This window comes from Limnohabitans sp. TS-CS-82 (assembly GCF_002943475.1).
The window spans coordinates 171,018-215,447 of record NZ_PTQX01000011.1; the positions used below are offsets into that span (position 1 = coordinate 171,018).

Consider the following 44,430-nt stretch of genomic DNA (forward strand, 5'->3'; position numbering starts at 1 on the left):
AAGCCGCCAAAGACGGCAAGATTGACCCGCTGATTGGCCGCGAGTACGAGGTCGAGCGCACGATTCAAATCTTGTGCCGCCGCCGCAAGAACAACCCGCTCTTGGTGGGCGAGGCTGGCGTGGGTAAAACCGCGATTGCCGAAGGTTTGGCATGGCGCATCACCCAAGGTGATGTGCCTGAAATCTTGTCCGAGGCCATCGTGTACTCGCTGGACATGGGCGCTTTGCTGGCCGGCACCAAATACCGCGGCGACTTTGAGCAACGCTTGAAAGGCGTGATCAAGAACTTGCAGGCCAAGCCCAACGCGATTTTGTTCATCGACGAAATCCACACGCTCATTGGTGCGGGTGCGGCTTCAGGCGGCACCTTGGATGCGTCTAACTTGCTCAAGCCTGCGTTGTCGAGCGGCCAGCTCAAGTGCATTGGCGCAACGACCTTCACCGAATACCGTGGCATCTTTGAAAAAGACGCCGCCTTGAGCCGTCGTTTCCAAAAGGTCGACGTGGTCGAGCCGACGGTTCAAGAGACCGTGGACATCCTCAAGGGCCTCAAGTCGCGTTTTGAAGAGCACCACAACGTCAAGTACGCCGTGGCTGCGTTGCAAGCCGCTGCCGAGTTGAGCGCCAAGTACATCAACGACCGCCACTTGCCCGACAAGGCGATTGACGTGATCGACGAAGCCGGCGCGGCACAACGCATCTTGGTGGCGTCTAAGCGCAAGAAGACCATTGGCAAGGCCGAGATTGAAGACATCGTGGCCAAGATCGCGCGCATCCCGCCCGCCAACGTGTCGAACGACGACCGCGGCAAACTGCAAACCATCGAGCGCGATTTGAAGAGCGTGGTGTTCGGCCAAGACAAAGCCCTTGAGGTGCTGGCGTCTGCCGTGAAGATGGCGCGTTCAGGCCTCGGTAAATCCGACAAGCCGATTGGCGCCTTCTTGTTCAGCGGCCCCACCGGCGTGGGCAAGACCGAAGCGGCCAAGCAGTTGGCCTACATCATGGGCATTGACCTGATTCGCTTTGACATGTCTGAGTACATGGAGCGCCACGCCGTGAGCCGCCTGATTGGCGCGCCCCCCGGCTATGTGGGCTTTGACCAAGGTGGTTTGCTGACCGAGGCCGTGACCAAGAAGCCGCATTGCGTGCTGTTGCTGGATGAGATTGAAAAAGCCCATCCCGACATCTTCAACGTGCTGTTGCAGGTGATGGACCACGGCACCTTGACCGACAACAACGGCCGCAAAGCAGACTTCCGCAACGTCATCTTGATCATGACGACCAACGCGGGCGCTGAGACCATGAACAAAGCCACCATTGGCTTTACCAACCCACGCGCGGCTGGCGACGAAATGGGCGACATCAAGCGCTTGTTCACGCCCGAGTTCCGCAACCGCTTGGACGCCATCGTGGGCTTCAAGGCTTTGGACGAAAACGTCATCATGCGCGTGGTCGACAAGTTCTTGCTGCAACTCGAAGGTCAGTTGGCCGAGAAGAAAGTCGACGTCACCTTCAGCGACGCGCTGCGCAAGCACTTGGCCAAGAAGGGCTTCGATCCGCTCATGGGCGCACGCCCGATGCAGCGCCTCATCCAAGACACGATTCGCAAGGCCTTGGCCGACGAGTTGCTGTTTGGTCGCCTCATTGACGGTGGTCGCTTGAGCGTGGACATCGACGACAAAGAAGAAGTGCTGCTCGACATCACGCCTTTGCCTAAGAAGGAAAAGGCAGCAAAGGGTGAGCCAGCCGCTTCTGAGGAGTCAGCGGCGAGCTAAAGCTGCGGCGAGGTCTTTTCGCAGACCTCCTTCATGAAGTTGCTACCAATAAAAACGCCGCCTGTGGTAACACAGGCGGCGTTTTTTTATGGGCGCTTATTGGCGAAATGTATGCGGTTGGTTGCGACGCTTCAGCGCTTGCGCCCACCCAAAATGCTGCCCATCACGCCACGCACAATCTCGCGGCCCACAGCAGAGCCGATGTTGCGCACAGCCGACTTAACCATCACTTGCGCCAAGCCTTGGTGCTTGCCACCGCGTGGGCCGGTGGAGCCAAACAAGGCTTCGCCAAGGCCAGACAGCACTTGCTCGGTCATCGAGGGCGCGGCGGCTTGGCCAGCAGGTGGGTTCGCACCAGAAGCACCTTGACCGAATGCCTCTGCACTTGCCACATGGCCCGTCGCGCTGTTGGCCGTGTTGGCTGGCGCCCCACCTTTGAGTCGTTCATAGGCAGATTCACGGTCGATCACTTGCTCATACACCCCAGCTACCAGCGAGTTAGCCAGCAGGGCTTGGCGTTGCTCTGGTGTGATGGGCCCCAGTTGGCTACCGGGCAGCAGCACGTAGACCTGTTCCGTCTCCGATGGACGACCTTTGGCGTCCAGCAGGCTGACCAAGGCTTCGCCCACGCCCAGCTCGGTGATGGCTTTTTCGATGTCGAGGCCCGCTTTGCCGCGCATGGTCTGCGCGGTGGCTTTGACGGCTTTTTGGTCGCGTGGGGTGAAGGAGCGCAAAGCGTGTTGCACGCGGTTGCCTAACTGGCCCAGCACGGTGTCGGGCACGTCCAATGGGTTTTGGGTGACAAAGTACACGCCCACGCCTTTGGAGCGAATCAGACGCACCAGCAACTCAATGCGCTCGATCAGCACCTTCGGTGCTTCGTTGAACAGCAGATGGGCTTCGTCAAAGAAGAACACCATCTTGGGTTTTTCAGGGTCGCCGATCTCAGGCAGTTGCTCGAACAACTCTGACAGCATCCACAGCAAGAAGGTGCCATACAGACGCGGCGCGTTCATCAGCTTGTCGGCGGCCAAGAGGTTGATCACGCCCATGCCTTTGGCATCGGTTTGCATGAAGTCTTGGATGTTGAGCATAGGCTCGCCAAAGAAGGCATCGCCGCCTTGGGCTTCAATCTCCAAGAGGGCGCGTTGAATGGCGCCAATGCTGGCGGCGCTGACGTTGCCGTATTGGGTGGTGAAGTCGCGGGCGTGCTCGCCCACGTACTGCAGCATGGCGCGCAGGTCTTTGAGGTCGATCAGCAGCAAACCTTGGTCATCGGCGATTTTGAAAACCATGTTGAGCACGCCCGATTGCGTGTCGTTCAGGTTAAGCATGCGGCCCAAGAGCAGCGGCCCCATGTCGGTGATGGTGGCACGAACGGGGTGGCCCGATTTGCCAAACACATCCCACAGCGTGGTGGGGCAGGCGAGTGGGGTGGGCATGGGGACGCCGCGCTCTTGCAGCGAGGCCGCCAACTTGGGCGGGATGGTGCCGGGCTGGCTGATGCCGCCCAAGTCGCCTTTGACGTCGGCCATGAAGACGGGCACGCCCATTTTGGAGAACCCTTCAGCCAGCGTTTGCAGGGTGACTGTTTTGCCGGTTCCAGTGGCCCCAGTGATCAGTCCGTGGCGGTTGGCGAGGGCCGGAAGCATGTGGCATTCGGTAGTCTTATGCAGCGCAATCAGCATTGGTTCGGCCATCGAAAGTTCTCCATCACTTGAAAAGTAAAATAACCAGATAAGGTTAATTCAATTCAAGAGGATTTCTGATGGCTGGCCACAGTAAATGGGCAAATATTCAACACCGCAAGGGTCGGCAAGACGACAAACGCGGGCGTATCTGGACGCGTTTGATCCGCGAAATCATGGTGGCCGCCCGTCTAGGCGGGGCTGAGTTGGACATCAACCCGCGTCTGCGTTTGGCGGTTGAAAAGGCCAAAGCGGCCAACATGCCCGCCGACAACATCAAACGCAACATCGACAAAGCCACTGGCAACCTCGAAGGTGTGAGTTACGAAGAAATTCGTTACGAAGGCTACGGCATTGGTGGCGCGGCCATCATCGTGGACACCATGACCGACAACCGCGTGCGTACCGTGGCCGATGTGCGTTTTGCGTTCAGCAAGCACGGCGGCAACATGGGCACTGAAGGCTCGGTGGCGTTTCAGTTCAAGCATTGCGGCCAGTTGATTTTTGCGCCCGGCAGCAATGAAGACCAGATCATGGAAATCGCGCTCGAAGCGGGTGCCGATGACGTGATCACCGATGACGACGGCGCGATTGAGGTGCTGACGCCTCCCACCAGCTTTGAAGCTGTGAAAAACGCCTTGGAAGCAGCGGGCCTCAAGCCCGAAGTGGCCGAGGTGACTTACCGTGCAGACAACACCATCGAGATCGAGGGTGATGACGCTGTGAAGATGCAAAAACTTTTGGACGCGCTAGAAGACCTTGACGATGTGCAAGAGGTCTATCACAACGCTGCACTATGAACGTATTAGTTATTGGCGGCGGTGGCCGCGAGCACGCGTTGGCGTGGAAGATTGCCCAATCCAACAAGGTGCAAAAAGTGTTTGTGGCCCCCGGCAACGGCGGCACGGCACGCGATAAGCGTTTGCAAAATGTGCCCATCACCGATGTCCGAGCTTTGCGCGAGTTTGCGCAAGCCGAGGGCGTTGAGTTGACGGTGGTCGGGCCTGAGACGCCATTGGCAGCGGGTGTGGTGGACGAGTTTCGCGCGCACGGCATGCGCATTTTTGGACCTACTAAGGCCGCGGCGCAGCTGGAAAGCTCGAAGGCGTTCAGCAAAGCGTTCATGAAGCGCCACAACATTCCCACCGCTGAATACGACACCTTCACCGACGCACAGGCCGCGCACGATTACGTGAATGCCAAAGGCGCACCGATTGTGGTGAAGGCCGATGGTTTGGCGGCAGGCAAGGGCGTGGTGGTGGCGATGACCGCCGCCGAGGCCCACGAAGCGATTGACTTCATGTTGCTCGACAACAAGCTTGGTGTGAGCCACAACGAAGGTGGCGCGCGCGTGGTGATTGAAGAGTTTTTGCAAGGCGAAGAGGCCAGCTTCATCGTCATGTGCGATGGCAAAACCGTGTTGCCTTTGGCCACCAGCCAAGACCACAAACGCTTGCTCGATGCCGACGAAGGCCCCAACACAGGCGGCATGGGTGCGTACTCGCCAGCCCCTGTGGTGACGCCTGAGGTGCATGCCCGCGCCATGCGCGAAATCATTTTGCCCACCATCAAGGGCATGGAAAAAGATGGCATTCCGTTCACGGGCTTTTTGTACGCCGGTTTGATGATCGACCCACAAGGCCAAGTCAAAACGCTGGAGTTCAACTGCCGCATGGGCGACCCCGAAACCCAACCCATCATGATGCGCTTGAAGACCGATTTGGTCGATGTGTTGATGGCCGCCACAGCCAACAACGCCGAAGAGCGCTTTGACGACTTCGCCCTGGAATGGGACCGTCGTACGGCTGTGGGCGTGGTGATGGCGGCCTATGGCTACCCCATGAACCCGCGCAAAGGCGATGTCATCGGTGGTTTGCCGCAAGACACCGACGATGCGGTGGTGTTCCACGCGGGCACCCAGATGGTGGATGGTTTGATCACCACGACCGGTGGGCGCGTGTTGTGCGTGACCGCCTTGGGCGGCACCATCAAACTGGCGCAGCAACTGGCCTATGACGCGGCCAAGGGCATTCACTTTGACGGTGTGCAGTACCGCACCGACATTGGTTACCGCGCCATTGCGCGTTGATATGCCTGTTTACGCGCCTCTTGAGTTCAAAGGCAGCCGCTTGGCGCGGGCCTTTTTGAAGCTGATTGGCTGGCGATATGTGTTCAACGGCTTACCGGCTGCGCAAGGTGTGATCGTGGGCTACCCGCACACCAGCAACTGGGATTTCGTGGTGATGATGCCGGTCAAGTGGGCCATTGGTTTGCAGGTGCAGTTTTTTGCCAAAGACAGTTTGTTTCGCATTCCTGTCTTTGGCCGTTGGCTGCGCTGGATTGGCGGCAGACCCATTGACCGTTCATCGCCCAAAGGGGTGGTGGGCGAGATGGTGAATGTGCTCAAACAACACAAGCAAGACGGCGGCTATCTGTGGCTGGCGCTGTCGCCCGAGGGCACACGCAAGCTCACCCCAGGCTGGCGCAGCGGTTTTTACCAACTGGCTCTAGGGGCCGATGTGCCCTTGTGCCTGCTGCGTATTGATTACGCCAAAAAAGAGGCGCATTTCGACCAGTTCATGCACCTCACGGGGGATGTCGAGGCCGACTACGCGCACTTGGCCAAGGCCTATGCGGGCGTGTGCGGTTTTCATGCCGCACAGGTCGCGCCCATCCGACCCATGCCACCCCGAACCACCTCTGAATAACGCCAACGCATGACCACTTCTGACTCTTCTCACCACGCGCGCGTCGTCACAGCAGCGCGCGATTACCTGATCGGTTTGCAAAGCCGCATCACGTGCGCGATTGCGGCCAAGGACGGCGGTACCTTCTTGGTCGATCCGTGGGAAAAAGGCCCGGGCGAGCAGTTGCAAGGCAATGGCATTACCCAAATCTTGGAAAACGGAGCTGTGTTTGAGCGTGCCGGTTGTGGGTTTTCGCATGTGCGCGGCCCCAAGTTGCCGCCATCGGCCACGCAGCACCGCCCTGAGTTGGCGGGGGCGCCCTTTGAGGCTATGGGCGTGTCGTTGGTGTTTCACCCGCGTAACCCGTATGTGCCCACGGTGCACATGAATGTGCGCATGATTGCCGCCACACCCGCCAACGGCCAAACTGTGGCTTGGTTTGGCGGTGGCATGGACCTGACGCCGTATTACGGCTTTGCCGAAGACGCGGTGCATTTCCACCAAACATGCCATGACGCGCTGGCGCCCTTTGGCGAAGGTCTGTACCCACGCTTTAAAACGTGGTGCGACGACTATTTCTGCAACAAACATCGCAACGAGCAGCGTGGCATTGGTGGCATCTTCTTTGACGACTTTTCCGAACTGGGCTTTGAACGCAGCTTTGACATGTTGCGCAGCGTGGGCGATGCCTTTGTGAACGCCTACATGCCCATCGTGGAACGTCGCGAGCACACGCCGTACGGTGAACGCGAGCGTGAGCATCAGTTGTATCGCCGTGGGCGCTATGTGGAGTTCAACTTGGTGTGGGACCGTGGCACGCACTTTGGCTTGCAGTCGGGCGGTCGCACCGAATCTATTTTGTTGTCCATGCCGCCGTTGGTGAGTTGGTCGTACCAACACCAACCTGAGCTGGGCTCGCCTGAACACGCGTTGCTGCACGAGTTTTTGGTGCCGCGCGACTGGCTGGCAGCGCATGCCTGACACCGAGATTGTTCGGTTAGGGGTGTTTGGCGGCGCGTTTGACCCACCGCATTTGGCGCATTTGGCGTTGGCGCAACGTGCGGTGGCGCAGTTTGGCTTGGATCGTTTGCTGATCATTCCCACCGGCCAAGCGTGGCATAAAACCCGCGCACTCACGGCCGCGCCGCATCGCTTGGCCATGACGCGTTTGGCCTTTGCCGAACTGCCGCAAGCTTGGGTGGATGCCCGTGAAATCGAGCGAGATGGCCCGACCTTTACCGTAGACACACTGAACGAGTTGCGGCTTGAATACCCCAACGCCCAATTGTTTTTATTCATCGGTGCCGACCAAGCGCGGGCCTTTCAGACGTGGCACCGTTGGCCAGAAATTTTGCAACGGGCCACCTTGGTGGTGGCGCAGCGGCCGTTGGACGACGGGGCAGAAAATCACAAGGTCGACGCACAGTGGCACAATGCGGTATCCCCCGACGTACAAATCTTGGACATGCCGAGCTTGCCCATCAGTGCCACCGAGATTCGGTCGCACTTGGCTCATGGCTCGCAGACTCAAGCTGCACCTCTGCATGAGTGGTTGTCTGCCTCTGTGCAGCACTACGTAGATCAACACAGACTTTACCGATTAGACCGATGACCGAAACCGCTGGCAAAAAAGATGTTCAAAAACTGCAACGCATCGTCGTAGATGCTTTGGAGGATGTGAAGGCGCAAGACTTGGCGGTGTTTGACACCGAACAACTGTCTTCGCTGTTTGAACGCGTGATCATCGCGTCGGGTACCTCGAACCGTCAAACCAAAGCCTTGGCCGCCAGCGTGCGCGACAAAGTGCGCGAAGCGGGCTTTTCAAAGCCGCGCATCGAAGGTGAAGACAACGGCGAATGGATCATTGTGGATTGCGGCGCTGTGGTGGTGCATGTCATGCAACCCACCATCCGTGGCTACTACAACCTCGAAGAAATCTGGGGCAGCAAGCCTGTGCGTTTGAAGTTCGGCGCGCCCAAGCCCGCTGCGCCAGAGCCTAAAGAACCCGCGCCCAAGAAGGCGGCTGCTAAAAAAGCAGGCGCTAAATCGACGGGCAAGAGCGCTGACAAAGCGTCTGACAAAGCCTTTGACAAAGCAGCCCCTAAAGCTGCTGGCCGTAGCGCAGCAGCCAAATCTGCACCGGCCAAAACAACGTCAGCCCGATCAGCCACCAAGCCTGCTGCCAAGAGCGCTGCGCCTAAAGCTGCAGCCGCTAAAACAACGGCCGCTCGCAAGCCTGCCGCTAAGACTGCCGACAAACCCGCAGCCAAACTGCCCGTAAAAACAGTGGGCCTGAAGGGCGCTAAATCGGCCTCTAAAGCGGCTGCTCGCACCGCATCGACCTCAGCTGGCAAACCTGCAGGCAAGCCCGCTGGTAACCGTGTGGCTGCCAAGAAGACACCTGCCCGCAAAGCATGAAGCTGTGGGTGGTCGCCGTCGGCCAACGTGTGCCCGACTGGGCGCAAACCGCTTGGGACGATTACGCCAAGCGGTTCCCCTCTGAGCTCAAAGTCGAGCTCAAAGCGGTGAAAACCGAGCCGCGCAGCTCTAAAACCTTAGAAACCATCTATGCCGCAGAGCGCGAGCGCATCGAGGCCGCTATTCCGCGAGGTTGCCGCATCGTGGCATTGGATGAGCGCGGCACCAACCTCACCACCGTCGCCTTGGCGGCCAAGCTCAAACATTGGCAACTCGAAGCCGATGATGTGGCGCTGGTGATCGGCGGCCCCGATGGTTTAGACCCCGCCTTCAAGCAAGCCGCCCACGAGCGCATTCGCATTTCCGATTTGACCTTGCCGCACGCCATGGTGCGCGTGCTGTTGGTGGAGCAGCTCTACCGCGCATGGTCGATCAACGCCAACCACCCGTATCACCGCGAGTGAACGTTGTCATCGAAACAAATCTCACCATGCCTTCATCTCAATTCGTTTATCTGGCTTCACAAAGCCCGCGTCGCCGCCAGTTGCTGGAGCAATTAGGGGTGCGTTATGAATTGCTGTTGGCCGACGACACCGAAGATGCGGAAGCACTTGAGGTGGTGTTGCCCGGCGAAGCCCCGCGTGCCTATGTGCAACGCGTGACCTTGCTCAAACTCGACGCTGCGCTGAGCCGCATGAAACACCGAGGCTTGCCACTGGCGCCCGTGTTGTGCAGCGACACCACGGTGGCCTTGGGCAAAACCATTTTGGGCAAACCGGATGACGCCAAGCATGCCAGTCAAATTTTGAACCAACTGAGTGGCCAGACGCACCGTGTGTTGACGTCTGTGGCGATGGGCGCGCTCACCAAAACAGGCGCTGTACGCAAGCAAGTGCAAGGCTTGAGCGTGTCCCAAGTGCGCTTTGCCCCCTTGACCCGCACCCAAATTCAAAGCTACGTGGCCAGTGGCGAGCCCATGGGCAAAGCGGGCGCCTATGCGGTGCAGGGCAGGGCGGCGGCGTACATCGCGCACATCAGTGGCAGTTACTCTGGCATCATGGGTTTGCCGATGTTCGAGACTGCGCAACTGTTGCGTGAGTTTGGTTTCAAGGTTTAACAGCGGTTCAACGTTTACCCATGTCCATGCAACAAGATATTTTGATCAACTGGTCACCCCAAGAAACGCGTGTGGCGGTGGTCGAAACGGGCGCTGTGCAAGAGTTGCATGTCGAGCGCACCTTAGAGCGCGGCTTGGTGGGCAACGTCTACCTAGGCAAAGTGGCGCGGGTGTTGCCAGGCATGCAATCAGCCTTCATCGACATTGGCCTAGAGCGAGCAGCGTTTTTGCACGTGGCCGATTTGATGAGCAGCGTGTCTGCCCGCCATGCCGACACCGAAAAAGGTGAGCCAGCGCCTGTGGTGCCGATTGAGAAGCAGGTGTTTGAAGGTCAATCGATTTTGGTGCAAGTCATCAAAGACCCGATTGGCACCAAAGGCGCACGCTTGTCGTCACAAATCAGCATTGCGGGACGCTTGCTGGTGTTTTTGCCGCAAGACCAACACATTGGCGTATCCCAAAAAATCCCGCTTGAACAGCGTGAAGCCCTGCGTCGTCGCCTGCAAGCCCTGGCCGATGCGGGCGCTCCCAATGGGCAAACCGGCGGCTTCATTTTGCGCACCAATGGCGAAGAGGCCGATGACGAGGCCTTGGGTGAAGACATCGCTTATCTGCGTAAAACATGGGCGCGCATCAAAGACGCGTCCACCCGCATGCCGCCTAAGTCACTGCTGCACCAAGACCTGAGCTTGCTGCAGCGCGTGCTGCGCGACTTGGTGGGTGAAGCCACACAAACCATTCGCATCGATTCGGCCGAGCAATTTGCCACGCTGCAAGCGTTTGGCGCGGAGTTCACCCCATCTTCGGTGCAAAAGCTGCAACTCTACAAAGGCGAGCGGCCCATTTTTGACCTCTTCAACATCGATGAAGAAGTAGCCAAAGCCCTAGGCCGCCGTGTCGACCTCAAATCGGGCGGCTACCTGATCGTGGACCAGACCGAGGCGCTGACCACAGTAGACGTGAACACGGGTGGTTTTGTGGGCGCGCGCAATTTTGACGAAACCATTTTTAAAACCAACCTTGAAGCCGCGGGCGCGATTGCGCGTCAGCTGCGCTTGCGTAACTTGGGTGGCATCGTCATCGCCGACTTCATCGACATGACCCGCGAAGACCACCGTGAGGCCGTGTTGGCCGAGTTTCGCAAACAGCTGGCGCGTGACCGCGTGAAAACCATGGTCAGCGGATTTTCGGCCTTGGGTTTGGTGGAGATGACGCGCAAGCGCACCCGCGAATCATTGGCCCACATGCTGTGTGAGGCGTGTCCCGTGTGCGAAGGCAAAGGCAGCGTTAAAACCGCCCGCACCGTGACCTACGACATCTTGCGCGAGATCTTGCGCGAAGCCCGCCAGTTCAACCCCCGCGAGTTCCGCGTGATTGCCTCACCGGGCGTGATTGACGTGCTGCTGGATGAAGAAAGCCAGCACTTGGCAGGTTTGAGTGACTTCATTGGCAAGCCCATTTCGCTGCAAGCTGAGTCGGCGATGGCGCAGGAGCAATACGACATTGTGTTGATGTAAACCGCCGTGTCCAGCGTTTGTGTTCAAACGCTGCTTTGTGTCGGGCTGCTTGTTCTTAGGCGACCAGCTTGAAGTGTTTGCGGCTGAAATCAAGTCCAAATGCTTTTTCAAGCTTCATCAACAAGCGGTGACGTTTTTCACGCTTGGTTAACTTGTATGCCGGATCGATGGTGAAGCTCTTTTCGGCAGAGCTTTCTAGCCACGGTTTGACCAACACAGGATGCGTGCCGTTGAAGGGTTGCAACACCTGCGCATCAAACTGGCTGTAACGGACAACAGGGGCCCCGTGTGACCAAAATTTGCTCACTTGGTCGAGCTTCTTTTGCATAGCCTCATTGCTGCGCACCCAGCCGTAGTGGTAGATGTGTGCATTGGCTAAAGCAGCTTGCGGGTTGCGCGGCTTTTTGTGGTCGCTGGTGATGAGCCAATATTGGCCATCGGGTGCATACGAACGAATGGTGTTACGAATCAAGCGGCATTCGCGCCTGTACCAAGCAGGGCTGTTGGCCACAAACTCAGGCGTGCCGTAAAAATGGAAGTAATCAAATACCAAAGCTTCGACCGCAGGGTTTGCGTGATGCTGGTCAACGCTGGCTCGAATGTTGGCTAACTCGGCTTCGTGCACCAATTCGTCGCCTTCTAAATAAAACGCCCAGTCGCCTGTGCAAGCGTATTGGGCGATCATTTTTTGTTGGGCGTAGACAAAGCCACGGTCGGCCATGCGTTCATTCCAGATGGTTTCGATGATGCGAACCTTGGACGAGTCGATGGCTTTCACACGCGCCAAGGTGTCGTCGTTGCTTTGGCCCACGACCACAACAAATTCATCGACCAAGGGCAGCAACGAACGAATAGAGGCCTCGAACGGAAAGCCCAGCTCAACGCCGTTACGAATGAAGGTGAAACCGCTGATGGAGGCTTGGCTCATGCTGACTCGCTGTCTGAAATAAAAGTCGTGGAAGGTCGATGGATTAAATTGGGCGCATCGTCTTGGTGTGTGACGGCCACAGCGTGCAAAGCCGCATAAGCCCCGTGGCGGCTCATCAGCGCCTTATGTGTCCCCGTCTCCACCACTTCCCCCGCTTGCATGACCACGATCACATCGGCGTGCTCAATGGTGGATAAGCGATGCGCAATGACCAGCGATGTGCGGCCTTGCATCAGCGTTTTGAGTGCATTTTTGACGGCTTGCTCGGAGGCTGTGTCGAGCGCGGAGGTGGCTTCGTCCAAGATCAAAATGGGGGCGTCTTTGTACAGCGCTCTGGCAATGGCCAAACGCTGGCGCTGTCCGCCTGAGAGCTGCGTGGCGTTATGGCCGACTTGGGTATGTTCTTGTTCAGGCAGGGCGCGTACGTAGTCGGCCAAGTTGGCGGCTTCTAGCGCGCGCCACAGGCGTGCGTGGTCCAGTTCTTCGCCCAACGCAATGTTGTGCGCGACGGTGTCGTTGAACATCACCACGTCTTGGCTGACATAGGCCACTTGGCTGCGCAAACTGGCCAGTGACCAGTCTTGCAACTTCACGCCGTCTAAGCAGACTTGGCCACGGGTGGGCTCTAAAAAACGAGGCACCAAATTGGCCAAACTGGTTTTTCCTGAGCCCGAAGGGCCGACCAAGGCCACGGTTTGGCCGGGATGAATGGTCAAACTCACGCCGTTCAACGCGGGTTGCGTGGCGCTGGGGTATTGCAAGGTGACGTGCTCAAACGTAATTTCACCGCGCACTTGTGTGCTGGTGTGTGTGCCTTGGGTTTCATCGGCCACTTGCGTCAAGAGGTTGAGTCCGCGTTCTAGCGAGGTGATGCCGCGCGTGAGGCTGGCAACCACTTCGGACAGATGCTTGATGGGCGAAATGAGCATCAGCATGGCGGTGATGAACGCCGCAAAGCTGCCCACGGTCACAGCGGGTTGGTCGGGGTTATGCGTACCTTGCCAAATGGCCGTCGTGATGACCGCAGACAAGGCTAAGGCAGCCAGCATTTGAATCAACGGTGTCATGACCGAGTTGGCGACGACAGACTTGAGCGCCAGTTGGCGCAATTTTTGGTTAACTTCCGCAAACTTGGCTGTTTGACTGCTTTGCGCGTTGTGCAGACGCACCATGCGGTAAGCCAGCACGTTTTCTTCCACCACATAAGCCAGGGCGTCGGTGGCGTCTTGGCCGGCGCGCATGACGCGGTCTAAGCGTCGCGACAGGGTTTTAACCACCCAAGCGATGGGCGGAAAAATGGCAAACACAATCAGCGTCAAGTGCCAGTTGATGTACAGCAGGTAGCCAAGCAGGGCGATCAAGGTGACCGAATCTTTGGCCAACGCCAGAACGGTGGTGACCAGCTGGGATGCACCCGCATTGACTTCGTAAATGATGGAGTTGGTCAGGCCACTGGCATGTTTGTCTTGAAACAACTGGGGGTCGGCGCGCAGCAGCTTTTCAAACAGGCGTTGGCGGATGGTTTCGAGCGAGGCGTTGGTCACACGGGCCAAACAGTAACTGGCCACAAAGCCAGCCAAACCGCGCACCCCAAACAACAGCAACAGCACCACAGGAATCTTCCAAAGCACCAATTCGCCTTGCTGGAAACCTTTGTCTAGCAATGGTTTCATCAAGGCCGGAATAGCGGGTTCGGTGGCTGAACCTATCAAAATACCCACAATCGCCAAAACCAAAGTGCCTGGGTGGCCTGCAAACCAAGGAGCAACACGTCGCAGTCTTTGCCACAAAGAGTCAGATGCAGCGGCGGTTTCGGGGTGGATCATGGATGATTTGTGTTTCAGCGAGAGATTCAGCATTATCGCCACTCGCTCACGCACTAAAATCTTGCGCTAACTTACAGACTGCTGAAAACCACATGACTCTGAATTGCTTGCGAACCGTTCTTAGCTTTTTGACAGCCTGCGTTTTGGCCGTGCCCGCTTGGGCGCAGTTCCGCGTCGAAGTGTCGGGCGTGGGCATGACGCAAGTGCCGATTGCTTTTGCACCGTTGCGGGGCGAAGAGGCTTCGCCGCAAAAGATCGCCGCCATCGTGCAAGCCGATTTGGAACGCAGCGGGCAGTTTCGTGGTTTGAATGCTGACCATACATCGGATGAAACCGAGCGTCCTGACTTGAGCGGCGTGCGTCAAAAGGGCGCCGATGCGTTGCTCACAGGCAGCGTGAGCCGCATGAACGATGGCCGCTTTGATGTGCGCATTCGTTTGTGGGACGCCGTGCGCAACCAAGACTTAGGTGCCATGAGCTATGCCGTGCCGCCTGCCGATTTGCGTTTGGCCGCCCACCGCATTGCAGACTTTGTGTACGAAAAACTCACGGGTGACCGTGGCGTGTTTTCCACCCGCATTGCGTACGTGACCAAAGCCTCGGGGCGCTACAACCTGTGGGTGGCCGATGCCGATGGCGAAAACGCGCAATCGGCCTTGGCCAGTCCTGAACCCATCATTTCGCCCAGCTGGTCCCCACAAGGTGGGCAGTTGGCTTACGTGTCGTTTGAGTCGCGCAAACCTGTGGTGTATGTGCACGATGTATCGAGCGGCAAGCGCCATGTGGTGGCCAATTTCCGCGGTTCCAACAGCGCGCCCACTTGGTCGCCCGATGGCCGCACGATGGCGGTGACGTTGAGCCGTGATGGTGGTTCGCAACTCTTTTTGATCGATGCTAAAGGCGGCGAGCCTCGTCGTTTGACGCAGTCTGCTGGCATTGACACCGAGCCTGTGTTCTCGCCCGATGGCACGGCCATTTACTTTGTGAGTGACCGTGGCGGTGCGCCTCAGATTTACCGCATGCCTGCGCAAGGCGGCCCCGCCAATCGCGTGACGTTCAACGGCACGTACAACATTTCGCCCGCCGTCAGTCCCGATGGGCGTTGGTTAGCTTATGTGTCGCGCATTGGCGGTGCGTTCAAGCTGCATGTGATGGACATAGCCAGCGGCAACGTGAGCGCCATCACCGACACCTCTGCGGACGAGCGCCCCAGCTTTGCCCCCAACAGCCGATTGATCACCTATGCCACACACCAAGATGGCCGTGAAGCTTTGATGACCACCACGCTCGATGGCCGCATCAAAGCGCGTTTGTCGGGCAAAGGTGGCGATTTGCGTGAGCCGCATTGGGGCCCATTCATCAAAGCCCAACCTTAATTGCTTCTTTTTCTTTTTTCCTTTTTGAGTTCATACGTTCATGAAAAAATTTCTGTTGCTTCTTTCTTTTGTTGCCGTCTTGTCGGGCTGTGCATCGGGCGTCAAGCTTGATGAAGTGCCTGTGGACGAGCGCTCAGGCTCTTCCTCCAATTTGCCTGGCTCAGGCGCTGCGGGTTCTAACCTCGATGGCCGCGGCTTGAATGGTTTGAATGGCATGCGCCCCGGCCCTGCGGGCGTGGACAACGTGATCTTGTTTGATTACGACAGCTACACCGTGCGCGCTGAATACCAATCGACATTGGCCGCACATGCCCGTTATTTGCGTGCCGACAAAACCCTGCGCGCCAACATCGAGGGTCATACCGACGAACGTGGTGGCCGTGAGTACAACTTGGCGCTGGGTCAAAAGCGTTCCGAGTCTGTGCGCCGTGCCTTGAGCGTGTTGGGCGTGCCCGATACACAAATGGAAGCGGTGAGTTACGGCAAAGAAAAGCCAGCGATGCAGGGCACTGATGAGGCCGCATTTGCCAAAAACCGTCGTGCTGAGATTACCTACCGATGAAAACACCTGTTGCTTTGACTTTGCGCGTGGCCGCACTGGCTGTGGGCTTGTGGCTCACGCCTGTGGCGCATGCCGCCTTGTTCGCTGACGACGAAGCCCGTCGCGCCATCATTGATTTGCGTGAACGGGTGGAGCGCCAAGGCGAAGAAATCAAACAATTTCAGCGCAGCTTGCTCGACCAGCAAGAGCAGTTTGAATCGCTTCGCAAAGAAGCGGCGCAATTGCGCGGTGAAAAAGAAGAGCTGACACAAGAGCTGCGTAAGCAGCAAAACTTGGCCAAAGACTTGGCGCAAGGTGTGGACGAGCGTTTGCGCAAGTTTGAACCCGTCAAAGTCAAGGTAGACGGTGTGGAGTTTTTGGCGGAGCCCGCAGAGGTGCGTGCCTATGACGATGCTGTGGCTGTCTTTCGCAAAGGCGACTTCACCGCAGCCAGCGCCAGTTTGGGCGACTTCATTCGTCGTTACCCCAAAAGCGGGTATGCGACCACGGCGCTGTTTTGGCTAGGCAACGCGCAATATGCCAACCGTGAATACAAAGAAGCGATTCGCAACTTCTCCGTGCTGTTGGTCGGCTCGCCCAACCACTTGCGAGCGCCCGAAGCCATGCTGTCGGTGGCGAACTGTCAATTGGAGTTGAAAGACATCAAGGCCGCTCGCAAAACCTTCGAAGACGTGATCAAGACCTACCCACAATCCGAGGCTGCCAGCGCTGCCCGTGAACGCTTGAGCAAACTCAAATGAACGATATTCAGACACTCACCCAACAGGTCCTCGCGGCCTTTTTTTTGATGTCATTTGTGTTGGGCGTGATCAGCCAACGCACACACTTTTGCACCATGGGTGCCGTGTCTGATGTGGTGAATATGGGCGACTGGACGCGTGCACGCCAATGGATGGCCGCGGTGGGCGTGGTCATGATTGGCTTTGCCGCGTTGTCGGGCTCCGGCCAAATTGACGCCAGTAAAACCTTGTACGCCGGATCGCGCTTCATTTGGTTGTCGACCTTGGTGGGCGGCTTCATGTTTGGTTACGGCATGGTCATTTCGTCGGGCTGTGGCAACAAAACCTTGGTGCGCATTGGTGGCGGTAACCTCAAATCGGTGGTGGTGTTTGTGGTGATGGGCGTGAGTGCTTTTGCCACGCTCAAAGGCATCACAGCCGTGGTACGTGTCAATGTGTTGGACGCCGTGGCGCTGGACATGCCCACAGGGGCGCATTTGGGATCATGGTTGGGCCCCGTGTTGGGCATCTCTCCCGACTTGGCCGTTGTGTATGCGGGGTTTGTGCTGGGCGCTGTGTTTTTGGCATTGGCTTTGCGTCACAAAGACTTCTGGCGCTTTGACAACCTGATCGCCAGCGTGGGCGTGGGTGCCATCGTGGTGGGCTTGTGGTGGATCAGCGGGCATGTTGGCTTTGTCGCCGAACACCCAGAAACGCTAGAGCCCGTTTACGTGGCGACCAATTCTGGGCGCATTGAAGCCCTGACCTTCGTGGCACCTGTCGCGCATGCCTTGGATTGGTTGATGTTCTTCAGCGACAAATCCAAAGTGCTGACCGCTGGCGTCGTGTCCGTGGTGGGCATCATCTGTGGCTCGGCCGTGTCGGCCTTGTTGAGCAAGACCTTTCGCTGGGAAGGCTTTGCCAACCAACGTGATTTGGCCAACCATTTGATGGGCAGCGTGCTCATGGGCGTGGGCGGTGTGACGGCCATGGGTTGCACGTTTGGCCAAGGTTTGAGTGGCATGTCCACCCTTAGCCTGAACGCCTTTGTGGCGGTGGCTGCTATTTTGGTGGGCGCTGTCGTGGCCTTGCGTCAGCAAGCGGCACGCATGGAAGCCAGCTACTGTGGTTGATGCCGCTCTGCAGCAGCGTCGCTTTGGTGGTTTAGAACGGCTTTACGGCGTGAGCGGCGCGCAACACATTCGCGCAGCCCATGTGGTGGTGGTCGGAATTGGCGGTGTGGGCTCTTGGACCGCAGAGGCCCTGGCCCGCAGCGGGGTGGGGCGCTTGACCCTGATCGATCTCGATCATGTGGCGGAGTCCAATATCAACCGACAAATTCACGCGCTCGATACGACGGTCGGCATGGCCAAAGTAGAGGCCATGCGTGAACGCATTGCCCACATCAACCCCGATTGCGTGGTGACTTGCATCGACGACTTCGTTGAACCTGCGAATTGGCCAAGTCTTTTGGGCGAAGCGATCAACACGGTGGATGCGGTGGTGGACGCCTGCGACCAAGTCAAAGCAAAAACAGCGATGGCGGCTTGGGCCTTGAAGCACAAACGCTTGTTCATCAGCGTGGGCGCTGCGGGCGGCAAACGGCTGGCGCACAAAGTGGACATCGACGACTTGTCGCTCACCACGCACGATCCTTTGTTGGCACAACTGCGTTACCGCTTGCGCAAAGAACATGGCGCGCCGCGTGAAGGTAAAAAAATAGGTGTCGCTTGTGTGTTCAGCCGTGAAGCTGTGGCGCCACCGGACGCCAGTTGCGCCCTGGAAGGGGACGGCACCTTGAACTGTCATGGCTATGGTTCGGTGGTCAGCGTGACCGCCACCTTTGGTCAATGCGCAGCGGGTTGGATAATTGATGAAATTTCTTCGCGCTCATTGGCAAAACAGCCAAAATAGCGTTATACTTTGAGTCTTCGCAGGGTACACAGTAAATACTGTTTGCAAGGCGTGATGGGACCATAGCTCAGTTGGTAGAGCAGCGGACTTTTAATCCGTTTGTCGTGGGTTCGACCCCCGCTGGTCCCACCAAGTATTTAAGGGTTAGCAAAGAAATTTGCTAACCCTTTTTGCTTTTTCTCTTCCGCATTTTTCAGCCCGTTCACCGAACGGAACAGTCATCAGATTTTTTGCATCTGAGTTCGTACATGACAGAACTTTTATTTGCCTTTTATTTCTTGGTGCTGCTGGCCACGCTGCTGCTGAAGAGCCCTGTCATCAAAGGGCCTTGGCTGTTCTTGATGCGGGCCTTCTTTCCCAATTGGAAGTTTTTTCATGCCGTAGGGCATGTGCCGCATTTGTATGCACGGTCTGCGGTGCTGCAAACGCCGGGGGATTTGCTTTGGTCGGATTGGGTGCTGATTTACCCACGGCGCACACGTCGTTGGCATCATTTCGTTCACAACCCTGACACCAATCTAGGACTGGGCCAACAAAACTTGGTCGATCACTTTTGGGCAGACTTGTACGACTTGCCTGAAGGCGCAGACCCACGTCGTTTGGTGACTTACGCCATGATTTCGCGCTTGGTCGCAGACGTGTTTCGCGCGCGCGATACAAGCTTCACGCACAGCCAGTTTGAGCTGCGCATGGTGTTGGAGAGCCCGGCCGAAACCGTCGACACACACGTGATGATGACCTCGCCGGTGCTGCCATGCTGATGGCCATTCGAGCCACTGAGCTCTTGTTTGCTTGGAGTTTGTTCATTCAAACGCTGGAGTACTTGCGCATGGGCAAGGCCACCGCGAATGAGGGGCTTTGGTCTTGGTCATTGCAACGTGCCGATATTCCCAATGCATCGGCGCGGGCTTGGTTCGATGTGTTGTTCAAACCTCGCGTGCATCAGCTGCACTTGCTTTTGCGTTTGTTGGCGGCCGTATGGCTGGCAGCACAGGGCGCATCGTTGCCGCTGATTGGTTTTTTGTTTGTGGGCAACTTACTCATTCTGATTCGTTGGCGCGGTGCGTTCAATGGCGGTAGCGACTTCATGACCTTGGTCGTGCTCACGGGCTTGTTGATCTCGCAAGTGGTGAGCGTCTTCGCCAATCCACAGCGAGGCTGGCAAGCAGGCTTTTGGTACATCGCCATTCAGGCCATCACCTCGTACTTCATGTCAGGCTCTGTCAAGCTGCTTAGGCGCGAATGGCGCAATGGCTCGGCCATGACCGTCTTTTTGAATGGCGCGATTTACGGACCTCTATCGGCGACACACCCGCTGCGCAACACTTGGTTAGCCATGTTGGGTTCGTGGGGCTTTATCGTCTGGGAAATCCTGTTTCCATTGAGCCTGCTTGACCCGAGGCTCGCCGCTGTGTTTTGCACGGTCGCTGCGCTGTTTCACTTCTTGGTGTTTTGGTTCTTTGGCTTGAACCGATTTTTCTGGGCGTGGCTGTGCGCGTTCCCCGCCATCATTTGGTGCAGCGCGCAGTTCAGCACGCAAGTTTTGGGGCTGTGACGCCCGACCTCAAGCGCAGCTTGTTGATGCTGCGCTTGGGCCTTGCTTAGGCCATTGCGCTTTCAATGGCGTCCATGGCTTCGGTCACTTCCAGCCAACGCAACTCAAGCGCCGCCAGTTCATCTTCCACCGCTTTGAGGCGTTTGCCTGCTTCGGCAATGTCTGCAGGGGGCAGAGGGGTGGCGAGTTTGTCGTGCAGCGCGGTTTTTTCAGATTCCAGCGTGGCCATGGTTTTTTCCACGCCATCGAGTTCTTTTTTCAACGGGCGTTTTTTCTCGTTGATGTCTTTGCGCAGCTGAGCGTCTTCTTTGCGTTGGTCGCGAGAGGCCACCGGCGCAGCAGCTTTAGCTACTGGAGCCGCAGCTTGCACAACAGGTGCCACCACTTCAGCCACAGGCGTAACAACAGCAGGCTTGAGAGCCGCTGCATTGGCCGCAGCCACAGCTTCGGCACGCAAGCGTTTGCCTTCGTCCAGCAGGTAGCGTTGGTAGTCGTCCAAGTCGCCGTCAAAGGGCTCCACGCCACCGCGTGACACCATCCAGAACTCGTCACACACAGCACGCAGCAAGGCGCGGTCATGGCTGACCAGCATCACGGTGCCTTCAAATTCGTTCAGCGCCATGCTCAGCGCTTCGCGGGTGGCCAAGTCCAAGTGGTTGGTAGGCTCGTCCATCAGAAGCAAGTTGGGGCGTTGCCACACCAACATGCACAGCACGAGGCGGGCTTTTTCGCCACCGCTCATGCTGCCCACGGCTTGCTTGACCATGTCGCCGCCAAAGTTGAACTGACCCAAGAAGCTGCGCAAGTCTTGCTCGCGTGTGGCTTGGCCGGCCAGCTTGCCGTCGATGGTGAGTTTTTTCGCCAAGGCAATCATGTGGTCGAGCGGGTTGTCTGCGGGGTGCAACACGTCGAGTTCTTGCTGCGCAAAGTAGCCGATGTTCAGGCCTTTGCCCTCAGTCACTTCGCCACCCAAGGCACCCAAATCACGCGCAATGGTTTTCACCAGCGTGGATTTACCTTGGCCGTTGGCACCCAAGATGCCAATGCGCTGACCCGCCAACACCGAGCGGCTGACGTTTTGAACGATGACCGTGGGCGGTGTGCCCGCGGGCGCGTCGGCGGGGGCAGGGTAGCCCACGCTCACGCCTTGCATGCTCAGCATGGGGTTGGGCAAGTTGGCGGGTTCTTTGAACTCGAAGCTGAAGTCGGCCTCGGCCAACAACGGCGCAATTTTTTCCATGCGGTCCAAAGCCTTGACGCGGCTTTGCGCTTGCTTGGCTTTGCTGGCCTTGGCTTTGAAGCGTGCAATGAACTTTTGCAAATGCGCGATCTTGTCTTGCTGTTTGGAAAATGCGTTTTGTTGCAGCTCCATTTGCTCGGCGCGCATGTCTTCAAACTTGCTGTAGTTGCCGCCGTAGCGCACCAGCTTGCCCGCGTCGATGTGCAGGGTGACGTTGGTCACGGCATCCAAAAATTCGCGGTCATGGCTGATGACAACCATCGTGCCTTCGTAGCGCTTGAGCCAAGCTTCGAGCCACACCAAAGCGTCCAAGTCCAAGTGGTTGGTCGGCTCATCTAGCAGCAGCAAATCAGACGGGCACATCAGCGCACGCGCCAATTGCAAACGCATGCGCCAACCGCCTGAGAAGCTGTTCACAGGATTGTCGAGCTCGGTCGTTTTAAAACCCAGACCCAAGATGAGCGCTTGTGCGCGTGACTGTGCATCGTGCTCGCCTGCGTCGTACAAGGCCATGTAGGCGTTGCCCAAACGTTCGCCGTCATCGGTGGCTTCTGCCGCGGCCACTTCGTTGCGTGCGTCGTTCAAGACGGTGTCACCTTCAATCACGAACTCGGTGGCACTTTGCTCGGTCTCAGGCATGTCTTGAGACACTTGGCCCATGCGCCATTGCGTGGGGATGTAGAACTCGCCGGTGTCTTCTTGCAAGTTGCCGTTGAGCAACGCAAACAGCGAAGATTTGCCTGCGCCGTTGCGGCCCACCAAGCCAACTTTTTCACCAGGGTTCAAGGTGACGGTGGCGCCTTCGAGCAACACCTTGGCACTGCGGCGCAAGGTGACATTTTTAATCGTGATCATTGTGTATTTGCGCCTTCGACAATCGCTTGGCGTGTGAGGAGTAAGACCTGGTCGTCACCAGCACTGGTCGATAGCCACACGACATCTAAATTGGGAAAGGCTGCTTCAAAGTAATCGCGTTCGTGGCCAATTTCTAAAACCAAAACCGCGTGCTCGCTCATGTGTGCTGGGGCGTCGCGCAGCATTTGGCGAATAAAGTCCATGCCGTCATCGCCACCGGCCAAAGCGAGCGCGGGCTCGGCTTTGAATTCGGCAGGAAGTTCGGACATGCTTTGTGCATTCACATAAGGTGGGTTGCACAGTATCAGATCGAATACACCATCGGCCTTTGCCAAACCATCCGATTCGGCCAGCGTCATGCGGCCTTCAAGGCCGTGGCGTTCGATGTTGATTTGGGCCACAGCCAAAGCGTCTTTGGACAAGTCCAAGCCTTGAACGGTGATGTCTGGATAGGCCAACGCAGCCAAGATGCCAAGGCTGCCGTTGCCCGTGCACAGATCGAGCACGCGCGTGGTGTTGAGGTCTAGCCAAGGATCGATGCTGCCTTCGGCCAAGACTTCGGCAATGAGCGAGCGCGGCACGATGGCGCGTTCGTCGATGTAGAACGACACACCCTGCAACCACGCTTCTTGCGTGAGGTAAGCCGCAGGCTTGCGGCTGGCAATGCGGTGCTCAATGAAGGCTTGCACGCTGGCCACTTGGGTGGCGGGCAGTTCGAGGTTGTGCGCCTCGTCTGACACATCGGTGTCGAGCGGCAAACCCAGTTTCCACAGCACCAGCCATGCGGCTTCGTCGGCGGCGTTGGTGGTGCCGTGGCCGAAGCTCAAATTGCCTGCGGAGTGGGCAGCATCAAGCTGCTGCGCGCTCTGTGCAATGAGCGCGCTGAGTGTGAGAGATGGGTTCATTGTGCGGACGTGTTGGCCGGTGAGGCCAAGCCGTGCAGCTGTTCCAGCACACGGCGATAAATATTTTTCAGGGGATCCAAATCAGCCACGGCCACAAACTCGTTGATTTTGTGGATGGTGGCGTTGGGTGGGCCGAGCTCAATGACTTGCGGGCAAACTTGCGCAATGAAGCGCCCGTCGCTGGTGCCGCCGGTGGTGGACAGCTCGGTGTCAATGCCGGTTTCGTCGTGGATGGCGCGTTGCACGGCACCGACCAAGTCACCAGGCGTGGTGAGGAAGGGCAGGCCGCCAATCGTCCATTTGAGGTCGAACTCTAAGTGGTGCTTGTGCAGCACAGCAGTGAGGCGCTGTTGCAATTGCTCGGGCGTGGATTCGGTGCAGAAGCGGAAGTTGAAGTCCACCACGCATTCGCCCGGAATCACGTTGCTCGCACCTGTGCCCGCATGGATGTTGCTCACTTGCCAGCTGGTGGGCGGGAAGAAGTCGTTGCCTTTGTCCCATTCAATTGCCACCAACTCTGCCAACGCGGGGCTGAGCAAATGGATGGGGTTTTTGGCGAGTTGCGGATACGCAATGTGGCCTTGCACGCCTTTGACGGTGAGCTTGCCGCTCATCGTGCCGCGTCGGCCGTTTTTGATCATGTCGCCAGTGCGCTCGACCGAGGTGGGTTCGCCCACGATGCACCAGTCGAGCTTTTCGCCGCGGGCTTTCAAGGCTTCGCAGACTTTGACGGTGCCGTCGAGTGCTGGGCCTTCTTCGTCGCTGGTGAGCAAGAAGGCGATGTTGATGTTGGCATCCGCCTGAGCAGCTGCAAACTCTTCACACGCCACCACCATCGCTGCTAACGACGCTTTCATGTCGCTGGCACCACGGCCAAACAGTTTGCCATCGCGGTGGGTGGGGGTGAAGGGGTCGCTGGTCCATTGATCGATGGGGCCGGTGGGCACCACATCGGTGTGGCCTGCGAACACCAGTGTTTTGGCTCCTGCCTGTGCGCTGCGTTTGACAGCCCACAGGTTGCTCACGCGAAACGAGTCTGGTCCGCTGTCGATGCGCTCACACTCAAAACCGATGGGCGCAAGCCGTGCGGTGATGATGTCCAAACAGCCCGCGTCCTCGGGTGTGACCGACGGGCGCGAGATGAGTTGCTCGGTGAGCTGGAGTGTGCGAGACATCGAAAGGGCCTGATGAACGAATAAAGAGACGAATTAATCGCGCAACAAGTCGTTGATGCTGGTCTTCGAGCGTGTTTGTGCATCCACGCGCTTGACGATGATGGCGGCGTACATGCTGTAAGGCGCGCCATTGGCCGCCACTTTAGGAATGTTGCCGCTGACCACGACCGAGCCGCTAGGCACGCGACCGTAGCTGATTTCGCCGGTGGCACGGTCGAACAAAGGTGTGCTCTGGCCGATGTACACGCCCATGCCCAACACCGAGTTTTCTTCGACGATGACGCCTTCGACCACTTCCGAGCGTGCGCCGATGAAGCAGTTGTCTTCAATGATGGTGGGGTTGGCCTGCAAAGGCTCCAACACACCGCCCAAGCCCACGCCGCCGGACAAGTGCACGTTTTTGCCCACTTGTGCGCATGAACCCACGGTGGCCCATGTGTCAACCATGGTGCCCGAATCAACGTATGCGCCGATGTTCACGTAAGAGGGCATCAAAATCGCGCCAGAGGCGATGAAGCTGCCACGACGCGCCACAGCGGGGGGCACCACGCGCACGCCAGTCGCTTTGAGTTCTTCTTCGGTCATGTGGCCAAACTTGGTGTCCACTTTGTCATAAAAAGCCAAATCGCCCGATTGGATGAGGCGGTTGTCTTTCAAGCGGAATGACAGCAAAACCGCTTTTTTGATCCATTGGTGCACTGTCCACTGGCCCACGGCTTCACGGGTCGCCACGCGCAAGCGGCCGGCATCTAATTCAGCGATCACATGGTCGACGGCGTCGCTCACTTCGTGCGAAACATTGGCGCCGTTGATGTTGGCGCGGTTGTCCCAAGCGTTGTCGATGATGTGTTGCAGTTGATGTTGAGCCATGGTTGTCTTCTCTTCGTTGAAATTAGGGGTTGAGTTGTTTGACGAACGCCACAATGCGTTGCGCCGCTTCTAAACATTCGGCAGTTTCGGCCACCAAGGCCATGCGAATTCGGCCTGCGCCCGGGTTGAACCCTTTGGCTTCATCGACGCCGTGACCAACACGCGCCAAGTAGCTGCCAGGCAGGACGGTCACATTGTATTGAGCCAACAAGTCACGGGCGAAAGCGACGTCGTCCCCACCTGGGACCGCAGCCCACAGGTAAAAACCGGCGTCGGGCAAGCGTACATCCATCACCTCGGCCAACAGAGGGGTCACAGCCGCAAACTTTTGGCGGTATTGCTCACGGTTGGCCACCACATGGGCTTCGTCGTTCCAGGCGGCGATGCTGGCCTCTTGCACCATGCCACTCATGGCACTGCCGTGATAAGTGCGATACAGCAAGAACTGTTTGAGGATGTTGGCATCGCCCGCTACAAAACCGCTGCGCATGCCTGGCACGTTGCTGCGCTTGGACAGGCTGGTGAAGGCCACCAAGTTTTTAAAGTCAGTGCGACCCAATTTGGCTGCGGCTTCTAGCCCACCCAAAGGCGCTTCTTCACGGAAATAAATCTCGCTGTAGCACTCGTCGCTGGCAATGACAAAGCCGTACTGGTCGCTCAGGGCAAAGAGTTTTTCCCAATCACTCAGGGGCATCACAGCGCCCGTGGGGTTGCCGGGCGAGCACACAAACAGCAACTGGGTCTTGGCCCACACATCGGCAGGTACTTGGTCCCAGTCGACGTTGAAATTCAAGGCGGGGTCGCTGGGCGCGTAGTAGGGTTTGGCGCCCGCGAGCAGGGCGGCGCCTTCGTAGATTTGATAGAACGGGTTGGGGCAGACCACCACCGCTTCAAGGCGGTTGCCGTTTTCATCCACCTTGGTCGGGTCAATCACCGTTTGGGCGAAGGCAAACAAGGCCTCGCGAGAGCCGTTGACCGGCAGCACTTGGGTGGCCGCATCCACGGCCAAGCCGTAGCGGCGTTGTACCCAAGCCGCGCAAGAGGCGCGCAGGGCCGGTAAACCTGCGGTGGCGGGATAGGCGGCAAGTTGCGCTGTGGCCTTGGACAAGGCCTCCAACACCAAAGCAGGCGTGGCATGACGCGGCTCGCCAATCCCTAGGCTGATGGGCGCAAAGGCTGGATTGGGGGTGATGGGGGCAAAAAGTTGTTTCAGCCGCTCGAAAGGATAGGGCTGTAGACTTAAAAGCAGGGGGTTCATGGCTGCTATTATCCCCGCGCTAGACGTCGGTCCAGTCCTCTTGAATTGAACACTTAAATTATTTCCCATGCTCCTCGATCTGAATCGCGCCAAAGAGTTTGCCCTTGACCCAGAACAGCTCAAAGAGTTGATGGCGACGTTTGAAGAAAGCTTGGGCCAAGAAATGGCCATCATCGACACCGCTTTGTCAGCGCAAGAGGCGTTGAAGGTGGAGCATGCTTTGCACGCCTTGAAGGGGTTTATGCCCTTGTTCACAGGCGAACCTTTGGCGCAAGGCATGACCGATTTGTACCAAACCAGCCGCCAACAGCCTTTGGACGTCACCCGCGCCCATTACTTGGCTTTGAAGCCCGATTTATTAGCCTTGTTGGCAGAAGTTCGCACCTGGCTCGCCGCTTTATGATTGGCCCTCTGCAAAAAGAGGTTTTTCGGTGCGTCTGAATTCAATCAAGTTATCGGGTTTCAAGTCCTTCGCTGAACCTACCAATTTCCTGCTGCCCGGCCAATTGGTCGGCGTGGTGGGTCCCAACGGCTGCGGCAAGTCCAACATCATGGATGCGGTGCGTTGGGTGCTGGGCGAGAGCAAAGCCAGCGAGCTGCGTGGCGAGTCCATGCAAGACGTTATTTTCAACGGCACGACCACCCGCAAGCCCGCCAGCCGCTCCAGTGTGGAGCTGGTGTTTGACAACGCGGATCACCGCGCCGGTGGCCAATGGAGCCAGTTCCCCGAGATCGCGGTCAAGCGTGTGCTGACCCGTGACGGCGGCTCCAGCTACTTCATCAACAACCAACCCGTGCGTCGTCGCGACGTGCAAGACGTGTTCTTGGGCACGGGCTTGGGCCCACGCGCCTACGCCATCATTGGTCAGGGCACGATCAGCCGCATCATCGAATCGCGCCCTGAAGAGCTGCGTTTGTTCTTGGAAGAGGCCGCAGGCGTTTCTAAATACAAAGAGCGCCGCCGCGAGACTGAAAACCGCTTGAGCGACACCCGCGAGAACTTAACCCGCGTGGAAGACATCTTGCGCGAGTTGAACGCCAACCTCGAAAAACTCGAAAAGCAGGCCGAAGTGGCCCAGCGCTACCACGCGCTGCAAGGCGATGTCACGCTCAAGCAGCACCAGCTGTGGTTCTTGCGCCGCGCCGAGGCTGAAGCCGATCAGCTGGGCTTGAAAACCCAAGCCGACAAGGCGGTGAACGACCTAGAGTCGCGCATTGCCGACTTGCGCCACATTGAAGCCGACCTTGAAACCGTGCGCCAAGCCCATTACGCCGCAGGCGATCAGGTCAACCAAGCCCAAGGCGCGCTGTACGAAGCCAGCGCCGAAGTGGGGCGCTTGGAGGCCGAAATTCGCTTTGTGGTGGAAGGCCGCCAACGCGCCGAAGCTCGTTTGGTGCAAATCAAAGAGCAAACCGCTCATTGGGCCCAGCAAAGCGAACAAGCCAGCGAAGAGATCGAAAACTTGGCATCGGCGGCCATGGACGGCGAAGAACGCGCCGTCATGCTCGCCGCCCAAGTGGAAGAGCAAGCCATGCAGCTGCCCGACCTCGAAGAGGCCGTGCGCACCGCCCAACAACGCAGCAACGAACAACGCGCCTCCGTGGCGCAGGTGCAGCAGCAAATTCAGGTGTTGGCCGCCGACCAGCGCAACATCGAAGAGCAAAGCCGCCAACTCAACAGCCGCCACGAGCGCTTGAGTGCCGATCGCAACGCCTTGGCGTCGCCCGATGAAGTGCGCTTGACCCACTTGCAAGAGCAGTTGCAAGACGCCCAAGCCACCGCCGAAATCACGGCCGCGCAGCTCGAAGAGTTGCAAGCCAACGTGCCGCAACTCGACGAAGCCCGTCGCACCGCGCAGCAAACTGTCAACACTGAGCAAGCCAAGCAAGCCGACATTTCTGCCCGCTTGGAAGCCCTCAAAGCCCTGCAAGAAAAGGTGCAAACCGACGACAAGCTCAAGCCTTGGTTGACCAAGCATGGTTTGGACGGTTTGCAAGCCTTGTGGAGCCGCATCCACATCGACGCGGGTTGGGAGAACGCCCTAGAAGCCGCCTTGCGTGAGCGCATGGCCTCGCTTGAAGTCAGCCGCCTGGACATCGTGCGCGCCTTCCAAGCCGATGCACCACCGGCCAAATTGGCGTTTTACACACCGCCGATGGCTGGCGTCGCCGCCCCACAAGGCGCGTTGCCGCGTTTGTCCGATTTGTTGCGTTTGAACGATGCCGGCCTGCAGGGCTTGCTCACCGACTGGTTGAGCGGTTGCTTCACGGCGCCTAACTTGGACGAGGCCCTGGCCAAACGCGCCAGTTTGCAGCCCGGCCACGTGATTTATGTGCCCAGCGGCCACGCCATCAGCGCCCACAGCGTCACGTTTTACGCCCAAGACAGCGCCCAATCGGGCTTGCTGGCGCGTGCCCAAGAAATCGAAAACCTCGACAAAAGCACCAAAGCGCAAGCCTTCATCAGCGACGAAGCGCGCCACAACTTGGTGCGTGCCGAGGCTACGTACAGCGAGTCGTCGCAGCGTTTGGTCAGCATCCGCGCCGAGGCCACGGCAGCCCAAGCCCGCGCCCATGAGTTGCAAGTTGAAACCTTGCGCCTCACGCAATTGGCCGAACAAACCCGCGCTCGCAGCGCTCAGCTGAGTGGCGATTTGGCCGAAGTAGAAGCCCAATTGGCCGACTTGCAAGAGCGCCGCGTGAACGCGGAAGGTCGCTTTGAAGAGCTGGACATGCAACTGGCCGACAGCCAAGAGCGCCACGCCCAACTCGATGACGCCGTCATCAACGCCGAGCGCCGTTTGAACGACAGCCGCGAACAACAACGCAGCCTGGAGCGCCAAGCCCAAGAAGCGCAGTTTTCGCAACGCAGCTTGGCCACCCGCGAGGCCGAACTCAAACGCATCATCGACACCGCCACCCAGCAAGCCGCCTCGGTGGCTGCCGAAGAAGCCCGCGTGCAAGAAGACCTCACCCGCTTGACCGACGCCGCCGCGCAAGCGGGTCTGCAAAACGCCTTGAACACCAAGATGGAACGCGAAGTCGCCTTGGGCGCCAAGCGCAGCGAGTACGACGACCTCACCACCAAACTGCGTGCCAGCGACGAGCGCCGCTTGCAGTTGGAGCGCGAGTTAGAGCCTTTGCGCCAACGCATCACCGATTTCCAACTAAAAGAACAAGCCGCGCGTTTGGGCCTAGAGCAATACAGCCAATTGCTGGCCGATGCCCAAGCCGACCTCGAAGCCGTGGGCGCCTCCATCCAAGCCAACAACGTGCGCTTGGGCGGTTTGCAAAGCGAGATTGACCGCTTGAACCGCGACATCACCGCCTTGGGCGCTGTCAACTTGGCCGCCTTGGACGAACTGGCCATTGCCAGCGAACGCAAGGTGTTTTTGGACTCACAAACCAAAGACTTGACCGATGCTATGAACACGCTGGAAGACGCCATTCGCAAGATCGACGGTGAAACCCGCGAGCTGCTGGGCGGCACTTTCAAGATCGTCAACGAGCACTTTGGCCGCATGTTCCCCGAGCTGTTCGGTGGTGGCAATGCGCGTTTGGTGATGACGGGTGACGAAATCTTGGACGCTGGCGTGCAAGTGTTGGCCCAGCCACCCGGCAAGAAAAACCAAACCATTCACTTGCTCTCGGGCGGCGAAAAAGCACTCACCGCGATTGCCTTGGTGTTTGCCATTTTTCAGCTCAACCCCGCCCCGTTTTGTTTGCTTGACGAGGTGGACGCGCCGTTGGACGACGCCAACACCGAGCGTTATGCCAAACTGGTGTCGAGCATGTCCAAAGAGACGCAATTCCTCTTTATTTCGCACAACAAGATCGCCATGGAAATGGCAGAACAACTCATCGGCGTGACCATGCAGGAACAAGGCGTTTCGCGTATCGTGGCCGTTGACATGGAGTCGGCCGTCTCCATGGTCGAGTCCGTTTGAACTTTTAAGCATCAGCATGAGCACACTTCAAATTGGTTTAGCAATCGCAGGCGGCGTGGTGCTGGCAGGCGTGGTCGCGCACAGCACTTGGACCTCGCGCAAAAACAAACCGCGTCAAGCCCAACCGCAGCCCCAAGAGCCTGTGGACAGCAGCAGCAACGCAGCTGCCGCAGCGCCGGCCAGCGAGCGCACGCAAGAGCCGTCGTTCGATGCGCCGACTGCCAGCACGTTCACCGCGCCCATCAGCGAACGCACCTTGGATGCCCACCGCAGCCAGTTCACCGAGCCCACCTTAGACCCCGTCAGCGACATGGCCCGCACCATGATGCAAGAGGCCACGTTGCACGCCCAACGCGTGCCTGACGAAGCCGAACTCGCCCGCACAGCCAAAGCCCAAGCGCATGCTGCGTCTTTGGCACCGGCCGTTCAGCAAAGCCGCCCGAACTTAGAGCCCATGATCGACAAAGTCATGGACGGCGGCGCGGCTCCTGCGATGCTGCAACCCGAAAAACGCCCCAATCTGGATGGTTTGATTGACCTGATTGCCGCGATTGAAATCGACCAACCGGTCTCCGGCGAAGCCGCCGTTGCCGCCTTGCCCAGCACCCGCCGCGTGGGCAGCAAGTTGTTCAGCGTCGAAGGCTTGAATGCCGAGACGGGCGCGTGGGAAGTGCCTCGCCATGGTCAGCGCTACAGCACGTTCCAAACGGGCGTGCAATTGGCCAACCGCACCGGTGCGTTGAACGAGATTGAGTTCTCCGAGTTCGTGTTGAAAACACAAACCTTTGCCGACGGCATCAACGGTGCGCCTGAGTTTCCAGACATGCTCGATGTCGTGGCCCGTGCCCGTGAGCTCGATGGCTTTGCCAGCGCCCATGACGCGCAGCTGAGCTTCACTTTGAAAGCGGTCAAAGCCGCGTGGAGCCCTGGCTATGTGCAACAAAACGCAGCGCGCTTGGGCTTTGTGCCGGGCGTGATTCCGGGGCGCATGGTGGTGCCTGCCGGCAGCGCTGGTTTGCCGCCCATTTTGGGCTTGGTGTTTGACACCCAAGCCGCCATGTCCGAAGACCCCGCGCAATCGGCGATCCGAGAAATCACCTTGTCATTGGACGTGCCACAAGTCGACCGTGCCGAAGAACCGTTTGCCCGCATGATCCAAACCGCCCTCGAACTCGCACGCGAGATGGACGGCGCGGTGACCGACGACAACGGCCAGCCTTTGTCCGAAGCCGCCGTGGGCGCGATTGCCCGTGACTTGATGGCGCTCTACAACACGCTGGATGCGCGTGATTTGTCTGCAGGCTCGCCGCAAGCGCGCCGTTTGTTCAGCTAATTTGGTTTTTCAGCATGACCACCGCTGACTTGTTTGGCAGCGACTTTGCTGCTGAACCTATCCCTGAATCTACCGCCCCTGACAACGCCTTAGTTTTGGCCGCAAAAGCGGCCAAATTGCGTGAGCAACTGCATCACCACGGTCACCTGTACTACGTGTTGGATGCGCCCACGCTGCCCGATGCCGAATACGACCGCTTGTTCCAAGCGCTGCTAGCCCTCGAAGCCGCGCACCCCGAACTGATCACCCCCGACTCGCCCACCCAACGTGTGGGCGGCAAACCGCTGGACGCCTTTGCCAGCGTGCGCCATGCCGTACCGATGTTGAGCATCCGCACCGAAACCGACACCGAAGCCACAGGCGCAGAAAACTTCGACACTCGCATTCGCAAAGAGTTGGCCTTGAGCGAGGCAGACCCGCTGGTCGAGTACGTGGCCGAGTTGAAGTTTGACGGCTTGGCCATGAACCTGCGCTACGAGCATGGCGTGTTGGTGCAAGCCGCGACGCGTGGTGACGGCGAAATGGGCGAAGACGTCACGCAAAACGTGCGCACCATTGGCCAAATTCCTTTGAAATTGCAGGCCTCGTCGGGTCTGGATGGCGCGTCGTTGTTGCCCACTTCTTCTGCAGCCGTCGCGGTGCCCGCTGTGCTGGAAGTGCGCGGCGAGGTCTACATGGCGCGCGGCGATTTTGAGGCACTGAACGAACGCCAACGCGCACGCATTGCCGCGGGTGAAAAGGGTGAAAAAACCTTCGTCAACCCGCGCAATGCCGCTGCAGGTGCCGTGCGTCAACTCGACCCCAGCATTGCCGCGCAACGCCCTTTGAGCTTCTTTGCCTATGGCTTGGGCGCCATCTTGCTCTCAGGAGAAGGTGACCCCTCTGCCACCGATCAGCCAGATTTGCCGTTCGCCACGCATTACGACTTGCTGATGCAACTCAAAGCTTGGGGCTTCCCCGTCGCCGAGCAAACCGCTTGTGTGCAAGGTGCGGCAGGTTTGGTCGACTTTCACCAGCGCATGGGGCAAGCGCGGGACGCGCTGCCGTACGACATTGACGGCGTGGTCTACAAGGTCAACAGCTTGGCCGCGCAGCGCCAACTCGGCTTTGTCACCCGCGAACCGCGCTGGGCCGTGGCCCACAAATACCCCGCGCAAGAACAACTCACCACCGTGCAAGCCATTGAGGTGCAAGTGGGCCGTACCGGCAAACTCACGCCCGTGGCCAAACTCGCACCCGTGTTTGTGGGCGGCGTGACCGTGACCAACGCCACCCTGCACAACGAAGACGAAGCCCGTCGCAAAGACGTGCGGGTGGGCGACACCGTGGTGGTGCGCCGCGCGGGCGACGTGATTCCCGAAGTGGTGTCCGTCGTTCTAGAAAAGCGCCTGCAAGATGCGCAAATCTTCACCATGCAGCACGAATGCCCGGTGTGCGGCAGCCCCGCGCTGCGTGCAGAAGGCGAAGCCGATTACCGCTGCACAGGCGGCTTGTTTTGCAGCGCACAGCGCAAGCAAGCCATCCTGCACTTTGCGCATCGCCGTGCGGTAGAAATTGAAGACTTGGGCGACAAGTTGGTCGAGCAACTGGTGGATGCAGGCGTGGTCAAAACCTTGCCAGACCTGTACCGCATGGGCTTTGCCGCCTTGGTCACGCTGGACCGCATGGCCGAAAAATCGGCCAACAATGTGCTGGCCAGCATTGAAAAATCAAAAAACACGACATTGCCACGCTTTTTGTTTGGCCTAGGCATTCGCCATGTGGGCGAGGCCACGGCCAAGGCCTTGGCCCGTCACTTCGGCAAGATGGACGCCATCATGGACGCCACCTTGGACCAGTTGCTGCAAGTGGCCGATGTCGGCCCCATCGTGGCACTGAGCCTGCGCACGTTCTTTGACCAGCCGCATAACCGCGAAGTGGTGGAGCAGCTGCGCGCTTGCGGCGTGACATGGACAGAGGGCGAGCCCACAGAAGGTGCAAGCTTGCCGCTGGCGGGCCAAACTTTTGTGCTGACCGGCACCTTGCCCACACTCAGCCGCGACGAGGCAAAAGACATGCTCGAAGCTTTGGGCGCCAAAGTGGCAGGCAGCGTCAGCAAGAAAACTCATGGCGTTGTGGCAGGGGCAGAGGCGGGCAGCAAGCTGGAGAAAGCACAAGCCTTGGGCATTCCGGTGATGGACGAGGCAGGTTTGTTGGCTTTGGTGGCCTCACACGCAGACGGCGCCGCAGATGCCGCGCATGCGCCGGAATAAAGGACACACACATGGCCGTTCGTGACATCTTGAAAATGGGCGACCCGTGCCTGCTGCGCGTGGCACAACCTGTGACCGCCTTCAATACGCCAGAGCTGCAAGCGCTGCTGAAAGACTTGGACGACACGATGCTGGCCGCCAACGGCGCGGGCTTGGCAGCGCCACAAATTGGCGTCGATCTACAAGTTGTGATCTTTGGTTCGGGCGAGTTCAACCCGCGTTACCCCGAAGCCCCCGTGGTGCCCCACACCGTGTTGATCAACCCCGTGCTCACGCCGCTTGGCGATGAGGAAGAAGAGGGCTGGGAAGGCTGCTTGTCGGTGCCCGGTCTGCGCGGTGTGGTGCCACGTTTCAAGCGTTTGCGCTACCAAGGTTTTGACGAAAAAGGTGCGCCGATTGACCGCACCGTCGAGGGCTTTCACGCACGCGTGGTGCAGCACGAATGCGACCACCTCATGGGTGTGCTGTACCCCATGCGCGTGCGCGATTTCTCGCGTTTTGGGTACACCGATGTGCTGTTTCCGGGGTTGGATGACGCGGACGATTAGGCCGCAAGCAAGCGATCCATCAAATGTCGGCGGAAATCGCGCATGCTGGGTATGAACATGTAAATGGTCAAAAGTGAATCAGAGGTCTGATAAACCACATAAGCATTTTTGTGCTGATATTTTTTAAATCCAGTAAACCCAGTGCCATCAAGTTCAGAGATGTTGCTGCCTAGCTCTGGAGCAGCTGCTAATCGATTGATTTTGGTTTGCCATTCGTTATTAATGGCAAGCCAAGCTTCAGCGCCAAATTTCTGCGTCACGTAGCTTTTGATTCTTCGATAGTCTGATTTTGCAGACTGAAGAATCACCACTTTTCTGATGCCTGTCATTCTTCGCGAGCCATTTCGCTGAAAAAATCAGCAGCGTCTTGAAATTGGCCTTGAGCCAACTCTTTGTTACCCATGGCAATGAGTTTCAACAGCGCCATCGTTTCTTGTTGTTGCTCGTAGGCATGAATATCGAGCACAACCATCTTTGCTTCACCGTTTTGCGTGATGATGAGCGGGTCAGGGTTTGTTGCGAAATCTTTGATGATTTCGGCGGCGTGTGACTTGAGATAGGAGATGGGCTTGATTTGTTGAGCGAGTGACATAGCAGGCCTAAAAGTAAATTTAGACTAAATATAAACCAAATTTGGTCTACGTCAAGTCCGATTCAAGCCTGCAACGTCGCCAACAACTCTGTCTCAATCTCCAACTGCGCTTTGTTTTGTTGCAACACAGCGCCGTCGATCAAGAAGGTGTCTTCCACGCGCTCGCCCAAGGTGCTGATTTTGGCCAGCAACAGGTTCACTTTGTGATTCGCTAAAACGCGGGCCACGCTGTAGAGCAAGCCCACGCGGTCGCTGGCCGAAATGCTGAGCACCCACTTTTGGGCGCGCTCATCGGGTTGCAGCGACACACGTGGTGCGATGGGGAAGCTTTTCACGCGGCGCGACACGCGGCCACGGCCCACGGCGGGCAGTGGCTTGGCCTGCGCCAACGTCTCGGTCAATCCGGTTTCCACCATGTTGATGAGGTCGCGGTAGTGCTCTTGGGTGAGCGAGGTCACCACTTGGAAGGTGTCGAGAGCATAGCCGTTGGTGGCGGTGTGCACTTTGGCATCCAAGATGTTGAAACTCGCTTGGTCGAAGTAGCCGCAAATTCGGGCGAACAAATCGGCTTGGTCAGGCGAATACACCATCACCTGCAAACCTTCGCCCACAGGCGAAACCCGCGCACGGACGGTGACGCCCATGGGTTTGTCTTGGTTTTTGGCGGTGTGCAGGCCGCGTGAAAGTTGGCGCGTGTGCCAAGCAATGTCGGTGGCGTCGTGGCGCATGAAGTAGCCCACATCCAAGGTGCTCCACAAGTCTTTGTGGGCTTCAAAGGGCAGGGCGTAGAGCGCCAACATGGTCAGGGCTTCGCGTTTGCGGGCTTCCACTTCGGCGTCGGCATCAGGGGCGCGGCCGCCCAAAGCGCGCGAGGTGTAGCGGTACAAGTCTTCCAGCAACTTGCCTTTCCAAGCGTTCCACACTTTGGGGCTGGTGCCGCGAATGTCGGCGACGGTCAGCAGGTACAGCGCCGTCAAGTTGCGCTCGTTGCCCACGCGTTGGGCAAAGGCTTGGATGATGTCTGGGTCGCTCAAATCTTGCTTTTGCGCGATGTGGCTCATGGTCAAGTGCTCGCCGACCAAGAACTCGATCAGCTGCGCATCGGTTTTGTCAATGCTGTGGTCGCGGCAAAACTTGCGCACTTCACCACGTCCGAGTTGCGAGTGATCGCCGCCACGGCCTTTGGCAATGTCGTGGAACAAAGCGCCGGCAAACAAGATCCAAGGCTTGTCCCAGCCCGCTGCCAGTTGCGAGCAAAACGGGTACTCGTGGGCGTGTTCGGCCATGAAGAAGCGGCGCACATTGCGCAGCACCATCAAGATGTGTTGGTCCACGGTGTAGACGTGGAACAGGTCGTGCTGCATTTGCCCCACGATGCCTCGGAAGGCCCACAGGTAACGCCCGAGCACCGAGGTTTGGTTCATCAAACGCATGGCGTGCGTCATGCCGCTGGGGGCTTGCAAGATGCGCATGAACATGGCACGGTTGATCGGATCGGATCGGAATTTGCCGTCCATCACATTGCGTGCGTTGTACAAAGCGCGCAAGGTGCGGGCCGACAAGCCGTTGATGCCCACGGTGGACTCGTACAGCCAGAAGGTTTCCAAAATGGCGTGGGGCTCGCGCTCGTACAAATCGTCGCTGGTGACTTCGAGCATGCCGGCTTTGTCGGCAAAGCGCGGGTTGATCAAGCGGGGTTCGTGACCCGAGGGGTGAATGCGCTCTTCGATGTTGAGCAGCAAGATTTGGTTGAGCTGGGTGACCGCTTTGGCCGCCCAGTAATAGCGTTTCATCAGCGCTTCGCTGGCCACGCGGGCGTTCAAACTGCCGTCTTCTTCGAGGCCCAGCCCCAAGCTTTTGGCCACGGCGTGTTGGAGGTCAAACACCAAGCGGTCTTCGCGACGCTTGGCCGCCAAGTGCAAGCGGGTGCGAATGAGGGCCAGCGTGTCTTCGTTGCGTTTGAGTTGACGGGCTTCAAACGGCGTGGCCAAGCCTTTGCTGGCTAACTCGTCCCAGCTGTTGCCGAGGCCTGCGGCTTTGGCGACCCACAAAATGACTTGCAAATCGCGCAAACCACCGGGCGACTCTTTGGCGTTGGGCTCTAGCGAATACGGGGTGTTTTCAAATTTGGTGTGGCGCTGACGCAGCTCCAAGGTCTTGGCGACAAAGAAGGCCTGCGGGTCCATGGCTTGGTCAAAACGGTTTTGAAACGTGTGAAACAAGGCTGCGCTGCCCACGATCAAACGGGCTTCTAGCAGCGACGTTTGCACCGTGATGTCAGCCGATGACTCGTGAATGCACTCGTCCACATTGCGAACGCTGGAGCCGATTTCTAAGCCTGTGTCCCAGCAGCTGCCAATGAACGCTTCGATCTTGGCTTTGAGCACCTCGTCTTGCTCGGGCGAGACGCCTTCGGGCAACAGCAGCAGCACATCCACATCCGAGTAGGGGTACAACTCGCCACGGCCGTAGCCGCCCACGGCAGCCAAACAGAGCGAGTTGTCAAAACCTGCGTTGCGCCAGAGTTTGCGCAGTGTGTCGTCGGTCAAGCGGCAGAGCTTGTGCAGCAAACTACGGACGCTGCGGGTGGCGGTGGAGCGGTTGGACGCGTCGAGCAGCAAAGCTGCCTTGTCCTTCCTGTAAAGGTTAGCCAAGGCGTTCATAGCAATTTTTTAGCAGCAGGTGGTGGTGACGAAGTCGGGCAGGGCGGGGCTGCCTTCAGAGAGGGTCAACACTTCGTAGCCGGTGGGCGTGACGAGGATGGTGTGTTCCCACTGCGCTGACAACGAGTGGTCGCGTGTGACGATGGTCCAACCGTCGCCCAGCTCTTTGATGTCTTTCTTGCCCGCGTTGATCATGGGCTCGATGGTGAAGGTCATACCTTCTTGTAGTGTTTCGCCTGTGCCCGCTTTGCCGTAGTGCAGCACTTGTGGCTCTTCGTGGAACACTTGGCCAATGCCGTGGCCGCAAAACTCGCGCACCACCGAGAAGCCGTGACCTTCGGCAAAGCGTTGAATCGCAAAGCCAATGTCGCCCAAACGCGCACCGGGCTTGACCTTGACGATGCCGTGCCACATGGCTTCGTACGTCAACTTGGACAAACGCTTGGCCGCAATGGACACATCACCCACCGAGAACATGCGGCTGGTGTCGCCGTGCCAGCCGTCTTTGATGACGGTGATGTCGATGTTGACCGTGTCGCCCTTTTTGAGCGGCTTGTCATTGGGAATGCCGTGGCACACCTGATGGTTGATCGAGGTGCAAATCGACTTGGGGTAGGGGTTGTCACCGCTGGGGTTGTAGTTCAGCGGGGCGGGAATGGCCTGCTGAACTTGCGTGATGTAGTCGTACGCCAACTTGTCGAGCTGGTTGGTCGTCACGCCGGGCACGACGTGGGGGGTGAGGTAATCGAGAACTTCGGAGGCCAGTTTGCCCGCGATACGCATGCCTTGTGCGCCTTGGGCGTCTTTGATGGAGATGGTCATGCTTGGGATTATCCCATTCACGCATCAACACCTTTTGCTATGCCGATATTGTGTACAAATGTGCCGCTGCAGACACGTAAAATCCAACCTTTGCCGACCAGCCCCAGTCAGCGGCCCGGCTCGATTCGATTTCCGTCTTTTTCTCAAGGCTCCCTCGTGTCCCTGCACCTCAGCATTTTCGAAGGCGGCAACGCCCTCAGCGATTTTCGTGTTCAACAGCTTTTGCCGCGTTTGGCGGCGATCTCCCCGCAAATCAAAGGTCTGAGCGCTCGCTTTGTGCACTTGGCCGCGACCGAGGCCACGTTGGATGCCGCGCAGCAGCAAACGCTGGCCGCTTTGCTGACTTATGGCGAGCCTGCTCATGTTGCCCCCGCAGGCACGTTGCTGGTGGTGACGCCACGTTTTGGCACGGTGTCGCCTTGGGCATCAAAGGCCACCGACATTGCGCACAATTGCGGATTGCAGCTCAAGCGCATTGAGCGCATCACCGAGTTCCACCTTCAGCTCAAAGACGGCTTGCTGAGCAAAGCCACGCTCACGCCCGAACAACTGCTGGCCGTGGCCGATGTGTTGCACGACCGTATGACCGAGTCTGTCATGCGCACACGCGACGAAGCGCTGGGTTTGTTCACCGAATTGCACCCCGCACCGATGGAGCAGGTGGATGTGCTCAACGGTGGCGAGGCCGCATTGCACGACGCCAACAAGCGTTGGGGCTTGGCCTTGGCCGAGGACGAGATTGCTTACTTGGTGAACGCCTTCACCCAACTCCAACGTAACCCCACCGATGTGGAGCTGATGATGTTCGCGCAGGCCAACAGCGAGCACTGCCGCCACAAGATTTTCAACGCCGAGTTCACGATTGACGGTGAAGCGCAATCGCACAGCCTGTTCGGCATGATTCGCCACACCGAAAAAACCAGCCCGCAATACACGGTGGTGGCGTATTCGGACAACGCCTCCATCATGGAAGGCCACAAGGTGGAGCGCTTCATCGCCACCAACAATGGCAAAGACCTGCCTCATTACGAAAAAGTGTCGGCCACCAACCATGTGTTGATGAAGGTCGAAACCCACAACCACCCCACCGCCATTTCGCCATACCCTGGTGCCTCCACTGGCAACGGCGGCGAAATTCGCGACGAGGGCGCAACGGGCCGTGGCTCCAAGCCCAAAGCGGGTATGTCTGGCTTCACCGTGTCGAAGCTGTGGGACAGCCAACTGGGCCGCCCCTCACACATGGCCAGCCCTTTGCAAATCATGACGGAAGGCCCCTTGGGTGGCGCGGCGTTTAACAACGAGTTTGGCCGTCCCAACCTGACCGGCTACTTCCGCGAGTACGAGCAAGACGTGGCCGGCGTGACACGCGGCTACCACAAGCCCATCATGATCGCGGGCGGCTTGGGCGTGATCGACAGCGAACAAACCAAGAAGATTGAGTTCCCTGCAGGCAGCTTGCTCATTCAACTGGGCGGTCCCGGCATGCGCATCGGCATGGGTGGCAGCGCCGCCAGCTCGATGGCCAGCGGCACCAACGCGGCTGAGCTAGACTTTGACTCGGTGCAACGTGGCAACCCCGAAATTGAGCGTCGTGCGCAAGAGGTCATCAACCATTGCTGGGCGCAAGGCGCGGCTAACCCCATCCTCGCCATTCACGACGTGGGCGCGGGCGGTTTGTCCAACGCATTCCCCGAACTGACCAACGACGCAGGCCGTGGCGCACGCTTTGATTTGCGCGCTGTGCCGCTCGAAGAGTCTGGCTTGGCCCCGAAAGAGATTTGGTCGAACGAAAGCCAAGAGCGCTATGTGATGGCGATTGCGCCAGAGTCACTTGAACAATTCAAAGCCTTCTGCGAGCGAGAGCGCTGCCCGTTTTCTGTGGTGGGTGTGGCGACTGAAGCGCGTCACCTGACCGTTGCCAATGAAGATGCAAACCTTGCACACCATTTAAGCGCCCCCTCGGGGGGCAGCGAACCACACGAAGTGGGGGCTGCGGTTGACATGCCCATGAACGTGCTGCTGGGTAAACCACCCAAGATGCACCGCGATGTGACGCGTGTGGCGCGCACCAGTGCGCCTATGGACCTGACCGGTGTGAGCTTGCAAGAAGCCGTCATCAACGTGCTGAGCCATCCGACCGTGGCCAGCAAACGTTTCCTCGTCACCATTGGCGACCGCGCCGTGGGTGGCTTGACGCACCGCGACCAAATGGTGGGTCCATGGCAAGTGCCAGTGGCCGACGTGGCCGTGACTTTGGCGGACTACCAAAGCTTCGCTGGCGAAGCCATGAGCATGGGCGAGCGCACGCCGCTCGCGTCGCTCGATGCGCCCGCCTCAGGCCGCATGGCTGTGGCTGAAGCCATCACGAACTTGTTGGCGGCACCGTTTGAGTTGCCCCGCGTCAAACTCAGCGCCAACTGGATGGCCGCTTGCGGCGAGCCGGGTGAAGACGCTGCGTTGTACGACACCGTCAAAGCCGTGGGCTTAGAACTCTGCCCCGCCTTGGGCATTTCCATCCCCGTGGGCAAAGACAGTTTGTCGATGCGCACGCAGTGGACTGAAAACGACGAGACCCAAAAAGTCACCTCGCCAGTCAGCCTGATCATCAGTGCGTTTGCGTCCATTGCCGATGTGCGCGGCACGCTCACGCCGCAGCTCAACAACACTGACGACACCACCTTGGTATTGGTGCAGTTGGGCGAGGGCAAGCGCCGCATGGCAGGCAGCATCTTGGGCCAAGTGCTGAACCAAGCAGGCGATCAAGTGCCAGACCTCGACGATGCACAAGACTTGGTCAAGCTCGTCAATGCTGTCAACGCCTTGCGCGCACAAGGCAAAATTTTGGCGTACCACGACCGCAGCGACGGTGGCCTGATGGCCGCTGTGTGCGAGATGGCTTTTGCGGGTCAAGTGGGTGTGGCGCTGAATGTGGACATGCTCATCACCGAAGGCGATGGCATCCACGACAGCCGTGCTGAATACGGCGACACCAAAAACTGGGCCTCGCAGGTGAGCGCCCGTCGCGAAGAGCTGACGCTGCAAGCGTTGTTCAACGAAGAGTTGGGCGTGGTGCTGCAAGTGCGCACGTCTGAGCGCAACGAGGTGATGCAAACCTTGCGCGAGCATGGCCTGTCCAAGCACAGCCACTTTGTGGGCAAAACACGTCCCGCATCGGCTGCGTTGGACCATGGCAAAGGCGCCATCAGCGTGTGGCGTGACACCAAAGAAGTGTTCACCGCCAAGCTGGCCGACTTGCACCAAGTGTGGGACAGCGTGAGCTGGAAAATTTGCCAACAGCGTGACAACCCTGCGTGTGCTGACGCCGAACACGCCGCAGCAGGCAACCCCACTGACCCCGGCATGCATGTGCATTTGCCTGCGGGCATCACCGACAACGTGGCCGCCCCCTTCATCAACGTGGCCGCCAAACCCAAAGTGGCTGTGCTGCGCGAGCAGGGCGTCAACTCACACATCGAAATGGCCTACGCCTTTGCCGAAGCCGGCTTTGATGCCTACGACGTGCACATGACCGACCTGCAAACAGGCCGCGCCAAGCTGCAAGACTTCAAAGGTTTGGTGGCTTGCGGTGGCTTCAGCTACGGCGACACCTTGGGTGCTGGCATTGGCTGGGCGCGCAGCATCACCTTCAACCCCGTGTTGTCTGAGCAAATGCAGCAGTTCTTTGCACGCACCGACACCTTCGGTTTGGGCGTGTGCAATGGCTGCCAAATGTTTGCCGAGTTGGCCGACATCATCCCTGGCGCTGAACACTGGCCACGCTTCACCACCAACCAAAGCGAGCGCTTTGAAGCACGCCTCTCCATGGTGGAAGTGTTGGAGTCGCCATCACTGTTCTTCGCAGGCATGGCTGGTGCGCGTTTGCCGATTGCCGTGGCGCACGGTGAAGGCTTTGCCAACTTCAGCCAACGCGGCAATGCCGCCAAAGCCTTGCCAGCCATGCGCTTTGTGGACAACCACGGTGCAGCGACTGAAGCCTATCCGTTCAACCCCAACGGCAGTGCAGGGGGCTTGACCTCTGTCACCACGGCCGACGGCCGCTTCACCGCCATGATGCCGCACCCCGAGCGTGTGTTTCGTAACGTGCAAATGAGCTGGACCGACTTGGCGGCTTCGGGTGGCGTGGATGCGTTCAGCCCATGGATGCGCATGTGGCGCAATGCGCGCAAGTGGGTGGGCTAATCAAGACAACTTTGATGGTTTCCATATTTCACGAGGCCCGCCATCAAATCAACAAGCCAAGTCATAAATTTACTAAAACCAATTAGCCGAGAAAAAGCAAAGCCTTACTTTAACAATTGTTAATACACAAGTTTACGTTGACCGATTAAAATTGAAATTTAAGCATTTCAATGGCGAGAGGTATCAATTTTGAAGACACATTGTCTGAACATCAAAGCCAGCATTGTTAAATTGATTGCCGTTGCTTGGCTGCTGGTCTTGGCTGCGATCACCAGCACGCAGTTGACGTTGACGGGGGCGTTGATGCAATCCAGTGAGGCGTCGACACAGCTTCACCTCGGGCCTCGCATTTGGATCTTGACGTTGGCGCAGCTTCTGCTTTGGGGTTCTGCTGTTTGGGCACTGCTGGCATACCAACGACAACAAGCCAAGGCTTACGCAGCGCAAACGCGTAACTATGAAGAGCAACTCAAGGCGACGCACCAAGCGGAGTCGACCAACCGAGGTAAAAGCCAATTCCTGGCCAATATGAGTTATGAATTGCGAACGCCTTTCAATGCCATGTTGGGCATGTTGAGTTTGTTAGACAAAACCCAACTCGATGCTCAGCAACAAGATTTGATTGAAACAACCAAAAACAGTGCCGAGCATTTGCTGCGGCTGTTGAACGATATTTTGGAAGTCTCGGCGCTTGAGGCGGGCAAGTTGAATATCCATTCTGAGCCGGTCGACATGGCGGCGTTGCTGCAAGATGTTTACCAACTCATGCGTTGCATGGCGGATCAAAAAAACTTGGCATTTCACTTAGATGGTGATGTGCACGCACCTCAGTGGGTGGCGACCGCACCCACACGCGTGCGGCAAATTTTGTACAAACTGCTGAGCAATGCCATTCAGTACACCGAGTCGGGCAGTATTAACATTGATGCCCGCGTCAAGTTGCTTGACAAACACATGCACTGGACCATCGACGTCAAAGATACGGGCGTTGGTATGAGTGCTGAGATGTTGGGTGGGCTGTTCCAGCACCATCCATCCAGCGATATGGGGCTAAATCGCTCGGGTTTAGGGCTAGAAATTTCACGTGCGTTGGCCCGACTCATGGGCGGTGATTTGACGGTGACGAGTCGCTTGGGGCATGGCTCTTGTTTTTGCTTTGAAGTGGCCATGCTGAAAGCGGCGCCGCCCGATGTGCAAGCTTCGCCATTGGTGCCCATTTTGGTTGCCGATGAGCCCGACGGTTCTGAGCTGCAACCGCAAGAGCCGCTGCAAGTCTTGGTGGCAGAAGATCATCCGATCAACCGCAAGGTGGTGGGCATGCTGCTCAAAACCATGGGCCACCAAGTGACGTTCGCCGAAGATGGTTTGAAAGCGTTGGATCTGGCTCGCACGCAAGATTTTGATGTGGTGCTGATGGACATTCACATGCCAGAGATGGACGGGCTGACCAGCACGCGCCGAGGGTGTCCCGAATTTTGTGTAAACGGAGCGAGTGTTAATTCGTCGGCATCCTTCCCTCAAACTGGATCGTAAATCGGTTCAGCACAGGCTTCCAGTTTTGCACCGGCATCGTCCACTTCTTGGCGATGTTGTTCAGCGCCAAATAAAACAGTTTCAACAACGCCTCGTCACTTGGGAACGCTCCACGGTTTTTCGTGATCTTGCGCAAACTCATGTTCACCGATTCG

The 44,430-nt window shown here is 58.1% G+C and carries 36 protein-coding genes, 1 tRNA gene and 1 pseudogene (1 of these 38 cut by a window edge); 25 read left to right on the plus strand and 13 right to left on the minus strand.

What is annotated here, in order from left to right; genetic code table 11:
- Window positions 1-1,775, plus strand: partial view of an ATP-dependent Clp protease ATP-binding subunit ClpA gene (gene clpA, locus C5F52_RS20185; protein WP_104800152.1) — the 3' portion only. Its footprint begins 556 nt before the window's first position; only the last 1,775 of its 2,331 coding nucleotides appear in the window; its start codon lies beyond the left edge, outside the window; it ends in the stop codon at window positions 1,773-1,775.
- Between the two features lie 131 nt (window positions 1,776-1,906).
- Here clpA and C5F52_RS20190 read toward each other — a convergent pair whose 3' ends face one another.
- Complete coding sequence (locus C5F52_RS20190; RefSeq protein WP_104800153.1) at window positions 1,907-3,475, minus strand: helicase HerA-like domain-containing protein; 1,569 nt, start codon at window positions 3,473-3,475, stop codon at window positions 1,907-1,909.
- A 68-nt stretch (window positions 3,476-3,543) separates the two neighbouring features.
- Here C5F52_RS20190 and C5F52_RS20195 point away from each other — a divergent pair, with 68 nt between their 5' ends.
- From C5F52_RS20195 to rng, 9 genes are read left to right on the plus strand one after another with little or no spacing between them, the layout of a single operon-like run.
- Entirely contained in the window at window positions 3,544-4,263 is a 720-nt protein-coding gene (locus C5F52_RS20195; protein WP_104800154.1) for a YebC/PmpR family DNA-binding transcriptional regulator, read from the plus strand.
- Window positions 4,260-5,552: a phosphoribosylamine--glycine ligase gene (gene purD / locus C5F52_RS20200; RefSeq protein ID WP_104800155.1), complete on the plus strand. Its 1,293-nt coding sequence runs from the start codon at window positions 4,260-4,262 to the stop codon at window positions 5,550-5,552. Before C5F52_RS20195 ends, purD begins: the two co-directional genes overlap by 4 nt.
- A 1-nt stretch (window position 5,553) precedes the next feature.
- Window positions 5,554-6,171, plus strand: coding sequence for a 1-acyl-sn-glycerol-3-phosphate acyltransferase (locus tag C5F52_RS20205; RefSeq protein WP_236657942.1), 618 nt, complete (start codon window positions 5,554-5,556; stop codon window positions 6,169-6,171).
- A gap of 9 nt (window positions 6,172-6,180) precedes the next feature.
- Window positions 6,181-7,131 (plus strand): oxygen-dependent coproporphyrinogen oxidase, encoded by a 951-nt coding sequence (gene hemF / locus C5F52_RS20210; protein WP_104800156.1) that lies wholly within the window; start codon window positions 6,181-6,183, stop codon window positions 7,129-7,131.
- Window positions 7,124-7,762: a nicotinate (nicotinamide) nucleotide adenylyltransferase gene (gene nadD / locus C5F52_RS20215; protein WP_104800157.1), complete on the plus strand. Its 639-nt coding sequence runs from the start codon at window positions 7,124-7,126 to the stop codon at window positions 7,760-7,762. The genes hemF and nadD overlap by 8 nt, the downstream gene beginning before the upstream one ends.
- Window positions 7,759-8,568: a ribosome silencing factor gene (gene rsfS / locus C5F52_RS20220; protein WP_104800158.1), complete on the plus strand. Its 810-nt coding sequence runs from the start codon at window positions 7,759-7,761 to the stop codon at window positions 8,566-8,568. Before nadD ends, rsfS begins: the two co-directional genes overlap by 4 nt.
- A complete protein-coding gene (gene rlmH, locus C5F52_RS20225; protein WP_104800159.1) occupies window positions 8,565-9,032 on the plus strand; it encodes a 23S rRNA (pseudouridine(1915)-N(3))-methyltransferase RlmH in 468 nt (155 codons plus the stop codon). The genes rsfS and rlmH overlap by 4 nt, the downstream gene beginning before the upstream one ends.
- 26 nt (window positions 9,033-9,058) lie before the next feature.
- Window positions 9,059-9,685: a nucleoside triphosphate pyrophosphatase gene (locus tag C5F52_RS20230; RefSeq protein WP_104800160.1), complete on the plus strand. Its 627-nt coding sequence runs from the start codon at window positions 9,059-9,061 to the stop codon at window positions 9,683-9,685.
- A 26-nt stretch (window positions 9,686-9,711) separates the two neighbouring features.
- Window positions 9,712-11,202, plus strand: a complete 1,491-nt coding sequence (rng, locus tag C5F52_RS20235; RefSeq protein ID WP_104800194.1) for a ribonuclease G — start codon at window positions 9,712-9,714, stop codon at window positions 11,200-11,202.
- Window positions 11,203-11,257: 55 nt separating this feature from the next.
- On the opposite strand, the gene C5F52_RS20240 is transcribed toward rng, so the two are convergent.
- Window positions 11,258-12,130 (minus strand): glycosyltransferase, encoded by an 873-nt coding sequence (locus C5F52_RS20240; RefSeq protein WP_104800161.1) that lies wholly within the window; start codon window positions 12,128-12,130, stop codon window positions 11,258-11,260.
- Window positions 12,127-13,956, minus strand: a complete 1,830-nt coding sequence (msbA, locus tag C5F52_RS20245) for a lipid A export permease/ATP-binding protein MsbA (protein WP_104800195.1) — start codon at window positions 13,954-13,956, stop codon at window positions 12,127-12,129. The genes C5F52_RS20240 and msbA overlap by 4 nt, the downstream gene beginning before the upstream one ends.
- A gap of 92 nt (window positions 13,957-14,048) precedes the next feature.
- Here msbA and tolB point away from each other — a divergent pair, with 92 nt between their 5' ends.
- The 8 genes from tolB (at window position 14,049) to C5F52_RS20285 (ending at window position 20,082) form a co-directional block, all read left to right on the plus strand.
- The gene (gene tolB / locus C5F52_RS20250; protein ID WP_104800162.1) at window positions 14,049-15,332 is read left to right on the plus strand and encodes a Tol-Pal system beta propeller repeat protein TolB; all 1,284 of its coding nucleotides are present in this window, start codon (window positions 14,049-14,051) and stop codon (window positions 15,330-15,332) included.
- Between the two features lie 40 nt (window positions 15,333-15,372).
- Window positions 15,373-15,894 (plus strand): peptidoglycan-associated lipoprotein Pal, encoded by a 522-nt coding sequence (gene pal / locus C5F52_RS20255; RefSeq protein WP_104800163.1) that lies wholly within the window; start codon window positions 15,373-15,375, stop codon window positions 15,892-15,894.
- Window positions 15,891-16,634, plus strand: coding sequence for a tol-pal system protein YbgF (gene ybgF, locus C5F52_RS20260; protein ID WP_104800164.1), 744 nt, complete (start codon window positions 15,891-15,893; stop codon window positions 16,632-16,634). The genes pal and ybgF overlap by 4 nt, the downstream gene beginning before the upstream one ends.
- Window positions 16,631-17,746, plus strand: coding sequence for a YeeE/YedE family protein (locus C5F52_RS20265; protein WP_104800165.1), 1,116 nt, complete (start codon window positions 16,631-16,633; stop codon window positions 17,744-17,746). Before ybgF ends, C5F52_RS20265 begins: the two co-directional genes overlap by 4 nt.
- Entirely contained in the window at window positions 17,739-18,527 is a 789-nt protein-coding gene (locus C5F52_RS20270) for a ThiF family adenylyltransferase (protein ID WP_236657943.1), read from the plus strand. The genes C5F52_RS20265 and C5F52_RS20270 overlap by 8 nt, the downstream gene beginning before the upstream one ends.
- A gap of 56 nt (window positions 18,528-18,583) precedes the next feature.
- Window positions 18,584-18,659, plus strand: a tRNA-Lys gene (locus C5F52_RS20275).
- A gap of 116 nt (window positions 18,660-18,775) precedes the next feature.
- Complete coding sequence (locus tag C5F52_RS20280; RefSeq protein WP_104800166.1) at window positions 18,776-19,288, plus strand: hypothetical protein; 513 nt, start codon at window positions 18,776-18,778, stop codon at window positions 19,286-19,288.
- Window positions 19,282-20,082 carry a hypothetical protein gene (locus C5F52_RS20285; RefSeq protein ID WP_104800167.1) on the plus strand — a complete coding sequence of 267 codons (801 nt, stop codon included), beginning with the start codon at window positions 19,282-19,284 and terminating at the stop codon, window positions 20,080-20,082. Before C5F52_RS20280 ends, C5F52_RS20285 begins: the two co-directional genes overlap by 7 nt.
- Before the next feature lie 46 nt (window positions 20,083-20,128).
- Here the strand turns inward: C5F52_RS20285 and C5F52_RS20290 are convergent, their stop codons facing one another.
- From C5F52_RS20290 to dapC, 5 genes are read right to left on the minus strand one after another with little or no spacing between them, the layout of a single operon-like run.
- Entirely contained in the window at window positions 20,129-22,177 is a 2,049-nt protein-coding gene (locus tag C5F52_RS20290; protein ID WP_104800168.1) for an ABC-F family ATP-binding cassette domain-containing protein, read from the minus strand.
- Entirely contained in the window at window positions 22,174-23,082 is a 909-nt protein-coding gene (prmB, locus tag C5F52_RS20295) for a 50S ribosomal protein L3 N(5)-glutamine methyltransferase (RefSeq protein WP_104800169.1), read from the minus strand. The genes C5F52_RS20290 and prmB overlap by 4 nt, the downstream gene beginning before the upstream one ends.
- The gene (gene dapE, locus C5F52_RS20300) at window positions 23,079-24,257 is read right to left on the minus strand and encodes a succinyl-diaminopimelate desuccinylase (RefSeq protein WP_104800170.1); all 1,179 of its coding nucleotides are present in this window, start codon (window positions 24,255-24,257) and stop codon (window positions 23,079-23,081) included. Before dapE ends, prmB begins: the two co-directional genes overlap by 4 nt.
- A 33-nt stretch (window positions 24,258-24,290) precedes the next feature.
- Window positions 24,291-25,127 (minus strand): 2,3,4,5-tetrahydropyridine-2,6-dicarboxylate N-succinyltransferase, encoded by an 837-nt coding sequence (dapD, locus tag C5F52_RS20305; protein ID WP_104800171.1) that lies wholly within the window; start codon window positions 25,125-25,127, stop codon window positions 24,291-24,293.
- Between the two features lie 22 nt (window positions 25,128-25,149).
- Window positions 25,150-26,385, minus strand: a complete 1,236-nt coding sequence (gene dapC / locus C5F52_RS20310; protein ID WP_104800172.1) for a succinyldiaminopimelate transaminase — start codon at window positions 26,383-26,385, stop codon at window positions 25,150-25,152.
- A 67-nt stretch (window positions 26,386-26,452) separates the two neighbouring features.
- Here dapC and C5F52_RS20315 point away from each other — a divergent pair, with 67 nt between their 5' ends.
- Genes C5F52_RS20315 through def form a run of 5 tightly spaced genes read left to right on the plus strand, consistent with a single transcriptional unit; the run spans window position 26,453 to window position 34,465 of the window.
- Window positions 26,453-26,788, plus strand: a complete 336-nt coding sequence (locus C5F52_RS20315) for a hypothetical protein (RefSeq protein WP_104800173.1) — start codon at window positions 26,453-26,455, stop codon at window positions 26,786-26,788.
- A gap of 28 nt (window positions 26,789-26,816) precedes the next feature.
- Entirely contained in the window at window positions 26,817-30,332 is a 3,516-nt protein-coding gene (smc, locus tag C5F52_RS20320; RefSeq protein ID WP_104800174.1) for a chromosome segregation protein SMC, read from the plus strand.
- Window positions 30,333-30,348: 16 nt separating this feature from the next.
- A complete protein-coding gene (locus C5F52_RS20325; protein ID WP_201747061.1) occupies window positions 30,349-31,665 on the plus strand; it encodes a cell division protein ZipA C-terminal FtsZ-binding domain-containing protein in 1,317 nt (438 codons plus the stop codon).
- A gap of 14 nt (window positions 31,666-31,679) precedes the next feature.
- Window positions 31,680-33,917: an NAD-dependent DNA ligase LigA gene (ligA, locus tag C5F52_RS20330; protein ID WP_104800175.1), complete on the plus strand. Its 2,238-nt coding sequence runs from the start codon at window positions 31,680-31,682 to the stop codon at window positions 33,915-33,917.
- 11 nt (window positions 33,918-33,928) lie between these two features.
- Entirely contained in the window at window positions 33,929-34,465 is a 537-nt protein-coding gene (gene def / locus C5F52_RS20335; RefSeq protein ID WP_104800176.1) for a peptide deformylase, read from the plus strand.
- On the opposite strand, the gene C5F52_RS20340 is transcribed toward def, so the two are convergent.
- From C5F52_RS20340 to map, 4 genes are all read right to left on the minus strand, one after another.
- The gene (locus C5F52_RS20340; RefSeq protein ID WP_104800177.1) at window positions 34,462-34,794 is read right to left on the minus strand and encodes a type II toxin-antitoxin system RelE/ParE family toxin; all 333 of its coding nucleotides are present in this window, start codon (window positions 34,792-34,794) and stop codon (window positions 34,462-34,464) included. The two genes, def and C5F52_RS20340, sit on opposite strands and share 4 nt — an antisense overlap.
- Window positions 34,791-35,057 (minus strand): type II toxin-antitoxin system Phd/YefM family antitoxin, encoded by a 267-nt coding sequence (locus C5F52_RS20345; RefSeq protein WP_104800178.1) that lies wholly within the window; start codon window positions 35,055-35,057, stop codon window positions 34,791-34,793. Before C5F52_RS20345 ends, C5F52_RS20340 begins: the two co-directional genes overlap by 4 nt.
- 62 nt (window positions 35,058-35,119) lie before the next feature.
- The gene (locus C5F52_RS20350) at window positions 35,120-37,720 is read right to left on the minus strand and encodes a [protein-PII] uridylyltransferase (RefSeq protein WP_104800179.1); all 2,601 of its coding nucleotides are present in this window, start codon (window positions 37,718-37,720) and stop codon (window positions 35,120-35,122) included.
- Between the two features lie 9 nt (window positions 37,721-37,729).
- Window positions 37,730-38,542: a type I methionyl aminopeptidase gene (gene map / locus C5F52_RS20355; protein ID WP_104800180.1), complete on the minus strand. Its 813-nt coding sequence runs from the start codon at window positions 38,540-38,542 to the stop codon at window positions 37,730-37,732.
- 156 nt (window positions 38,543-38,698) lie between these two features.
- On the opposite strand from map, the gene purL reads away from it, so the two are divergent.
- Both purL and C5F52_RS20365 read left to right on the plus strand, forming a co-directional pair.
- Window positions 38,699-42,742 (plus strand): phosphoribosylformylglycinamidine synthase, encoded by a 4,044-nt coding sequence (gene purL / locus C5F52_RS20360; protein ID WP_104800181.1) that lies wholly within the window; start codon window positions 38,699-38,701, stop codon window positions 42,740-42,742.
- A gap of 189 nt (window positions 42,743-42,931) precedes the next feature.
- A complete protein-coding gene (locus C5F52_RS20365; protein WP_104800182.1) occupies window positions 42,932-44,275 on the plus strand; it encodes an ATP-binding protein in 1,344 nt (447 codons plus the stop codon).
- Here the strand turns inward: C5F52_RS20365 and C5F52_RS20370 are convergent.
- Window positions 44,238-44,430: pseudogene (locus C5F52_RS20370) on the minus strand (IS256 family transposase); the annotation flags it as partial. The gene C5F52_RS20365 and the pseudogene C5F52_RS20370 overlap by 38 nt on opposite strands.

Excerpts from the sequence above, each read along its gene's own strand:
- prmB (WP_104800169.1), bottom strand. The coding sequence starts at position 23,082 with ATGAACCCATCTCTCACACTCAGCGCGCTCATTGCACAGAGCGCGCAG.
- ligA (WP_104800175.1), top strand. The coding sequence starts at position 31,680 with ATGACCACCGCTGACTTGTTTGGCAGCGACTTTGCTGCTGAACCTATC.
- C5F52_RS20350 (WP_104800179.1), bottom strand. The coding sequence starts at position 37,720 with ATGAACGCCTTGGCTAACCTTTACAGGAAGGACAAGGCAGCTTTGCTG.
- C5F52_RS20315 (WP_104800173.1), top strand. The coding sequence starts at position 26,453 with ATGCTCCTCGATCTGAATCGCGCCAAAGAGTTTGCCCTTGACCCAGAA.
- def (WP_104800176.1), top strand. The coding sequence starts at position 33,929 with ATGGCCGTTCGTGACATCTTGAAAATGGGCGACCCGTGCCTGCTGCGC.
- C5F52_RS20265 (WP_104800165.1), top strand. The coding sequence starts at position 16,631 with ATGAACGATATTCAGACACTCACCCAACAGGTCCTCGCGGCCTTTTTT.
- hemF (WP_104800156.1), top strand. The coding sequence starts at position 6,181 with ATGACCACTTCTGACTCTTCTCACCACGCGCGCGTCGTCACAGCAGCG.
- rlmH (WP_104800159.1), top strand. The coding sequence starts at position 8,565 with ATGAAGCTGTGGGTGGTCGCCGTCGGCCAACGTGTGCCCGACTGGGCG.
- rng (WP_104800194.1), top strand. The coding sequence starts at position 9,712 with ATGCAACAAGATATTTTGATCAACTGGTCACCCCAAGAAACGCGTGTG.
- ybgF (WP_104800164.1), top strand. The coding sequence starts at position 15,891 with ATGAAAACACCTGTTGCTTTGACTTTGCGCGTGGCCGCACTGGCTGTG.
- pal (WP_104800163.1), top strand. The coding sequence starts at position 15,373 with ATGAAAAAATTTCTGTTGCTTCTTTCTTTTGTTGCCGTCTTGTCGGGC.
- nadD (WP_104800157.1), top strand. The coding sequence starts at position 7,124 with ATGCCTGACACCGAGATTGTTCGGTTAGGGGTGTTTGGCGGCGCGTTT.
- rsfS (WP_104800158.1), top strand. The coding sequence starts at position 7,759 with ATGACCGAAACCGCTGGCAAAAAAGATGTTCAAAAACTGCAACGCATC.
- tolB (WP_104800162.1), top strand. The coding sequence starts at position 14,049 with ATGACTCTGAATTGCTTGCGAACCGTTCTTAGCTTTTTGACAGCCTGC.
- C5F52_RS20195 (WP_104800154.1), top strand. The coding sequence starts at position 3,544 with ATGGCTGGCCACAGTAAATGGGCAAATATTCAACACCGCAAGGGTCGG.
- dapC (WP_104800172.1), bottom strand. The coding sequence starts at position 26,385 with ATGAACCCCCTGCTTTTAAGTCTACAGCCCTATCCTTTCGAGCGGCTG.
- C5F52_RS20325 (WP_201747061.1), top strand. The coding sequence starts at position 30,349 with ATGAGCACACTTCAAATTGGTTTAGCAATCGCAGGCGGCGTGGTGCTG.
- C5F52_RS20205 (WP_236657942.1), top strand. The coding sequence starts at position 5,554 with ATGCCTGTTTACGCGCCTCTTGAGTTCAAAGGCAGCCGCTTGGCGCGG.
- C5F52_RS20240 (WP_104800161.1), bottom strand. The coding sequence starts at position 12,130 with ATGAGCCAAGCCTCCATCAGCGGTTTCACCTTCATTCGTAACGGCGTT.
- map (WP_104800180.1), bottom strand. The coding sequence starts at position 38,542 with ATGACCATCTCCATCAAAGACGCCCAAGGCGCACAAGGCATGCGTATC.
- dapD (WP_104800171.1), bottom strand. The coding sequence starts at position 25,127 with ATGGCTCAACATCAACTGCAACACATCATCGACAACGCTTGGGACAAC.
- C5F52_RS20290 (WP_104800168.1), bottom strand. The coding sequence starts at position 22,177 with ATGATCACGATTAAAAATGTCACCTTGCGCCGCAGTGCCAAGGTGTTG.
- purD (WP_104800155.1), top strand. The coding sequence starts at position 4,260 with ATGAACGTATTAGTTATTGGCGGCGGTGGCCGCGAGCACGCGTTGGCG.
- C5F52_RS20230 (WP_104800160.1), top strand. The coding sequence starts at position 9,059 with ATGCCTTCATCTCAATTCGTTTATCTGGCTTCACAAAGCCCGCGTCGC.
- C5F52_RS20285 (WP_104800167.1), top strand. The coding sequence starts at position 19,282 with ATGCTGATGGCCATTCGAGCCACTGAGCTCTTGTTTGCTTGGAGTTTG.
- C5F52_RS20345 (WP_104800178.1), bottom strand. The coding sequence starts at position 35,057 with ATGTCACTCGCTCAACAAATCAAGCCCATCTCCTATCTCAAGTCACAC.
- C5F52_RS20190 (WP_104800153.1), bottom strand. The coding sequence starts at position 3,475 with ATGGCCGAACCAATGCTGATTGCGCTGCATAAGACTACCGAATGCCAC.
- dapE (WP_104800170.1), bottom strand. The coding sequence starts at position 24,257 with ATGTCTCGCACACTCCAGCTCACCGAGCAACTCATCTCGCGCCCGTCG.
- C5F52_RS20340 (WP_104800177.1), bottom strand. The coding sequence starts at position 34,794 with ATGACAGGCATCAGAAAAGTGGTGATTCTTCAGTCTGCAAAATCAGAC.
- C5F52_RS20280 (WP_104800166.1), top strand. The coding sequence starts at position 18,776 with ATGACAGAACTTTTATTTGCCTTTTATTTCTTGGTGCTGCTGGCCACG.
- msbA (WP_104800195.1), bottom strand. The coding sequence starts at position 13,956 with ATGATCCACCCCGAAACCGCCGCTGCATCTGACTCTTTGTGGCAAAGA.